At 47.7% G+C, this 57671-nt stretch carries 42 protein-coding genes (1 of these 42 running past the window's edge); 7 read left to right on the top strand and 35 right to left on the bottom strand.

Annotated elements, in window-relative coordinates; all coding sequences use genetic code 11:
• Positions 1-1939, bottom strand: partial view of a pyruvate:ferredoxin (flavodoxin) oxidoreductase gene (nifJ, locus tag MUB23_RS00210; protein WP_244798171.1) — the 5' portion only. 1595 nt of this gene lie to the left of the window's left edge; 1939 of the gene's 3534 nt are visible here — the first part of the coding sequence; its start codon is at positions 1937-1939; its stop codon lies beyond the left edge, outside the window.
• A 489-nt stretch (positions 1940-2428) separates the two neighbouring features.
• On the opposite strand from nifJ, the gene MUB23_RS00205 reads away from it, so the two are divergent.
• The 3 genes from MUB23_RS00205 (at position 2429) to MUB23_RS00195 (ending at position 4731) form a co-directional block, all read left to right on the top strand.
• On the top strand, positions 2429-2674 hold the full coding sequence (locus MUB23_RS00205; protein WP_244798170.1) for a hypothetical protein: 246 nt from the start codon (positions 2429-2431) through the stop codon (positions 2672-2674).
• 73 nt (positions 2675-2747) lie between these two features.
• Positions 2748-4130 (top strand): MATE family efflux transporter, encoded by a 1383-nt coding sequence (locus MUB23_RS00200; RefSeq protein WP_244798169.1) that lies wholly within the window; start codon positions 2748-2750, stop codon positions 4128-4130.
• A gap of 40 nt (positions 4131-4170) precedes the next feature.
• A complete protein-coding gene (locus tag MUB23_RS00195; RefSeq protein WP_244798168.1) occupies positions 4171-4731 on the top strand; it encodes a dihydrofolate reductase family protein in 561 nt (186 codons plus the stop codon).
• A gap of 70 nt (positions 4732-4801) precedes the next feature.
• Here MUB23_RS00195 and MUB23_RS00190 read toward each other — a convergent pair whose 3' ends face one another.
• The 15 genes from MUB23_RS00190 to MUB23_RS00120 all read right to left on the bottom strand — a co-directional run bounded on the left by MUB23_RS00190 (position 4802) and on the right by MUB23_RS00120 (position 25668).
• Positions 4802-5287, bottom strand: a complete 486-nt coding sequence (locus MUB23_RS00190; protein ID WP_244798167.1) for a YbaK/EbsC family protein — start codon at positions 5285-5287, stop codon at positions 4802-4804.
• Between the two features lie 106 nt (positions 5288-5393).
• Positions 5394-6590, bottom strand: coding sequence for a class I SAM-dependent rRNA methyltransferase (locus MUB23_RS00185; RefSeq protein WP_244798166.1), 1197 nt, complete (start codon positions 6588-6590; stop codon positions 5394-5396).
• Positions 6591-6736: 146 nt separating this feature from the next.
• Positions 6737-8209 carry an HD domain-containing protein gene (locus MUB23_RS00180; RefSeq protein WP_244798165.1) on the bottom strand — a complete coding sequence of 491 codons (1473 nt, stop codon included), beginning with the start codon at positions 8207-8209 and terminating at the stop codon, positions 6737-6739.
• A gap of 319 nt (positions 8210-8528) precedes the next feature.
• Complete coding sequence (locus MUB23_RS00175; protein WP_244798164.1) at positions 8529-8942, bottom strand: endosialidase; 414 nt, start codon at positions 8940-8942, stop codon at positions 8529-8531.
• 76 nt (positions 8943-9018) lie between these two features.
• A complete protein-coding gene (locus MUB23_RS00170) occupies positions 9019-11457 on the bottom strand; it encodes an ATP-dependent Clp protease ATP-binding subunit (RefSeq protein ID WP_244798163.1) in 2439 nt (812 codons plus the stop codon).
• Between the two features lie 27 nt (positions 11458-11484).
• Entirely contained in the window at positions 11485-13947 is a 2463-nt protein-coding gene (locus MUB23_RS00165) for a DUF4214 domain-containing protein (protein ID WP_244798162.1), read from the bottom strand.
• A gap of 330 nt (positions 13948-14277) precedes the next feature.
• Positions 14278-15441 (bottom strand): phosphoglycerate dehydrogenase, encoded by a 1164-nt coding sequence (locus MUB23_RS00160; protein ID WP_244798161.1) that lies wholly within the window; start codon positions 15439-15441, stop codon positions 14278-14280.
• Between the two features lie 12 nt (positions 15442-15453).
• Positions 15454-16536 (bottom strand): 3-phosphoserine/phosphohydroxythreonine transaminase, encoded by a 1083-nt coding sequence (serC, locus tag MUB23_RS00155; protein ID WP_244798160.1) that lies wholly within the window; start codon positions 16534-16536, stop codon positions 15454-15456.
• Entirely contained in the window at positions 16533-18218 is a 1686-nt protein-coding gene (gene ilvB / locus MUB23_RS00150; RefSeq protein WP_244798159.1) for a biosynthetic-type acetolactate synthase large subunit, read from the bottom strand. Before ilvB ends, serC begins: the two co-directional genes overlap by 4 nt.
• Position 18219: 1 nt before the next feature.
• Positions 18220-19893 carry a dihydroxy-acid dehydratase gene (ilvD, locus tag MUB23_RS00145; protein WP_244798158.1) on the bottom strand — a complete coding sequence of 558 codons (1674 nt, stop codon included), beginning with the start codon at positions 19891-19893 and terminating at the stop codon, positions 18220-18222.
• Between the two features lie 12 nt (positions 19894-19905).
• Complete coding sequence (gene leuB / locus MUB23_RS00140; RefSeq protein ID WP_244798157.1) at positions 19906-20991, bottom strand: 3-isopropylmalate dehydrogenase; 1086 nt, start codon at positions 20989-20991, stop codon at positions 19906-19908.
• A 154-nt stretch (positions 20992-21145) separates the two neighbouring features.
• Positions 21146-23482: a DUF4214 domain-containing protein gene (locus tag MUB23_RS00135; RefSeq protein ID WP_244798156.1), complete on the bottom strand. Its 2337-nt coding sequence runs from the start codon at positions 23480-23482 to the stop codon at positions 21146-21148.
• A 162-nt stretch (positions 23483-23644) separates the two neighbouring features.
• Entirely contained in the window at positions 23645-23920 is a 276-nt protein-coding gene (gene yajC, locus MUB23_RS00130; RefSeq protein ID WP_244799007.1) for a preprotein translocase subunit YajC, read from the bottom strand.
• Positions 23921-24035: 115 nt separating this feature from the next.
• Positions 24036-25172 carry a tRNA guanosine(34) transglycosylase Tgt gene (tgt, locus tag MUB23_RS00125; RefSeq protein ID WP_244798155.1) on the bottom strand — a complete coding sequence of 379 codons (1137 nt, stop codon included), beginning with the start codon at positions 25170-25172 and terminating at the stop codon, positions 24036-24038.
• Between the two features lie 145 nt (positions 25173-25317).
• The gene (locus MUB23_RS00120) at positions 25318-25668 is read right to left on the bottom strand and encodes a TIGR04086 family membrane protein (protein WP_244798154.1); all 351 of its coding nucleotides are present in this window, start codon (positions 25666-25668) and stop codon (positions 25318-25320) included.
• Positions 25669-25871: 203 nt separating this feature from the next.
• Between MUB23_RS00120 and MUB23_RS00115 the strand changes: the two genes are divergently transcribed.
• Positions 25872-27149, top strand: a complete 1278-nt coding sequence (locus MUB23_RS00115) for an HlyC/CorC family transporter (protein WP_244798153.1) — start codon at positions 25872-25874, stop codon at positions 27147-27149.
• A gap of 164 nt (positions 27150-27313) precedes the next feature.
• Positions 27314-28234: a type I phosphomannose isomerase catalytic subunit gene (locus MUB23_RS00110; RefSeq protein ID WP_244798152.1), complete on the top strand. Its 921-nt coding sequence runs from the start codon at positions 27314-27316 to the stop codon at positions 28232-28234.
• Between the two features lie 68 nt (positions 28235-28302).
• Here the strand turns inward: MUB23_RS00110 and MUB23_RS00105 are convergent, their stop codons facing one another.
• The 4 genes from MUB23_RS00105 to MUB23_RS00090 all read right to left on the bottom strand — a co-directional run bounded on the left by MUB23_RS00105 (position 28303) and on the right by MUB23_RS00090 (position 34149).
• Positions 28303-30861: a DUF4214 domain-containing protein gene (locus tag MUB23_RS00105; RefSeq protein WP_244798151.1), complete on the bottom strand. Its 2559-nt coding sequence runs from the start codon at positions 30859-30861 to the stop codon at positions 28303-28305.
• Positions 30862-30970: 109 nt separating this feature from the next.
• Positions 30971-31894 carry a nucleotidyltransferase gene (locus tag MUB23_RS00100; protein ID WP_244798150.1) on the bottom strand — a complete coding sequence of 308 codons (924 nt, stop codon included), beginning with the start codon at positions 31892-31894 and terminating at the stop codon, positions 30971-30973.
• A gap of 7 nt (positions 31895-31901) precedes the next feature.
• Positions 31902-32990: a glycosyltransferase gene (locus MUB23_RS00095; RefSeq protein ID WP_244798149.1), complete on the bottom strand. Its 1089-nt coding sequence runs from the start codon at positions 32988-32990 to the stop codon at positions 31902-31904.
• On the bottom strand, positions 32977-34149 hold the full coding sequence (locus MUB23_RS00090) for a glycosyltransferase family 4 protein (RefSeq protein ID WP_244798148.1): 1173 nt from the start codon (positions 34147-34149) through the stop codon (positions 32977-32979). Before MUB23_RS00090 ends, MUB23_RS00095 begins: the two co-directional genes overlap by 14 nt.
• 180 nt (positions 34150-34329) lie before the next feature.
• Between MUB23_RS00090 and MUB23_RS00085 the strand changes: the two genes are divergently transcribed.
• Positions 34330-35817 carry a hypothetical protein gene (locus MUB23_RS00085; RefSeq protein WP_244798147.1) on the top strand — a complete coding sequence of 496 codons (1488 nt, stop codon included), beginning with the start codon at positions 34330-34332 and terminating at the stop codon, positions 35815-35817.
• A gap of 136 nt (positions 35818-35953) precedes the next feature.
• Here MUB23_RS00085 and MUB23_RS00080 read toward each other — a convergent pair whose 3' ends face one another.
• The 15 genes from MUB23_RS00080 to MUB23_RS00010 form a co-directional block, all read right to left on the bottom strand.
• Entirely contained in the window at positions 35954-38146 is a 2193-nt protein-coding gene (locus tag MUB23_RS00080; protein WP_244798146.1) for a DUF4214 domain-containing protein, read from the bottom strand.
• 87 nt (positions 38147-38233) lie between these two features.
• Complete coding sequence (locus MUB23_RS00075) at positions 38234-39217, bottom strand: glycosyltransferase family 2 protein (RefSeq protein ID WP_330641749.1); 984 nt, start codon at positions 39215-39217, stop codon at positions 38234-38236.
• 24 nt (positions 39218-39241) lie between these two features.
• Complete coding sequence (locus tag MUB23_RS00070; RefSeq protein ID WP_244798144.1) at positions 39242-40195, bottom strand: GDP-mannose 4,6-dehydratase; 954 nt, start codon at positions 40193-40195, stop codon at positions 39242-39244.
• An 11-nt stretch (positions 40196-40206) separates the two neighbouring features.
• The gene (gmd, locus tag MUB23_RS00065) at positions 40207-41250 is read right to left on the bottom strand and encodes a GDP-mannose 4,6-dehydratase (RefSeq protein ID WP_244798143.1); all 1044 of its coding nucleotides are present in this window, start codon (positions 41248-41250) and stop codon (positions 40207-40209) included.
• Positions 41251-41266: 16 nt separating this feature from the next.
• Entirely contained in the window at positions 41267-42343 is a 1077-nt protein-coding gene (locus MUB23_RS00060; protein WP_244798142.1) for a mannose-1-phosphate guanylyltransferase, read from the bottom strand.
• 12 nt (positions 42344-42355) lie between these two features.
• The gene (locus tag MUB23_RS00055) at positions 42356-44224 is read right to left on the bottom strand and encodes a hypothetical protein (RefSeq protein WP_244798141.1); all 1869 of its coding nucleotides are present in this window, start codon (positions 44222-44224) and stop codon (positions 42356-42358) included.
• Positions 44225-44420: 196 nt separating this feature from the next.
• Positions 44421-45782 carry an O-antigen ligase family protein gene (locus MUB23_RS00050; protein WP_244798140.1) on the bottom strand — a complete coding sequence of 454 codons (1362 nt, stop codon included), beginning with the start codon at positions 45780-45782 and terminating at the stop codon, positions 44421-44423.
• Positions 45733-47106, bottom strand: coding sequence for an O-antigen ligase family protein (locus tag MUB23_RS00045; RefSeq protein WP_244798139.1), 1374 nt, complete (start codon positions 47104-47106; stop codon positions 45733-45735). Before MUB23_RS00045 ends, MUB23_RS00050 begins: the two co-directional genes overlap by 50 nt.
• Position 47107: 1 nt before the next feature.
• Positions 47108-49558 (bottom strand): hypothetical protein, encoded by a 2451-nt coding sequence (locus MUB23_RS00040; protein WP_244798138.1) that lies wholly within the window; start codon positions 49556-49558, stop codon positions 47108-47110.
• A gap of 3 nt (positions 49559-49561) precedes the next feature.
• Positions 49562-50761, bottom strand: a complete 1200-nt coding sequence (locus MUB23_RS00035; protein WP_244798137.1) for a glycosyltransferase family 4 protein — start codon at positions 50759-50761, stop codon at positions 49562-49564.
• On the bottom strand, positions 50758-51951 hold the full coding sequence (locus tag MUB23_RS00030) for a glycosyltransferase family 4 protein (protein WP_244798136.1): 1194 nt from the start codon (positions 51949-51951) through the stop codon (positions 50758-50760). The genes MUB23_RS00035 and MUB23_RS00030 overlap by 4 nt, the downstream gene beginning before the upstream one ends.
• Before the next feature lie 3 nt (positions 51952-51954).
• Positions 51955-53028 carry a glycosyltransferase family 4 protein gene (locus MUB23_RS00025; RefSeq protein ID WP_244798135.1) on the bottom strand — a complete coding sequence of 358 codons (1074 nt, stop codon included), beginning with the start codon at positions 53026-53028 and terminating at the stop codon, positions 51955-51957.
• A 12-nt stretch (positions 53029-53040) separates the two neighbouring features.
• Positions 53041-53472, bottom strand: a complete 432-nt coding sequence (locus MUB23_RS00020) for a hypothetical protein (RefSeq protein WP_244798134.1) — start codon at positions 53470-53472, stop codon at positions 53041-53043.
• Entirely contained in the window at positions 53447-54739 is a 1293-nt protein-coding gene (locus MUB23_RS00015) for an ABC transporter ATP-binding protein (protein WP_244798133.1), read from the bottom strand. The genes MUB23_RS00020 and MUB23_RS00015 overlap by 26 nt, the downstream gene beginning before the upstream one ends.
• Position 54740: 1 nt before the next feature.
• Positions 54741-55559, bottom strand: a complete 819-nt coding sequence (locus MUB23_RS00010) for an ABC transporter permease (RefSeq protein ID WP_244798132.1) — start codon at positions 55557-55559, stop codon at positions 54741-54743.
• Between the two features lie 301 nt (positions 55560-55860).
• On the opposite strand from MUB23_RS00010, the gene MUB23_RS00005 reads away from it, so the two are divergent.
• Positions 55861-57600, top strand: coding sequence for a leucine-rich repeat protein (locus tag MUB23_RS00005; RefSeq protein ID WP_244798131.1), 1740 nt, complete (start codon positions 55861-55863; stop codon positions 57598-57600).
• Positions 57601-57671 lie beyond the last annotated feature (71 nt).

The following is a 57671-nucleotide window of genomic DNA, read 5'->3' as shown; positions in this document are numbered from 1 at the left end:
TCTGCTTCTGAACGTTGTTGACGAAGTCTACGACATCCTTGCGTTCTCCGTCCACCTTCTCGATCAGTTCCACATCCCCGGCCGTCTTCCAGCTCTCCGGAACCTGAACCTCTACAAAGTTGGTCGCGCCGGCGTCGATGGCGTCATGGTTCATCTTGACGATCTTCTCGCCCTTTCTGCCATAGGTCTTGGTCGCGGCTTCCTTCATGTATTTGATCGCATCATCTTTCGGAATCACGCCGGAAATGACAAAGAAAGCAGACTGCAGAATCGTGTTGATTCTTCCGCCCAGTCCGATCTCCTTGCCGAGCTTGATGCCGTCGATCGTATAGAATTTAATGTTGTGCTCTGCGATGTAGCGCTTCATCTGGCCAGGCAGATGCTTCTCCAGGCCTTCCATATCCCAAGGGCAGTTCAGCAGGAAGCTGCCGCCGTCCACCACTTCCTGAACCATGTCGTACTTGCTGACATAAGACGGGTTGTGGCAGGCCGTGAAGTTGGATTTGGAGATGAAGTAGGTGGATTTGATCGGATCCTTGCCAAAACGCAGGTGAGAGATCGTCAGTCCGCCGGACTTCTTGGAATCATACTCAAAGTAAGCCTGTGCATACATATCGGTATGGTCGCCGATGATCTTAATGGAGTTCTTGTTGGCGCCGACGGTACCGTCCGCACCCAGACCCCAGAACTTACAGGAAATCGTAGAAGCCGGCGTGGTAACCGGATCCTCGCCGATCGGAAGGGACAGGTTCGTCACATCGTCCACGATGCCGATGGTGAATCTCTTCTTCTCGCTGTTGTTGAATACGGAAATGATCTGTCCGGGAGTCGTGTCCTTGGAGCCCAGGCCGTAACGTCCGGTGAATACCGGCACATTGTGGAACTTGGAATCCTTCAGAGCGGCTACAACATCCAGGTACAGCGGCTCGCCCAGAGAGCCGGGCTCTTTGGTTCTGTCCAGAACGCTGATCTGCTTTACGGTCTCCGGGATCGCATCGATCAGGTGCTGTGCGCTGAAAGGACGGTACAGGCGAACCTTGATCACGCCGACTTTCTTTCCGGCCGCGTTCATGTACTCAACCGTCTCGTCAATCGTCTCACATACAGAACCCATGGCAATGATCACGTGCTCAGCATCCGGAGCGCCGTGATAGTTGAACAGCTTATAATCCGTGCCAATCTTGGCGTTTACTTTATTCATGTACTCTTCCACTACGGCCGGGAATGCGTCATAGTAAGGATTGCATGCCTCTCTGGCCTGGAAGAAGATATCCGGGTTCTGAGCCGAACCTCTCTGGCAGGGGTGCTCCGGATTCAGAGCGTGCTTGCGGAATGCGTCGATGGCATCATGGTCCACCAGCTCGTCCAAATCATCGTAGTCCCAAACCTCGATCTTCTGCAGCTCATGGGAGGTGCGGAAGCCATCGAAGAAGTTCAGTACCGGTACGCGGCCTTTGATCGCGGCGCAGTGAGCCACTGCGGTCAGATCCATAACCTCCTGCACGCTGGATTCACAGAGCATTGCAAAGCCAGTCTGACGGCAGGCATAGACATCCGAATGATCGCCAAAGATCGACAGGGCATGGCTGGCAAGCGCACGGGCAGATACATCGATCACGCAGGGAAGCTGCTCACCGGCGATCTTGTACATATTGGGAATCATCAGCAGAAGGCCCTGGGACGCCGTGTAGGTCGTCGTCAGAGCGCCAGCGGACAGGGAACCGTGAACAGCTCCGGCCGCGCCTGCTTCCGACTGCATTTCTACAATCTTAACTTCCTGACCGAAGATATTTTTTCTCCCTTCGGTCGCCCACTGATCCGCAACTTCTGCCATTACAGAAGAGGGAGTAATGGGGTAGATCGCAGCAACGTCAGTGTATGCGTATGAAACATGTGACGCGGCGTTGTTGCCATCCATGGTTTTCATTTTTCTTGCCATAGGTTTATTCCTCCTAGTGATATATAGTTCCTACCAAAAACTATCCACATTTCATTATATACGAAGGGCAAAAAAAGTCAAATATATATTCTTATATAAAGGACAAAATTTATCGAAAAAACGAAAGATTCTGAGCTTCTGCCGCTTTCTGGGGCTTTCATTTTCCCTCCCCTGCCTTCTATTGGAAAGTCTTCCGTCCGGTTCCAACCAATGAACTTTTCCGTATCCGGCGCCAGGGAAGTTTTCTGTCGAATACAGGTTTCCATCCGTCTAATCATACGGCCGGAACAAAAATCCGGCTGAGCGGAATTCCTATAGAAACCTGCCCATCTGTTTTGTTCAAAATCATTTTTTCACCCGTTCCGCCGAAAAAGGTTCGCCGGATCCGCCAACATTCTTCTGAAATTCTTAGGAGAATGCCAAGTTCAAATTTCTTGCTTTTTTCCCCTATGTGCGATATAGTGGTGAATGAGAACACGGAGGATTATCATGAAAAAGAAACGAATTTTGGCCTGGACCGGTATCGTTCTTCTGGCCGGTATGTATATCACGGATCTGATCCTGGCTTTGATCGGGAGCCCGGCCGCCAAACAATTGCTGACCATTTCCCTTTTATTTACTGCGGCCGTCCCCATCCTGCTGTACGGCCTTCAAGTCGTTAGCGGGAAAAATTCCAAAGAGAAGGATGGAGGAGGAAGCGAACCGCCGATAGCGAACACACCAAAACAGAAATAACAAAATCGCTCGCCGTTCGGACACCCTGTGTGTCCGTTTCTTTTACTTTCTTAAGAAAAGGAGAACCCCAAAGATGAAAGTATCTTCTCTGATTGGAAACAAACACTTTTACCGGACCGTGCTCCTTGTAGCCGTCCCGATTATGGTCCAAAACGGAATCACCAATTTCGTCAGCCTCTTGGACAATATCATGGTCGGACAGGTGGGAACGGAACAGATGTCCGGCGTTGCCATTGTCAATCAACTGATCTTTGTCTACAACCTGTGTATCTTCGGCGGGCTCTCAGGAGCCGGGATTTTCACCGCCCAATTTTACGGCCAGGGGAATGAAGAAGGCATCCGGCACACATTCCGTTTTAAAATCTGGATCGGTATCCTGATCACACTGGCAGGACTTCTCGTCTTTGGATTCGCCATGGAACCGCTGATCTGCCTCTATCTCCATGGAAGTGGGGACGCGGGAAATATTGAAGCCGCTCTTCTTTATGCTAAACAGTACTTGAAAATCATGCTGATCGGACTGGCCCCTTTCTGCCTGGTACAAATTTACGCCAGCACCCTGCGGGAAACCGGGGAGACTGTCCTGCCCATGAAAGCAGGCATCTTGGCCGTCCTGGTCAACATGTGCCTGAACTATATTCTGATCTTTGGCAAATTCGGTTTTCCCGCCTTGGGCGTGGCAGGCGCCGCTATTGCCACCGTGACCTCGCGGTTCGTGGAATGCGCCGTTGTCCTCGGCTGGACTCACACCCACAAGGCGCTTCACCCTTACATGGAGGGAATGTACCGCACCTTAAAAATCCCCCGCCGCTTGGCCGGCCAAATCTTTGTCAAAGGAATGCCGCTTTTAGTCAACGAAGGACTCTGGTCCGCCGGAATGGCGGTTTTGATGCAGTGCTATTCTCTGCGCGGCTTGGATGTGGTGGCCGGGATGAATATTTCCACCACGCTGGTCAATCTGTTCAACGTAGTCTTCCTGGCTCTCGGCACCGCAATCTCGATCCTGGTCGGACAGCAGCTGGGGGCCGGGAAAATGGAAGAAGCGAAGGATACGGATAAAAAGATGATCTTCTTTGCCGTAGTCTGCAGCACCGGCCTCGCCCTGGTTTTAGCCGTGGTAGCTCCGCTGTTTCCGCGTATTTACAACACTACTGACGAGATCCGGCGGCTGGCTCGCTCCTTTTTATGGATCGCTGCTCTATTCATGCCGCAGCAGGCCTTTATGAACTCCGCATATTTTACCCTCCGTTCCGGAGGAAAAACGCTGATCACCTTTGTATTTGACAGCCTCTGCATCTGGGTGATCAATATACCGCTTGCCTTCGTTCTCTCCCGCTATACTGGACTGTCCATCTTTTGGGTATACTTTTTCTGTCAAGCGATTGATATTTTTAAGTCGGCGCTGGGATTTTATCTGGTAAAAAAAGGCGTCTGGGTTCATCGGATCGTGACCTGAGAAGCCTGTGTTTATCTATAAAAAGAGTAAGGAGATGTCCATGAGAAAGGTAACCTTGTTTATTGCGGTAAGTCTGGACGGATATATTGCAGACAAGAACGGCGGGGTGAGCTGGCTGGCCGGGCAGGAACCAAATGCCGACGATATGGTCAGCTATCACGATTTTATTCAAGAAATTGACACGGTGATCATGGGTTGGACCACTTATCACCAAATTGTGACCGAGCTTTCACCGGACCATTGGTATTATCAGGGAATGCAAAGTTACGTCGTCACCCACAAAAAGATTCCGCCGGCGGAAGATATCATCTTCACCCAGGAAACTCCCGCAAAACTCGTAAAATCGCTGCGGGAATCGGAAGGAGAGGGAATTTGGATCTGCGGCGGCGCAAATCTTGCCCAGCAGCTGATCCGGGAAGATTTGATCGATACTTATCATCTCTCGGTCATTCCCACGATTCTGGGGGATGGCATCCGTCTGTTTGGAACGGCAGATCGGGAAATCCGGCTGAAATGGAAAGGGACGCGGACTTATCATGGGATCACAGATTTAATATACGAACGAGGGATCTGCGCTGGACACGGAATGTCCTGCGTATGAAACGTCTAATCGATATTGCTTTGTTTCTTGCACCTGAGCCTCAGAATAAGTCCACATATGTTCTGAGGTTTCAGGCCTCCTCTTCTTCCCGCCATCCTTTGCATACATCCACCCAGGCTTCAGGCCGTGAATACTGTTCCAGTTCCGGGATCGTCAGCTCAATCGCGCTGTTACTGCTGCCGCACGCCGGAAATACAGTGTCAAAACGTTTCAAGGATTCGTCAAGATAGATTTTTACCCCTTCCTTTACGGCAAAAGGGCAGACGCCGCCCACGGCATGTCCTACCAGCTCCACCGCTTCCTCCAGGGTCAGCATCTTTGCTTTTCCCCCGAATGCCGCTTTATATTTTTTGTTGTCCACCTTGGCATCCCCGGCAGCAACAATCAGCAGACAAATTCCATTTAGCTGAAAAGAGAGAGTCTTGGCGATTCGTTTGCCCTCGCAGCCAAGGGCCTGGGCCGCCAGCTCCACGGTGGCGCTGGACACATCAAATTCCTGGATCCTGTCCCCTGCGCCCCACTCTTTTAAATATTCTCTTACCAACTCTACAGACATGATACCTTCCTCTTTTCTATTGGTTGTATTTCTCTTTCTCGCTTCTTTTTTGACGGTCCCATCCCTCCGACCCGATCCGCCGGTCTCTCTTTTCCCGATCTGACCGTCAATACTCCCGGCACACCTGGAAAATATAGAATTTTAAATAATAAGATTCTTCCGCTGCCCACAAGATCGGATGATCCGGCGCCTGGGTACGGAATTCCACCTGGCGGAGTCTTCGGTGCACGTTCTGGGCGGCCTGATGAATCGTCTTGGTGAATAACTCATACGTCATAAAATGGGAACAGGAGCAGGTCGCAAGAAATCCTCCGTCCCGAACCAGGCGCATCGCCCGCCGGTTGATCTCCCGGTACCCCTTCACCGCATTTTTAACCGAATTCTGAGACTTGGCAAAGGCCGGCGGATCCAGGATAATCACGTCAAACTGTTCTCCCTCCTCTTCCAGCTCCGGCAGCAGCTCAAACACATCCGCACAGCGAAATTTCACCACATCCGAAAGGCCGTTCAGCTCCGCGTTCTTTTCCGCCTGGCGCACGCCGAGCTCCGACGCGTCCACTCCCAGCACACTGCTCGCCCCTCCCATTCCAGCGTTCAGAGCGAAAGAACCGGTGTGGGTAAAACAGTCCAGGACTTTCGCGCCCCGGCAAAGCTTTTGAATTGCCAGCCTGTTGTATTTTTGATCCAGGAAAAAACCGGTCTTCTGACCGTTCTCCACGTCCACCTGGTATTTCACGCCATTTTCCGTGATTTCCACAATCGGATCAAATGGGGCTGAGAGAAATCCTTTGGTCCGCTCCATCCCCTCCTGCTCCCGAACCTTGGCGTCGCTGCGCTCAAAGACTCCTCGGATGTTGACTCCGTCTTCTGCCAGGATCTCCGTGAGCAGACGAAGAATCGTCCCTTTCATCCGATCGATTCCCAGCGCCAAAGATTCCACCACCAGAATGTCGGAAAATTTGTCCACCACGAGGCCGGGGAAAAAATCCGCCTCCCCAAAGATCAGGCGGCAGCAGCTCGTATCCACTGTTTTCTTCCGGTATTCCCACGCATTTTGAAGCCTTTTGCGAAGAAACTCCTCATCCACGGCAAGGTCCGGAGTCCTCGTCATCATCCGGATGCGAATTTTTGAGTGACGGTTGATAAAACCGGTTCCCATGGGATAGCCGTCAAAATCTTCCACTGCAATCAGGTCTCCGTCGGCAAAATCCCCTTGAACCTCGGCGATTTCATTATCATAGACCCACAGTCCGCCCGCTTTTAACGTGCGTCCTTCTCCCTTTTTTAGCTTTGCAACTGCCATTGTTTCCTCTTTTCCAAGTTTTTTCTTTTATTGTACGTTTTCTTGATTGGATCGGTCCGATGGATCCGATCCGGTAGAATACCATTTGGGCCTGGCGCATCCGCTCGGAATCAGGCCGCAAAGCTGGCCATGTTCCCCGCGCTGTGCTATCCTTCCTCGATCCGCCGCAGTACCGCATCTGGAAATTCGTATTCTCTCAAAATACAAGTTCTGGTCCCATACAGCCGGGACATCAGGGAAGCCGGGCTGTCGGGCAGCAAAATTGGCTCCCGCCCTTCTTCCAGGATTGGAATCCCCTCCTGGAGACGCCGGATTCTTCTCATCTCTGCCTCAGCCTCCGGCAACGGCGACGAAGCTAAAACGGTCTCCAGCTGTTCTTCAAACTCGCGGGCCGGTATCTGATTGGTAAATTCTCCCACATGGAGAATGGGGACCGCCTGATTCTCCTTTTGGCGCAGATTTCGGTAAATAGGCTGTTTTCTCAGACTTTTTTTCAGTTCCTCCTGCCCGGTAAAGGTGACCGATATCTCTCTGTTCTCCGTCAGCTCCAGCTCCTGATACCGCAGAAGTAGTTCTTGAAGCGCATCGGCAAACGGCGAATATCCCATCGAGACATGGTGCAGGCTATCCCAAAACGCGCGGTCGGTGAAATACAAGAATTCTGTTTTCCCATTGTGCTTTTCCACATACCGAAGCAGGCCGTCCGGGGACGGGAACTCACTGGTATTTTTTCCGATAAAGCCCTCGGTCAGCGCCCGCGCCATAAACTCTAAAATTGCCACATGGCGGTTAAAAAACACCTGGGTATAGGAATAATACCGATTCATCAAAAACTGATCCGCAATGGAGATTCCCTTGGGATGAACCCCAATGATCTCCACTCCGTGGTAATCGGTTCTTGCCAGATTCCGCAGGAACAGCCCCAGTTCAAAGCCACCGTAGCTGGTTCCGGAAAAGGTGGCATCCCGCAGCAGATAGTCGATCCGGTCCGCATCCAGCTCCGAGTGGATCAGCTGGATTAGGCCGGAAATCTCCGGGTTCCGCTGGGCGTTCCCCACAATGATGTCGCAGATATTGTCCAAAGTGATCAGGTCTGAGCCTCCGCAATGGCGTTCTAAAATGTCCTTGATGTCCGTATCGCTCCGGATCAGCCGTTCGGTCAGCTGCTCGTGATGGAAGGGATTGGCGGACGCCTGCATATAATTCGACTTTGTCTTTCCGAGTGCTTCCAGTTCCGTCAGCACTCGCTTTTTCTGATTCTCTGGAATCCGTTCCGGCCGCTCCGGCAATTCTTTATATGCCTGTTCCCCGACATGGGAGAGAGGGTAATGGCCAATGTCGTGGAGAAGCCCGGCCAGGCGCACCAGCTGGCGCTCCTCATCGGAATACCGAAGCTGTACGGCCATCTGATCCGCGATATACATGACTCCCAGGCAATGGATAAAACGGGTGTGCTCGGCTCCCGGAAAAATCCAGTTGGTCAGGCTCAGCTGCTTAATTCCCTGGAGACGCTTGAAAATCGGAAGTTCCAGAATTTCCTTTTCCACAGTGGTAAACTCGATGAAGCCGTGGACATTATCTAATATTTTGTCGATAAATTCGATGCGGTATGGATCCATGGGTCTCCTTCTATTCCGACGGCTGCCCGCCGCCTCTTTCCCCAATTTAATCAGATGAAAGCGTTCTACTCGCTCTGAAAGGTATGTCTATCATAGCGCTATAAGCGGAAGTTTGTCAAGTTACAGGCAAGATGCGGGATCTCATGCCAAATCCCACCAAAAAAGTACCGCAGAATTGCTTCTTCCACCAAATAAGGCTTACCGATAAGCCAGATCATGGCACGAACAAGATATCCTACGGCACTCTTTCAACACTACCAAACTCCATTTGACCTGTCACAGAGGTGCTGCCCCTGCATTCTTTTCCTAAGTGGTTTGTCTACCGCTCTACCACCTTCACCTGAACAGGCTTCCCCTCCTCCAGCTCTACGCTGAAAGAAAGCTTGCCGCTCCGGTTCGTCTCTACCAGTCCGACCTGCTCGCTGTCGACAAAAATGCCATATTCCGTCGATTCTGCAAGCTCCAGAGTGATCTGAACATCCTGGCTGCTTTCCAGCAGGAAGCTGACCCCATTTTCCTTTTCCAGGAAATGATTCACCGCACTGCCCGGCACCGACTCGTAGACAAACAGCCCGTTCCGCTCCAGTTTGGTGATCTCATAATAGGTTTTGACCTTATACAGGTCTCCGCCGTGCTCAAAATCCTCCAGCTTTCCCTTTTGTTCTCTGGTGTAATCGCCGAAACTGATCGTTCCGTCACTCTCGCCCCGCAGCAATTCCGTCACCACTGACATGGGTATATCCTCCTTTATCCTATGCGCCTTGGCATTGTTTCCTGTACTTTCATTATATACGATGAATCGCCGTTCATCAATCTTTTGCAGAAAATATTAATTGATTCTTTAGCACTTTCGCCTGGATCTCCGCCCCGGCCAAAAAACTGCCGGCCAAGATTTCCTCCGCCAGTTTGTCCTCCAGTTCGGTCTGAAGCGTGCGGCGGAGAGGCCGCGCCCCGTATTTTACATCGTAGCCCTTGTCGATCAGCCACTCCTTGGCCTTCCCTGTGACGCTCAGATGAATTCCCAGATTCTTTTCCAGACGGCTGCTGATATCCCGCAGCATAATCTGCAAAATTTCTTTCATATTCTCCTTGTTCAGCGCATGGAATACCAGAATTTCATCGATCCTGTTGAGGAATTCCGGCTTAAAGATATGGCGGACCTCCTCCATCACGCCACTCTTCATGGTCTCATAGTTGGTCTTTTCATCGTTCTTCGCTGCGAAGCCCAATGTTTTCGGAGACAAAATCCGCTCGGCCCCTGCATTGGAAGTCATGATCAGAATCGTGTTCTTAAAATTCACTTTCCGGCCCTGGGCATCTGTGATATGGCCGTCGTCCAAAACTTGAAGCAAAATGTGGAACACGTCCGGGTGAGCCTTTTCAATCTCGTCGAACAAAATCACAGAATAGGGATTCCTCCGCACCTTCTCGCTGAGCTGGCCGCCCTCTTCATAGCCCACATAGCCAGGCGGTGAACCGATCAGCTTGGAAACGCTGTGTTTTTCCATATATTCAGACATATCCACACGAATCATTGCCTCTTCTTTGCCGAACATAGCCTCGGCCAGAGCTTTGCACAGCTCTGTCTTGCCAACGCCGGTCGGCCCCAAAAACAGGAAGGATCCGATCGGCCGGCGCGGATCTTTCAGGCCGACCCGGCTTCGTCGCACTGCCTTTGCCACTGCGGCTACGGCTTCCTCCTGGCCGACGACTCGTTTGTGCAGGATCTTCTCCAGGCGCTGGAGCCTGGCCGATTCGCCCTCCGTCAGCTGCTGAACCGGAATTCCGGTCCAATCCGCCACTACCCCTGCCACATCATTTTCCGAGACCTGGAGCTTCTTTTGGTTCTTCCTGCGGCGGTTCATATTCTCCTGCTTTTTCCGAAGCCCGACTTGCTCCGCCCGGAACCGGGAAGCACTTTCGAAATCTCCCAATCGGACAGCCTGTTCCTTCTGGTTCTCCAAGTTCTGGATCTCCTCCTCCAGTTTGGAGGACGCAGGCGTGTCCTTTCCCTCGCTGAGACGCACCTTGGAGGACGCCTCATCCAGCAAGTCAAGGGCTTTGTCCGGCAGGAACCGGTCGTTCAGATAGCGGGCCGACAGCTGCACGGCGGCAGCCAATGCTTCGTCCAAAATTTCCACCTGATGGTGGCGCTCATAATGCCCCCGAAGCCCGTACAAAATCTCCACGGTCTCCTCCTCCGAGGGTTCCTCCACGATCACCGGCTGGAACCGGCGCTCTAAAGCCGCATCTTTTTCAATATGCTTTCGGTACTCTTCAATGGTTGTTGCGCCGATCAGCTGAATTTCCCCGCGGGACAACGCGGGCTTTAAAATATTGGCGGCGTCCAGAGCCCCCTCGGCCCCGCCGGCGCCAATCAAGGTGTGAATTTCGTCCAAAAAAAGCAGAATGCGGGAATCTCCGGATGCCTCCTGGATCACCTTTTTCATCCGCTCTTCAAACTCGCCCCGGTACTTGGATCCGGCCACCATGCCAGAGAGGTCCAGAGACAAAATCCGTCTTTCTTTCATGGTATCCGGCACCTTTCCGGCAGCGATCCGCAAAGCCAGGCTTTCCACAATCGCGGTTTTCCCGACCCCGGGCTCGCCGATCAGGCAGGGATTATTTTTCGTACGGCGGCTGAGGATCTGCATTAATCGCTGCAGCTCTTTCCCTCTTCCGATCACCGGGTCCAACTGGCCGTCAGCGGCCAATGCGGTCAGGTCCCGGCTGTATTTATTCAAGGTCGGCGTTCCCTGGGAAGGCTGACCGTTCTCTTCCAATTCATCCTGGTAGTAACGGCCGTCGCTGCCCATGGCAGAGATGAGATCCGAGAGCACACGGCCGGTATTGACGTCCAGCGTCCGCAGCAGCCGCAAAGCCACGCAGCCGCGGCACTTGAGCAGAGCCATCAAAATGTGCTCGGTTCCAATCCTTTCCTGGTGGCCCCGGCGGGCGATCGTAAGGCTCAGCTCCATCGCCTCCTCCGCCCTCGGCGTAAAGCCGGGCCGGCCGGCCAGTCCGCCCTCTTCCTCCGAAGCGGCAAGACGCTGAACCAATTCCAGCGCCTTTTGCTCAGTGACATTCTGAGACTCCAGAAGCCGGGCAGGCAGGCATTCGGTTTGGAGCAGGCCGATGAGAAGGTGCTCCGTTCCGATGTAGAGGTGCTCTAAGGCGTCTGCCGCAGCAGACGCCTCCTTCAGCACTTGTTCACTTTGAGCCGTTAAGGGATATTCCCAAATTGACATGGACAAGATTCTCCTTATGATAGTTGGTTAGCGGGTGATGCCGAAACGATTGCACAGCTCATTAAATTCTACAGAGTAGACAAAACCATCCACCACGCTGTTCCGGCTAACGCCGCGATTCAAACGGCCAACCCAGTCGTTGTAACCGACAGTATCCGGATTTCTGTCAAACAAGGTTTGATAGAGAGAGGTGACAAAATCACCGTTAGACAAATTCTTTCCTTTAAATTCATCGCTATAGAAGAAGCCGTATACGATGTTACGCCCGGTGGCCGAGTGATTTAATAGTTTCTCAACCCAATAGGTGCGCTCTTTTTCATTTGCTCCTCGTTTCAGACACACGGTATACATGCGGGTTACAAATGCGGTAACATCCGGATTGCGATCAATCGTTTCATCCGAGGTATAAGATCCCTTGATCACATTATACTGGTTGCAGAGCTCGCCAAATTCTACCGAGTTAATGAAGCCAGCAAAAATATATTTCCTGGTAACACCTTTATTAGTCAGATAATCCAACCAATAATTAATCTCGTTGTTTCCGGGATTCCGTCCTAGTATAGTGCTATACAGCATTTTGATATAATCTGAGTTGCTGACATTGCGATCTAAATACTCTTTACTAAATACAAATCCGTAGACTACCTGAGCTGCTGTTTCTTTATGAGAAGTCAAACGATTATACCAATCCCTCAGTCCGACGCTATCCGGGTTCCTGCCCAGGATATCGGTGTACAAGCGGGTTACAAACTGTCTTACCGGATCGGTCGGATTGGTGTCATCACTAGGCATGCTGGCAGCCGACGAAGGCATACTGCTGTAAACCGGAATCTTAAAAGTCAGCGTTCCCTTTCTCAGATCTGTCGAGTACGCCCGGCTCAAGATACGGCCTTCACTGTCCGCCCCCTGAATGTCGGTGGAATACTGATGAGAATAATTTCCGGTCAGTACGTCAAAACGTTTCAGATAAAGGGTATCCTGACCGCTCTTAACGTATTCAGCAAAATACTGCGCTCCGCCGTCGATTGCCTTCTCCCTGGTATTCCACGGGCGTCCCCAGCTGGTGCTGTTGCTGGAACCGCCTTTCGCGATCCACAAGCCTCTCAAATATGCTTTGTCAAAAGTAGGCGTGGTATACGCGCCGATATTAAAATAATTGTAATATCCTTCATAGCCGGACACAGTACCGCTGATCGTCTGCTTTTCTGCCCCGTTTGTTCCCAATTCCTGAATCAAAATACTGCACAAGGCAAGCGGGTTAAAACCTGCTTTCTGACCAGCGTTCAGAATCGTCTCCGGATAGTTGATCGTATTCCCATTAGCATGGGTGTAAGTTCCCGCCAGCCAGCCAGCTCCCATTCCAGAAGCAACGGAGGCCACTGTCGCCGCGCTTGTCGTAGTATCCGACAAATCTAAAAACTGAAAAACACTTTTATCATCCAGGAAGTTTCTCGGATCCAGATAATAAGCGACCAACTCTTTCGAGGCAACCGCCCAGTAATCGCCGTCCCAGCCGGTGACCCACTGTCCAGTAGCCCAGTCAAAGGCCCCCTCTTCCGTGGATTTCCAGGAAGCAATGCTGTTCTTATCCACCAGACTGGTTGCCTGGGTTCCACCGGAATTTTCATTTCCCGGTCCATTTGGATTAAACCAGCTTTCTTTCGCTAAAGCTGTGCTCCAGCTTCCCGCCTGCTGTGCTACAAATTTCCAGTTCGGATACTGGGCATGCAGAATCCGAAGCTTCTGCTTATAGCTCTCCGGAAATCCCTGCGCTGACAGTTCCGCCTCAAAGGCAGCGTCATTGCCTACTTCCATCGTGGATAAGGTAATATAGGAACTGCTGACGTATCCCTGTTTCCCATTATAGGTGACCAGAAACCAGACATCACCGTCACTGTCTTTCCCATCTCCAAGAATCGTCAAGGTAGTGCCGCCAGGGATCTGGCCGATCACCTTATTGCTGGTGCCAGGCTGATAGCGGTAGTTTACATTCGCCGTTGTAGTTCCTCTCTGAACCGATGTATATAAGGAAAAACCGATCAGTACCTGCTCCGGCGCCGCAATCTCTCCGCCTTCCACAGCCTCTTCGATAATCCGTTCCACATTATCCGGAGTAACCTCCGTTGTTTCTTCCGTGCTTTCCACCGTTGCCTCTGTACTGCCAGCTTCCGATGAAGGCGCTGCCGCAGTATCCGACGGTTCGGTCCCGGCAGTCGTCTGAGGGTCTGTAGGGGTTCCAGTGCTCTCCGGCTCTGTTACCGACGTAGCGGCCTCTGCTGCTTTCGAATCGCCGGCCGGCGAGGAACCATCGCTCAAATTTTCCGAACTCGGCACAGCGGCCGCTGTCGTCTCCGTCATCCCTTCTCCGGAACTTTCCGGCTCCGCAAAGGCCGGTGCAGCCGGTCCGATCAATACCGCACACATCAGGAATGCCATCAATAGGCACTGCCAACGCATGTACTGCTTCTTTCTTCTTTCTTTCTTTCTCATGCTCATCCTCCTAAGAGATATTGCAAAGCACAGTCTCGGCCATATAACCCGACTATCCCACGCACTGCTGCCTACTGCTAAAATCTATTTCCGGCGCTCGCCTTTCCATTCTGCCCCACATAAACAGAACGTATGGTTCGGCTTCGCTGGATTTCCCAGTAAGCAAACTGTCCAACAAGTGACCTTGGAACCGATCTGCCTCTCAGGCTTGTCCAAAAAACAAACTCGTCCCCTCTATTAGTATAAAGGGCGGGCCCCCCTTCGTCAACCGGGAACCCGCCTCTTTTGTGAAAAAATGATAGGAAAATTCTTTCCGTTTTTGCTAAAAACTTACTGAATCTTTCTCACACGGTACACACCCTCGATGGCTTTCAGCCTATCAAGGACCTCCTGATCGATGTGACTCTCCGCATCAATCAGAGAGTAAGCAAACTCGCCCTTGCTCTTATCACTCATATTGGCGATATTCACACCGATGCTGGAAAGGGTCGTGGAAATCTGTCCGATCATGTTCGGAATGTTCTTGTGGAAGATCGCCAGGCGGCTCTCCGACTTCATCGGCCCCAGATCAATCTTCGGGAAATTCACTGAGTTTGAGATATTTCCTTCTTCCAGATACTGGCGGATCTCTTTCGCAGCCATTACCGCGCAGTTTTCCTCCGCCTCCTCGGTGGAAGCACCCAGGTGGGGGACCACAATCGCATTTTTCATCTTCACGCTCAAAGCGTTCGGGAAATCGCTGACATAGTGGCGAACCTTGCCGCTCTCCAGCGCTGCGGCCATGGCTTCCTCATCCACCAGCAGATCTCTGGCAAAATTCAGGAATACCGTGCCTTCCTTCATCTTCCCAATCGCGGCTGCATCGATCATCCCTTTCGTGGAGTCCATGGCCGGGACATGGATCGTGATATAGTCGCTCTCTTCCAGCAGTGTATCCAGATCATTAACCCGGCGCACATGATGATCCAGGTTCCAGGCTCCTTCGATTGAGATATATGGGTCATAGCCCAATACCTTCATGCCCAGGTTCCGAGCCGCATTGGCCACCAGAACGCCGATGGCTCCCAGACCGATGACACCTAAGGTTTTTCCGCCGATTTCCGTACCGGCAAACCCCTTCTTCTTCTTCTCGGTTTTCTTCGCAACCTCCGGATCATTTGCATTCTCATGAACCCACTGGATCCCGCCGCTGATATCGCGGGCAGCCAGCAGCATTCCGGCCAAAACCAGCTCCTTGACGCCGTTGGCATTGGCGCCGGGTGTGTTAAAGACTACGATCCCTTTCTTCGCGCACTCCTCCAGCGGAATATTGTTCACGCCTGCGCCTGCCCTGGCAATCGCCATCAGTCCTTCCGGCAGCTCCAGCTCGTGCATGGAGGCGCTGCGAACTAAAACCGCATCCGCATCCTCCAGCTTGTCAGTCAACTCATATCCGTCGCCCAGCTTATCCGTCCCTGCTTTGGCGATCACATTCATGCAATGTACCTTATACACGACAACTTCCTCCTACAGATGCTTTTTCTCAAAGTCAGACATAAACTCCACCAGGGCCTTGACGCCCTCGATCGGCATCGCATTATAAATACTGGCGCGCATTCCGCCAACCGTACGGTGGCCTTTCAGATTCTCAAAACCAGCTTCTTTCGCTGCTTTTACGAACTCCGCATCCATTTCCTTGTCGCCGGTCACAAACGGTACGTTCATCAGAGAACGGTCTTCTTTCACGACAGTGCCGTGAAACAGACTGCTCTGATCCAGATAATCATAGAGCACGGCAGCCTTCTTCTCATTGTTGGCCTTCATGGCCGCGAGACCGCCCTGCTTCTTCAGCCACTGGAACACCTTGCCGCAGATATAAATCCCATAGCAGTTGGGCGTATTGTACAAGGACCCTGCATCCGCCTGAGTCTTGTACTGGAGCATGGTCGGCACTCCCGGCAGCTCCTCCTCAGGAATCAGGTCCTCCCGGATGATAGCAACCACCAGGCCGGCAGGCCCCACGTTCTTCTGAACGCCGCCCCAGATCATCCCATACTTCTCCACATCCACCGGCTCCGAAAGGAAGCAGGAGGACTGGTCCGCCACCAGGATTTTTCCCTTGGTGTTGGGAAGCTTCTTATATTTCGTTCCGTAAATCGTATTATTCTCACAGATATAGACATAGTCGGCATTTTCACGCACCGGCAGATCGGAGCAGTCGGGAATGTAGGAGAACGTCTTATCCTCACTGCTGGCAATTGCCTTCACATCGCCAAATTTCTGAGCTTCTTTGAAAGCCTTCTTTGACCACTGGCCGGTGATAATATAGTCGGCTGCGCCGTGGGGCATCAGGTTCATCGGAACCATAGAAAACTGTAAAGAACCGCCGCCCTGCAAAAACAGCACTTTGTAATTTTCCGGAATTCCCATCAGATCACGGATATCCGCTTCGGCAGCCTCCAGGATGTCCGTAAACATCTTGGAACGATGGCTCATCTCCATCACGGACATTCCGCATCCGCGGTAATCCAGCATTTCCTCTGCCGCTTCTTTCAGGACCTCCTCCGGCAGGACTGCCGGTCCGGCGGAAAAATTATACACTCTGCTCATTTCTCATTCTCCTCCAAATCTTCTTCGCTGAATACCTCAGCGATCTGGCCTCCGGGCGCTACCATCGGGAAGACCTTATCATCGCTGTCAATGACGCATTCCACAACAACCGGGGCATTGAAAGCGATCGCCTCCCGCAGCGCAGGTTCCACCTCTTCCGGCTTTGTCACCCGGATTCCTTTGGCTCCCATCGCCTCGGCGACTTTTACAAAATCTACTTTATCCTCCAAAATCGTATGGGAATACCGTTTCCCATAGAATAAAGTCTGCCACTGACGCACCATGCCCAACACGTGATTGTTCAAAATCACGGTGACAATCGGAAGGTTATTTCTCGTGATTGTCGCCAGTTCATTCATGTTCATCCGGAAGCAGCCGTCGCCGGTAATATTGACCACTAATTGATCCGGAAATGCAAATTTTGCGCCGATTGAAGCGCCCACGCCGTAACCCATGGTTCCGAGTCCGCCTGAACTCAGGAAGGTGCGTGGCTTTCTGTAGGTGTAGAACTGGGCGCTCCACATCTGATGCTGTCCCACGTCGGTGGTTACCAGTGCATCCCCGCCGGTGATCTCCGACAGTTTTTTAATGACGTATGGTCCGGTTAAAATATCCTCCGGGCAAGCCAAGGGATACTGTTTCTCCAGATCCTGGATCTTCTTCATCCATTCCGGGTGCTTTTGCTCCTCCAGACGTTCGTTTAATCTCTGAAGAATCGCTTTTACATCCCCGATCACCGAGGCGTCTGTGCGGACATTTTTATTGATCTCAGCCGCATCCACATCCAACTGCAGAATCTTCGCATTTTTAGCAAAGGTTTTGGGATTGCCCGTACATCGATCGCTGAAACGAACGCCGACGCCGATTAAAAGATCACAGGCGGAAACCCCCAGATTCGATGTCTTGGTCCCGTGCATGCCCAACATGCCGGTGTAGGCCGGATCCGTCTGATCAAAGGCTCCCTGGGCCATCAACGTACAGGTGATCGGAGCATCCAGTTTATGAACGAATTCCGTCAGCTCATCCGCGGCTTCCGCGGCAATCACGCCGCCGCCGGCAAAAACATAAGGCCGTTCTGCTTTTCCAATCATCTCCAGCGCCTTTTCAATGTCTTCTTCCCGGATCGTATGGCTCTGGCGGCGGATGGGATCCGGTTCCACCGGATAAAACTCTGTTGTGGCCGCGGTTACATCCTTGGTCACATCAATCAAGACAGGGCCGGGGCGTCCGGTCCTGGCCAGCCGGAATGCTTTCCGGATGGCAGGCGCCAATTCCTTGACATCCTTGATGATCGTACTGTATTTTGTGATCGGCATCGCCACTCCGGCAATATCGATTTCCTGGAAAGAATCCTTCCCCAGGGCATTCACCGCCACATTGCCTGTAATGGCAACGAGGGGGATGGAATCCATGTGGGCCGTCGCAATACCCGTGACCAGATTGGTTGCTCCGGGACCGGAGGTAGCAAAACAGACGCCTACCTTTCCGGTTGCGCGGGCATAACCGTCCGCCGCATGGGACGCTCCCTGCTCATGGGAGGTCAGCACATGGCGGATCCGATCGGAATATTCATAGAGAGCATCATAGATATTTAAAACCGCACCGCCCGGATACCCGAAAATCGTATCCACACCCTGCTCCAGCAGGCATTCCATAATAATTTGGGATCCTGTCAGCCGCATATCAGTTCTCCTTTATCTCTAAAATTGCCCCCCGGTTGCCGGATGTCACCATCTTCTCATACCGGGCCAGATAACCAGTGGTTACCTTGGGAGGACGAGGCTGCCATTTCGCCTTGCGGGCCGCCATTTCTTCCTCGGAAATCTTTACGTTCAAAGCGCAGGCATCGATATCAATCTGAATGATATCGCCTTCCTCCACCAATGCAATCGGGCCGCCCACCGCAGCTTCCGGGGACACGTGACCGATGGAAGCGCCGCGGGACGCGCCGCTGAACCTTCCGTCGGTGATCAGGGCCACGCTGGATCCCAGTCCCATACCGGCTATCGCCGAGGTGGGATTCAGCATTTCCCGCATTCCCGGTCCGCCCTTCGGACCTTCATAGCGGATCACCACCACATCTCCGGCCACAATCTTACCGCCTTTGATGGCCTCGATGGCGTCCTCCTCACAGTCGAACACGCGAGCCGGCCCCTCATGCTTCAGCATCTCCGGAACCACAGCCGAGCGTTTCACAATACCGGAATCCGGGGCCAGATTGCCCCTTAAAATCGCCAGTCCGCCGACCGGGCTGTAGGGGTTGTCGATCGGGCGGATCACTTCCGGATCCCGATTGACGCAGCCTGCGATGTTCTCTCCCACCGTCTTACCAGTTACAGTCAAAAGATCAGTGTAAAGCAGATTTTTCTTCGTCAATTCATTCATCACCGCAAAGACGCCGCCGGCCTCATTCAGATCTTCGATGTAAGTCGGTCCGGCCGGTGCCAGATGGCACAGATTCGGCGTTTTGGCACTGATCTCATTGGCAATGTCCACATTCAAATCCACGCCGGCCTCGTGGGCAATGGCGGGCAGATGCAGCATGCTGTTGGTGCTGCAGCCCAGAGCCATATCCACAGTCAGAGCGTTCAGGAATGCTTTTTCCGTCATGATATCCCTCGGACGGATGTTCTTTCTCCAAAGTTCCATCACCTGCATGCCGGCATGCTTCGCCAGCTTCAGACGCTCGGAGTAGACCGCAGGGACTGTTCCGTTCCCACGCAGTCCCATGCCAAGGGCCTCGGTCAGGCAGTTCATGCTGTTGGCCGTGTACATACCGGAACAGGAACCACAGGTCGGACAAACCTTATCCTCCATCTCCTGCAGTTCTTCCGCCGTCATCGTACCGGCGGTATAAGAGCCCACCGCCTCAAACATGCTGGACAGGCTGCGTTTCTCTCCTTTTACATGACCGGCCAGCATCGGGCCGCCGCTGACAAAAATCGTCGGCACATTGATCCGGGCCGCCGCCATCAACAGGCCAGGCACGTTCTTATCACAGTTCGGAACCATGACCAGGGCGTCAAAAGCGTGGGCCTGAGCCATACACTCGGTGGAGTCACAGATCAAATCACGGGTGACCAGGGAGTATTTCATGCCCAGGTGTCCCATGGCAATTCCATCACAGACTGCTATCGCAGGGAAGACAACCGGCGTTCCGCCCGCCATCGCTACCCCCAGCTTGACCGCCTCCACAATCTTATCCAGGTTCATATGGCCCGGAACAATCTCATTGTAAGAACTGACAATCCCGACCAGCGGGCGCTCCAATTCTTCTCTCGTCATCCCCAGTGCATTAAACAAAGATCGGTGGGGCGCCTGCTGCACACCCGTCGTTACCGCATCACTTTTTTTCATAACGCTTCCTCCTTATAATCTTTCGATGATGGCTGCGCCCATTTCCACCGTGCCGGCCTTCTTGCAGCCTTCGGACCACAGGTCGCCGGTCCGGTATCCGTCCGCCAGAACCTGCTTCACCGCATGTTCGATGGCATCCGCCTCCTCCATCAAATCGAAGGAGTACCGAAGCATCATCGCCGCGGACAAAATCGTCGCAATCGGGTTTGCCAGGTTCTTTCCCGCAATATCCGGCGCAGAGCCATGACCAGGTTCATAGAGGCCAAGCTTTCCAGCGCCCAGGCTCGCCGATGCCAGCATTCCGATGGATCCGGTGATCTCGCTGGCCTCATCCGATAAAATATCGCCAAACATATTTTCCGTCAAAATCACGTCATACTGAGCCGGGTTATGTACCAGCTGCATCGCGCAGCTGTCCACCAGGCCATGGGAGAGCTCCACATCTGGATAGTCCTTCGCGACTTCCTCCACCACAGTTCTCCAAAGGCGGGAAGAATCCAGCACATTCGCCTTGTCGATGCTGGTCACTTTTTTCCGCCGCTTCCCTGCGATCTCAAAAGCCTTGATCGCAATTCTGCGGATTTCATTTTCATCGTAAACCAGGGTATCGGTCGCCCGGCGCACGCCGTTTACCTCCTCGGTAAAGCGTTTGCCGAAGTAGAGGCCGCCGGTCAGTTCCCGGACGATCACCATGTCAAAGCCATCCTTTACGATATCGGGGCGAAGCGGACAGCTGGCCGCCAGTTCCGGATACAGAGAAGCCGGGCGGATATTGGCAAAAAGCTCCAGGCCTTTGCGCAGCTGCAGCAATCCGGATTCCGGGCGCTCCTGAGGCGGACGATTATACCAGTTCGGATTGCTGGCGGAATTTCCGCCGACCGCGCCCAGCAGTACAGAATCGCTCCGCTTTGCCGTCTCCAGCGCTTCATCCGTCAATGGTACTCCATGGGCATCAATCGATACGCCGCCCATCAGAACCTCTGTGTAGGAAAACTCGTGGCCGAACTTATTCCCCACTGCATCCAGAACCTTTTTGGCTTCCCTTACGATTTCCGGTCCAATGCCGTCACCGGGAATCACTGCGATCCGATACTTCATATTACTCCCCTCAACTTCTTGGTTTTGTCTTGTTTAAAAATCCGTTATGTTTCATAATACCTCACTTTGGGAGGTTTTTCAACTGTTTAACGTGATAAAATGTTATATTATTGGCAAATCATTAACAAGGCTTTCGAAATCAATCCGCTGTGTTTTAACGTGTTATTTCATAGGATGCGCATAGATCACGGAATTCCTCAGAACCAAAAAATCCATTTAGAACATCCTGACGGCTCCATCCATTCGCTATTCGGTTTAACCAATCGTTCATTCCGATACGATCCGGATTTCGATCAAATAGAGTCTGGTAAGCCTTGGTTAAGAACTGCTGATTTGACCAGTTCTTCGAGAGGACCTCGTTACTAAAGAAAAATCCTCTTGCAGCTCCACTCCCTGAAATTTCCCCACGTAAGAGTCTTGAAACCCAATCGTTCAGCCCTACTTCATCTGGCTTTCGCTCTAAACATACTTCATACAAACGGTACACAAAATAGGTCACTTGTGGGTTCTGATCACGGATTTCACTGGAATACCAGCTTCCGGCCTGTATGGAATAATCCTGACACATTTCCCGGAATTCCTTGGAGTTAATAAAACCAGCCAATACATGTCCGCGAGTTACCCCCCGCGATAATCGGCTTACCCAGTCTGCCCTTCCAACAGAATCAGCTTCTCTGTTAAATACCAGACGATACAACATTTCAACATATTGCTGGTTGCTGACATTTTTTCCTTTGTATTCTTCGCTAAAAACAAAACCGCATACAACTTGCGCGCCGGTCTCTTTTCCGCTCAACAAACGATTGGTCCAATCCGCCAGTCCAACATTATCTGGATTTCTTCCTAAACCAATTCGATACAGCCGCTTTACAAAATCTCTGGTCTTATTCTCTGCTGTAGCCGGCAATGCCGGAATCGAAGCATCCTCCGAGGTACCGCACCGGCTGCAGGTCCGCCGCTGCAGTCCATTGGCGGAGACCGAAGCTTCCGTTACGGTATACCAATTCCCCCAGTTGTGGCTAACCGTAGGAATGGATTGCTCCCTCTTTCCATATCCGCAAATACACTGGTATTTCTGGACACCCGCCGCATTGCAGGAAGGCGCAATCAAATCGGTTTTGATTTCCCGGTGAACATGGGACGGCGCTGCATAAGATCCCTGACTTACCACCGGAGTCACAAAAGGAGAATATGGGGTGAGAGTGGAAGAATTAAAATCAGTGAAAATACCATACGGGATATGTGTGCTTCCCATCTGATCATTGCCGATCAGCAGATAGCTGTGATCCGCCGACCCAACGCCGCTATCCCAAGTGACATCTACCAGATACCAGTTCCCATCTTCCATTTTTACACAGTTCCACATGTGATCCGCTTCCGTGATCTCCGCGGTACTTCTGCCGGCTACCAGAACACAAGGAATGCCAAAATCGTCACATATAATCTTAAAAATCTTTGCATACGATTCACAAACGCCCTGATGCCCATACCGATCCAACAAGGCTCCGGTAATCGTATGATTTTTGCTGTCATTGATATCACCATATGTAATATTCCCGGCAAGATAGTCATGGATGGCCGCTACTTTTTGGGAACGGCTGTTTTCCGCTCCTAAATACTCCTGAATTCGGTTCTCCACTGTCGCAATGGCTTCTTCCACAGCATTTTTCTCAGAAACGACCCCATTATAATACAAGCTGACATAGACTTCCATTCTAGAAATAACAATCCGATCTCCGGAGCTCCCGCCCTCTGCCTTTGCAATGATCGGACGAAGGTACAAGCCATTCGCCCAAAAATCTCTCGGATGATCTTTGATGTATGCGTCAAAGCCTCGAATGGTATCGGCATAAGCCTGATTCAAGCAGTTTTGAAACTCTGGATTGTTTACAAAATCCGGATCATAGGAAATTCCATATGCGTAGTCTCTCGCTCCCTCGCATCTCAGCTCAATGGATAAATAATTGCCTGAATGATATCGATAAGTACCATTCTGTTCCAAGGTGCGATAAACAACGCTTTCAATATCAGAAAGCTGTTCTCCATATTCATCTTCAAACAAACTCAGAGAAAACAGGGATGCCTGATGAGTTAGTTCTGCTCCCCAAATGTTCTCCGACTGCATCCAATCAAGAGCCCATTCTTCTCCGACCGCATTCTCTTCTCCGGCCGCCTCAACAGGAATACTTTCAGCCTGAATCTCCGCTTCCGCCTTGGGGCTGCTCTCGTTTTGGCCCGGCTCCGCAGTCTCTGTGGGCAAGGACTCCATGGTACTTTCTTCCTCGAAGGTCTCTTGTCCTTCTGACCGGGGCTCTCCATTGGGGAGACCCAGTTCTGTCGATTCGATCTTTTCCGTTTCTGCGGACAGCGTGCTGCTTACCGGTACGGAAGAAGGATCATAGGATCCGGATAAGGACGCCCCTTCCACGGTAGTTGACAACAAGCTTAAAACCAATGCCACTGTTAAAAACTGTTTCCCGTACTTTTTCATGTTCTCCTCCCTTTTCAAACGACAATATGAAGTTCTTCAGCTCGGCTTCTTTGAGTTTGATAAAAAATGAAAGAAATCGGAAAATGCGATTCCGGCTTTCCGGTCCCTGTTTCAGCATTTTCCGATCACTTCTGTTACCTATTTGATTTTTTGCCCTGCTTCTTACTCTGCATTCGGCTTTTCAATCTGTACAATCGCCGATTTCTGCATCGGAATCCGGCAATTCTTATTGCTTCCAAACTCAACAATTACCGTGTCTTCCGTGATATCAATGATAACGCCGTAAAACCCGCTTGTCGTCAGAACACTGTCGCCAATGGCCATGTTGGAAAAAAGCTCCGCCTGTTTCTGTTTCTGCTTTTTCTGCGGGCGGATCATCAGAAAATACATGAATGCAACGATAATGACAATGTAAATAATCCAAAATCCTGCACCCATACTGTTTGCTGCCAAAAAGTTCATAATTTCTCCTCCTAGGGCTTTGTGTTTCTATCGTCAAAGCTTTGCTTTGAATCCTAAAATAACTCCGGCGCGAAATCCTCTTGGACTCTCGTTAATCATCCGGGATTCCGGTCACACCGGCTAATTTCCGCTTCTTATATTCCGGCCAGCGGTCCGCCTCCAACGCCTCTCGAATCTCCTCCATCATCTTATTGTAAAAATAGAGATTGTGCAGGACACAGAGGCGTAAACCTAAAATTTCTCCAGCCTTCAACAGATGCCGGATATAAGCCCGGCTGTACCGCCGGCAAGCAGGACATCCGCAGCCTTCTTCAATCGGCCGCTCATCCAATTCATATCTGGCATTCAGCAGATTCCGTTTCCCCTGATTCGTATAGACATGCCCGTGGCGGCCATTCCGGCTGGGATAAACACAGTCAAAAAAGTCCACTCCCCGATCCACCGCCTCCAAAATATTGGCCGGCGTGCCGACTCCCATCAAGTAAGTTGGCTTTGCTTCCGGCAAATATGGAACTGTCTCCTCGATAATACGGTACATTTCTTCATGGCTTTCACCGACGGCAAGCCCTCCCAGGGCATAACCGTCTAAATCAAGTTCAGAAATCCTTTTCGCATGCTCAATCCGTATATCCGCAAAAGTCCCTCCTTGATTGATTCCAAAGAGCATCTGCTTCGGATTAATCGTTTCCGGCAGAGAATTCAGACGGTCCATTTCTTTTTTGCAGCGTTCCAGCCACCGGGTCGTCCGGTCCACACTGTCCTGCATATATTCCCTTGTCGCCGGATGCGGCGGACACTCGTCAAATGCCATGGCAATCGTAGACGCCAAATGAGACTGGATCTGCATACTTTCTTCCGGCCCCATGAAAATCTTCCGGCCGTCAATATGAGAATGAAAATGAACGCCCTCTTCCCGAATTTTCCGGAGCCCAGCCAATGAAAACACCTGGAACCCGCCGGAGTCGGTCAGAATCGGCTTGTCCCAAACCATAAATTTGTGAAGGCCGCCCAACTGGTAGATCACCTCGTCGCCGGGGCGCACATGAAGATGATACGTATTGGACAGCTCCACTTGTGTTCCAATCTCTTCCAAATCCTGCGTAGAAACGCCGCCTTTGATGGCGGCGACAGTTCCGACATTCATAAATACGGGAGTCTGTATCGTCCCGTGTACGGTCTCAAATTGACCGCGCTTCGCGTTTCCGCATTTCTTACGTAAAGTATACATAAGCGTAGTATATCGAAGAACCGAAGCTTTTTCAAGTGGTAAGATCAAAAATTTAAATAAAGTTTACCAGAATTGCCGCGCAATCATGGTATTCCCCTGGCTGTGGCAAAAATTTTTTCCCATTTTCCTGACAGACAGCGTTTTATCAGGAAATCATCCCGCCCAGCATACCGCCCCCAAGACAGAGGCCGCAAGCGATTGCCATCTCCTGAAAATTGCCGTTCCACCCGCCTGTCGTCGCCCCGGAAATCAGAAATAGGACTACAAAATACAGCAGCCCATAGGCCAATCCCCAGACAAAGCGGCGGTTTCGCAATTTTTTCCCTACCACCATACCTCCGGCCAGAGCCGCCAGGGCATAGACAACCCAAATTCCGATTTGCAGGGTGCTGTCACTCCATTGGAACTGATACAACCCAAAACTGAGGGCGAAAATCAATGCCGCCGTTACCAGCGCTCCTACCAGCAATCCTTGTCCGTAAGCTTTCACTTTCATGAAGAAATCCCCCTTTCCTTCTATAATATATAGCGCCGGAACTTGACAATAGTCCTGCAATATTGTAGAATTCTTCCATGTATACCTGATCCGGCGAAACCTGCCCATGAGAAGGATTTCCATTTGGATGTGTTCCAAGGGGATATGTGACTCAAAGGGCGTACCAATCAATACAAAATAAAAAACACAGGAGTGATACAATTTTGGACCCAAGTGACAGTATATTGTTGCTAGTACTACTGATTCTAATTTATCTATCGGCATTTTTCTCATCCTCGGAAACGGCGCTGACTACAGTCAACCGCCACCGGCTGCGCAGTTTGGCCGAAAATGGAAATACAAGAGCTGCGTTGGTATTAAAAACGCTGGACGACCAAGGGAAAATGCTGTCTGCCATTCTGATTGGGAATAATATCGTCAATCTGACCGCTTCTTCCCTGACCACCGTGCTGGCCTCCAAGATCGGCGGATGGGTCGTGGGTGTGGCCACCGGCGTTCTGACCCTTGTGATATTAATTTTTGGCGAAATCTCTCCGAAAACCATCGCAACTCTCCGGGCCGAAAAGTTGGCTTTGCGCAACGTAAAAATTGTCCGGGCCATCATGTGGTTTCTGACGCCGGTCATTTTCTGCATCAACCATCTTTCCAGACTCTATCTTTGGGTTTTGCGGATTGATCCGAATGAACGGCCGGATTCAATGACAGAAGATGAACTGCGCACAATCGTGGAGGTCAGCCACGAAGAGGGCGTCATCGAATCGGACGAAAAGCAGATGATCAACAACGTATTTGATCTGGGGGATTCCCAGGCCAAAGATGTAATGGTGCCGCGTGTCAGCGTGGTCTGTGCCGACATCGACTCCACCTATGAAGAGATGCTGGAGACCTTTAAGGAGGAGCGCTTTACTAGAATTCCCATTTTCGAAGAAACACCGGATAATATTGTGGGAATCCTAAATATGAAAGACCTGGTCCTCTATAAGCAAGGAACACCTTTTCATGTAAGTGATTTCCTTCGTGAGGCCTTTTTTACCCACGAATTCAAAAACACCTATGAACTCTTCCATGAAATGAGGCAGGCGTCCATGACCATGTCCATCGTTTTGGATGAGTATGGTTCGATGGTTGGCCTGATCACAATGGAAGACATTCTGGAAGAGATCGTCGGAGAAATCCGCGATGAATTTGACGAGCAGGAGTTGGAACAGCTACAAAAAATCAACGACCGGGAATATCTGGTGGAAGGATCTTATAAGCTGGACGATCTAAACGACGAAATCGGCACAGACCTGGAAAGTGAAGACTATGACTCCATCGGAGGATATCTGCTGGGGCTTCTTGATCATTTCCCGGAAGTTGGGGAACAGGCCACGGATGAAGAAGGATACTGTCTGATCACGGAGGAAGTCGACCGGAACCGGATTGAAAAGGTTCGGTTGATTCTGCCCCCAAATGAGATTGAAAATAAAAATGAAGAGTAGTATAAGCGATGATGAAGCTGGAATGATACTGTAATTATATTTTCTTCCGTTCATAGAGTGCAAAGCTTTCGAATGATGCAGAATGAATTGGGGAATGCAATGATAGGGAGGATTCTCTTGGGCTGCCAGATGAAGGTTATCAAAAAATTCGAGATATCCGGGATTTGGATTTGCCGTTGAAAAAAAGCATGGAAAAATATATACTATTAACCCCCGTCAAAAAGACCGCTATCTGGGGCAGCGAATCGTGGTTAATTGCCGCCCATGAAAATGGTGATACTTTGATCCAAAATGGTGCTTGGAAAGGCAAAACTTTGGGATGGCTTTGGCGAAATCATAGAGAATATTTCGCAGATATGGCGGGGGAACGTTTCCCACTGTTAATTAAAGAAATTATAGCAGAATCTGATTTGAGCATACAAGTACACCCAAATAATGAATATGCCCAAGAGCATGAGCAGGGCGCTTCCGGTAAAAACGAATGTTGGTATATCTTAGATGCGAAACCGAATGCCTCTTTGATCATGGGGCACAACGCCAAAAACAAGGTGGAAGCTGAAAACTACATTCAACATGGACAATGGAACGAATTTTTAAAAGAGGTTCCTGTGAATCCAGGAGACTTTTATCAGATTGATGCCGGATGTATCCATTCTATTAAGGGTGGAATCCGCCTTCTGGAAGTTCAGCAAAACAGTGATATTACTTATCGCCTTTATGACTATGACCGGTTAGATCAATACGGTAGAAAACGGCCTCTGCACTTAAAAAAAAGTTTAGACGTAATTACTTTTAAAGATACGAAAATCCAAGTTCCCTCGACCCAAAATTTAGAATTTGGGACAAAAACTGTTTTTGTTGAAACGCCTTACTACCACGTAGAAAAATATGATATTATCGAAGGAGAGGTCCTTTTAGACTGCCAAGCCCCCTTTTTGTGTATAAGTATTTTGGATGGAGCAGGCTTTTTGGACTCTCTCCCACTGGTGAAAGGAATGAGTCTTCTGCTGCCTCATCAATGCCAAGAACTTACGATAAAAGGCAATATAAGCTTTCTATTGGCATTTCCTCCCTATTCAAATTGAGCTGCAATATAAAAAGCGATGCCTGATACGTACTGATACGTACCAGGCATCATTCATTTTATCCTTCTCTACTGGTTAATACCGTAAGATTTACAGATGTCACGAAACTCTACCGACCATACAAAACCGTCAAAAACTTTCTTTCGACTCTGCCCACGTTCCAATCGTCCGATCCAATCGTTTAGCCCAACCTGATCTGGATTACGATCTAGAAATGTAGCATATAAGAATCGTACATACTTCTCATTACTGTACTTTTTCCCTAAAAACTCTTCACTAAAGAAAAATCCATAGGCAACGTCTCCGCCCCCTTGCGTTCCATTCACAAGGCGTTTTACCCAATACTCCACCTCTGTTGTACTAGGGTTTCGTAACAGGCAGATATGATACAGCCGCGCTACAAAAAGAGTGACCTGTTCATGCTGATCCACATAGGCCGTCGACGTATAGCTGCCTCTCTTAATGCCGTACTGATTACAGATGTCCAGGAACTCCACCGAATTCGCAAAACCGGCAAATATTTTATATCTGGTAAAACCAGATTCCAGGAATTCCCGCCAATACGTAATCTCTGAGTCACCAGGATACCGCCCCATCATCGTACGATAAAGGACAGTAATATAATCATTGCTATTTACATTCTTATTAATGTATTCCTGGCTGAAAATAAAACCATACGCAACTTCTACACCTGTTTTTTGGCCGCTTTCCATCAAGTCTTTCCAATAATCGACTTCCTTCTGGGCCGCTGTACGCCCTAAAATCAGGCGATACAATCGCTTAACAAATCCGCCTAAAGTATAATCTTCCATACAATTATCACAGTAATCACCATCGATCGGGCTGGCGCAGCTATGGGTATATTTAACACTGTCCCTGTTGTTATAGCGGTAAAGTGTATAGCCGCTTTTCAAATACTTTTGCTCTAAGTCTGCCAATGTATTCCCGCTGCCGCCGCCATACCGGGTACGAATAATTTTCGGAGGGGTCTGCTGTAATATATCAACATACTGAACACTGCCGTCTGAATGATACCCAATATCCGCCACTAGTACCGTATGGGATCCCGATTTATTAAAAATGTCTCCTAATTGCACACTATAGACACTCTGGTTCTCTACTTTTGTCGCTTTGATCGGAAGCAAAGACGTTGTTAAGCGTTGAATTCCCCACGCATATGACACAAAAGCACTACAATCACTGGAGTAATAAGGGGCGTCAAATCCATATGTTGCCTTCGCCGTATACATCTTGCTCCCAGAATTGGAAACTGCATCGGCAAACTCCTGTAAAGCGTTGGGATCCGGCATTTCTGGATCCGATGTGTCAAACGGAATATATCGACCTGCATGTTTCCCCGACGTAACCGGTTGTCCATAAGGTATCCCATAATAGGTAGTTCCCTTTTTAAACGTATAAACCGTCCGGTTCGATCCCCAGCCATTAATATCTGCTAAAGGAGTCCAGGCAATTTCTGCCTGCTGTCTTGCCCTCTTGATGATATTTCTCTGCCCTGTACTGACAGAAGAAGCAGCGGAAACTGCCGCTGTATTGACAGGATAATTATTAGCTGAAAAACGATCCAAAGATAACATTTGGGCATTCTTTTCACAGACGTCGCAGTCACCGTCTTCCGGAAACAATTCCTCCAAAGAATAAGTCGCTCCCAAACTGTAGGATTCCATTCTCAAAGAGCTTCGATATCCGCCAAACAGGTGAGACGCCTCAATCTGATAGTCTTCGCCATCCACAGAAAGAATCAAATACTCATCATAAAAATCCCATGAGCCAACTCCATCCTGAATGGGATTGTTTTCCGCCCAAATCGTCCAGTTTAAAACCTCCCCTTTGGAATACAGCATTCCGTACTGCGTTGGAATAAATCCACAGATTCCACCATCTTCCCGAAGCAGCATAACTTCCCCGCCGGGGCAAAATCCATAAAGATTGCCCTCCGATAAAAAGTAAAACACTTCCTCGTTCACGACATACATCTGGCGAATCTCCGCGCTCCAATCCAAAACAAGATCAACATCTCCGCTGGAGCGTTCCCATTTTTCAATTTGGTGACCGCCTGATATGTAATAGACAGCATCATCAAATACATTTAAATTCGTCGCATCTTCTGCAACCGCAGCTATCGCCTGTCCATCACTATCATAATAATTTAGCGAATTCTCGCCTTCATTGGAATAAAATAGAGTTCCGTCCGCGGCTTCTGCCAAGCGCCCCCCGCCCAAAATATTGGCTCCGGAATTTCCTAAAATCCACTGGCTCCACGACAGATCGCCCCCTTCCGTTTCCATTGTCGCCTCAGGTAACGTCTCTTCGATCGATCCCGTCGTACTCTCCGCTGTTGCAGGCTCAGTCTCGCTCACTTCCTGACTGCTAATATCTGGCGCATTCTCTGTTGATTCCCCAGTCTCTACCTTCGTTCCCGTCTCGTCTTCGGAAGTGGACTGTTCACCTGATAAGGCAGTGTCGGGCTCATTCACATTTTCGGAGTTCTCTCCTGCGCTTGATTCCGCAGGCAATGTCCCTGCTGTTGCCATTACTTTTGTTGGCATTCCAATTCCTTGCAGAACCATAGCAGCTGCCAACACCATCGTCAAAATTTTCTTTTTCATCCGTGTTCCAATATCCTTTCTTCTTTATGCTTTCCCCACACCCCAAAGGATGTCATTTCTTATCTAAATAGTTTTATCGAATCCTTCTCTCTCATAGAGCTATCATTTTTCAAGAAAATAACGGGGTCGGATAAGCCCCTGTTTTCACCATTTCCTCCATTTTCTTTGCCACCGCCGCCTGATCTTCCTGATACGTCATGCCGAACCATTGATCTGGCGTAGGTAATACGGTAACCTCTGTTTCCTGCCTTGCCAGCAGTTGATCCACAAGAATCGGAAGGAGATACTCTTCCTTTCCCCCAGGTCTGCCGTACTGATCGAGAAATTCTATAAAACCTTGCTTCAAAATAGGAAGAAACGTGAGCGGGAACCCCCAAAAATTCATAGATACCAAACCTGAAGGATTCAAAACCTTCTCCCTCCCCTGGTAAACACCCCTGACAACGCCATCGGCATGAAGGCAAATCTCCTTGGTCTCTTCAATGCCCTTTAACCTACTGAATTCATCCAATAAACAGACGCCCCTCGTCACCGTTCCGTTTTCACTGAGAGTATTTCCCAGTACAAAACCTGCCATAGCAATGGGAAGCTTCTCATGTTTCTTGCAATCCATCGACATTAAATATTGGAAAATAATCTGGAATGCCTTTTTTCCGTAGTAATCATCCGCATTAATAACGGCAAACGATGTATCCAAAAGCGTTTCGCATGCCAATACTGCTTGCCCGGTTCCCCAGGGTTTGGTCCGATCCGGCGGACAATCAAATCCCGTGGGTAAATCATTTAGATCCTGGAAAGCGTAGATAACATTCATATATCGTTCCACACGATTTCCAATTTTCTCGCGAAAATCTTTTTCAATGTCTTTTCGGATAATAAAAACCACTGTCTCGAAGCCAGCTTCCTTTGCATCAAAAACAGAATAATCAATGACCAGTTCTCCGGACGGTCCTACAGATGCCAACTGTTTGATGCCTCCCCCATATCGGCTTCCGATCCCTGCCGCCATCACAACTAAAACCGGTTTTTTCATCTTACCATCATCCCCCTTGATAAACTCTCAACACCTTCTCCAACATATCGTTTTCCAAAAAGCATTCCTGAACTCTCGCTCTTGCTGCTTCTCCCATCTGCTTTCTCATCTTTGGACATTCTATCATTTTTTTCATTGCCTCAGCGAGGGCATCTACATTCTCCGGCTCCACTGTTATACCGGTAATTCCATCCAAACTTACATGAGGAACTCCACTGGGCAGCCAAGTATTGATCACCGGCTTGCTCCAAGCCATTGCTTCAATCTGAACAATGCCAAATGCCTCCGCTTTTGTTATGGATGGCAAAACGAAGACATCACATTTTTGAAATTCCTCAGCAACCTGCCGGTCATTCAGATTATGCTGGAAGGTCACCCGCTCTCCCAACTGTAATTCCCTTGCTAAGGATTCAAGTTCTTCTTTCATCGTTCCATTTCCCACCAATGTCAATTCCGCATTGGGTACCTTTTGCAAGGCCCGAAGCAAAACCGCGCACCCCTTATAAGATACCAAGCGGCCAACAAATAAAAACTGCACCGGTATCCGCTCACGGGTGGTCTGAGGCGCCTCCACTTGGGGCACGCCATACGGGATGACTACGCATTTTTGACGGTATGGTTTTAAATAATCGGACCCTTCAATATGTCCCTCTGTAGCCACCACAATCACATCCGCACGTTTTAACATCCATGCGGTTAAAGGCTTAATGATCCGCATCAATCTTTTCTGACGCACAATGTCGCTGTGCCACCATAGAACCACTTTCCCCCGGTAGCCGGAAAGATAACACGCCAAATCTCCCAAAGGAAACGGCGCATGGAGCTGTACAACATCCTTATCCTTCGCCAGCTTGCGGAATTTCCAAAGAAAGGAAAATGAAATAGGCATAGAGCAAAAGACTCCTAAGCTGGAAGCACGGTGAACTTTGACTCCATTCCGCACTTCCTCCGCTCCTTTTCCTTTTTTTTGGCACACCAAAACTTCCGTTTTCGTGTCTTTCTGAAGCCCTTCCGCCAACTGCCTCACCACATGCTCAATCCCCCCTGTCGCCGGAAAATAGAGCTTATTTACCTGCAGAACTTTAATCTTTTCCATTCTTTTTATCCTGCATCAATTTTCGAAAAACATCTGAAACAATACCTGCCGTGCGGGTCCAGGTGAAAGTTTCCGCTCTCTGAATTCCTTTCTTCGTTAATTCTTTCCGCAAATCTTGATCTTGAACCATCCGACGCAATCCATCCCGGATGCTCTCAACAGAAAAGGGATCCACCAATACGGCACAATCCCCCGCCACCTCCGGCATAGAGCTTACATTCGAAGTCAAGACCGGAGTACCGCATGCCATTGCCTCCAAAGGAGGCATCCCAAAGCCCTCATAGATCGACGGAAAAACAAAGGCCATCGCCCCCTTCAATAAAACCGGTACATCTTCATTCTCCGCATAGCCGGTTGACCAGACATCACTCTCTAAATGCAATTTCTGAATTTTCTCAAAAATTTCATCATACATCCAGCCTTTTCTTCCCACAAGAATGAGAGGGGGGAGATCTGCGCATTCCTGCTTCAAAAGCGCATACGCTTCAATTAAACGAGAGATATTCTTCCGTGGCTCCAAAGTCCCAAGGTACAACAAATAATCATTCGGCAAATGATACTTCTCCTTTACCTTGATCACCTGATCCTCAGAATATCCCGTATGAAATCGTTCCCTGCGGATTCCAAGGGGCATCACCGTAATTTTCTCTGGATTCACATCCAGATATTTAACGACTTCACTCTTTGTAAATTCTGAGACAGTAAGAATTGCATCCGCGCGTTTGCACGCCTGAACCATATTGGAATCCAACATCATCTTCGTTCTGGCTCGAACCGTCTCCGGAAAAACTTTATAGGCCATATCATGAAATATTGTTACACGTTTTCCCTTTACGCCAGGTGGTATATAGTAATTGAAAAAAAAGGTGATGTCCGTATCCTTTCCAAAAAATCGATTGTAGGGGATGGGAACCATGTTCCAAATCAATTTGTACAAACTAAAGCTAAAGAATGCGCAGACATCTTGAAATCCCAAATTCACATATTCCTGAATTCCAGGCGGACGGCCTGCGGAACGGTTCCTAAGTTTAAAATAGTTGAGCTGAAGTTCCGCCTCCGGCCACTGTTTCATCAGTTCCCGCAAAATTCCATCGGCAACCCATCCGATCCCGGTTTTCTCTTCTTCCATCAGTAACTGCGATTCGAACGCTATTTTCATGTCTCATCTCCGCACTCAGAATTTTAAACGTTTAACCAATATTATACACGAAATAGCAGCTCTTGCCAAGTGGTAAGCAGGGAGGTTCTCTTTTTTCCAGATTATCCCTTTCCCTTGACAAATATTTCTTGTTTTTCTATAATCATAAGAAGGGAATTTTCCCCGTTAGGAGAAGGAATTATGAAAAGAAAAGAACTTGTTTGGCAAGGATTCGGGATTCTTACCTTGCTGTTTTGTTTTTTTTACCTTACCAGGTCCGTTATTTTTTCCGTAGAAGAAGAATATGGACTTTATTATATTGTTCAAAAAGGGGACTTTTTCCTCTGGCTGAATGATATTGCCCATGAAACTGGTCGCATTACATTCTACGTTCTTTGTTGGTTCTGGGCTGGGCCGATGTTCCTGGGTCCAGTTGCCTACAAAATTTGCCTGTGCATTTTTGTCGGACTCGACCTTCTTGTATTTTTCCGGCTGCTTTACGTGCATGTGAATCGCCAATTTGCCTTTTTTTGTACAGCTCTCTTAATTCCGCTTCTGCAAATCAATGATCAACACAATCTTCTCATTACCTATGCTTACCTGCATGTTCCTTTTATATTAATTCTTTTGTCCATTCATTTTTTGCTCGATTATGGGAAAGGAAAGAAGGGTTATTCCGCCGTTTTATGGAGCGCTCTTTGTAATTTTGTTGCTTCTTTTTTTCAGGAAAATTTTGTCTTATTTTATGTTTCTTGTTTTCTTATTCTCTTCTTTTATGAAAAAGAAAAGCATTTCTTCAAACGGTGCCTTCATGCCTTATGGGAACTGCGTTTCCATGTTCTAGGTGGAATTGTATTTTTGGCAGCTTATTTTCTCTTTCGCGCCTCGTGCGCCGGCAGCAGCTACAGCGGGAATACCCCTAATTTTTCCCAGCCGCTTAATAGCCTGATCGTGCTCTTTACCTTCCTGACGGGCTTATTTCCTGGTACCACTTTTTATCACTTAAGAAACGCCCTACCCGACTTAAATTTGTTGGCATTTATAGACTGGAAGAATGTGGTCATTATTCTGATCAGCACCATCTTCGTATGCTACTTGCTTTACAAGATGCCTCGTTTTTCCATGCCAATTCCTTTGGCCTGTCTCTTTATTATCAACGCTGTTTTGGCCTGTCTGCTTCATTCGTTTTCACAGCAGTATCTGGATTGGGTGATTCATGGAGATACCTATGCTTATGTACCAAGTTTTTATGCGTATATTTTTCTCAGTGTTCCCCCGACTTTACTATTGGTGTATCTCTATTCCCGTGTCAGAAAAAAGCTTCGACCGTTTTTCGTCGGTATCTTTGCTCTCCTTTATGCCACCTTCAGTATATTGGTAGCAGCGTCCAATCGATATTATACTTGGATTTATCACGAACATTATGAACACTATTCGAACTATGAAGAACTGTTTCAGACTCTAAACTATGAAGAATTTGACCCGGAAGCTCAAATTCTTGTTACTGATCCAGATCCTTTAGTTCTTTTAAACAATGTACAACAATGTATGACAACGGTTCATTACAATGCTTTTTTCTTCCAGTTTACAAGAAATATAGGGGAGATTGATGCCGAGAAGGGATACTATATCTTATCTTATGAAAATAATGAAGCATCGATCCAGTACGTATCACCAGCCTCCTCCTAATTTAGGGTTTCTTTTTCCATGAGGAGTCTATGATCCGATTTCTTACGTTTACTCGCGTGTAGTATCTATTATAAAACAAAAACAGGAGCGGCTTGTGTACTGAGCCGCTCCTGTTTTTTGCATCTTTAGCCATCGTTTAATGGCATCCTCTCTGCTGGCATCTACTATTAGCAGTTGGGTCAGTCGGATCCCAAGTATGCCAGGACGGCAACTGATAAGCGCTGGGCTTACCATAAGGGCCTGCGACAGAACTGTCATAGACCGTCACCTGGGTTCCAAGGCTGCAATTATCATAAATCCACTTCGCATCTCCCGCTGTCAAACGTACGCAACCGTGAGATACAGAACTTCCCAGTTGATTATATGCGCTGGTATATAATGTGCCATTCGTGTAATCATGATAATAAACCGAATGGAACAATACACCGCCGACAATTCTCGTGCACCACTGACCATAAACCTTGTTCATCAGCTCATGCCAACGATATTTGTTCGGCGTGGAGAACGTACCTACCGGAGTTGCTCCGGATGCGCCGGTCGAACAGATAAAGGACTTCACCGGAATGATATAACCATTTGATCCATCCTTCGCATAGACCGTTACCGTATTACACTGGCGGTTTACCTTTATCGTATAGGAAGACTGAGAACCAATTACACCTTCTAAATCCGTCCGCAGCGTTCCGTCGCCATTAAAGTAATACTTCAGTCCATCGATATAATTCCACCCAGTTACTCTCGCGTTTCCGTCTTTAGGATCGAAATAGTAACGATTCCCGCCAATTTTCTGCCATCCGCTCTGCCGAGCGTCGTTCACAATATAATAAACCTTGCTGCCGATTGTCAGCCATCCGTCAGCCGTATGTACAATGCCAAGAGAACGCCCAATCTCTAAGAACTCCTGGCTCCCGGCGATCTGTCCGATCAAGGTCTCGCGGCTTGTTCCTTTATTCAGACGGTTAACCCAATCTGCTTTGCCGGCTGCATCAGCCTCGCGGCCTAACATCGCTCGGTATACGTCCGAAACAAAGTCCGAATTATTTTTGTTCTTTGCCTTATATTCTTCAGAGAAGAAGAAGCCGGAAGCCAGCTGCAGACTAGACACCGACCGGCGCTGCAGATCATTCACCCAGCCATTCAGCTCCGCACTGCCGGGCCTTCTTCCCATACAAACCTGATAAAAACGCATTACAAACCCGCTGATCTCCGGATACAGATCGCGTGCCTCACTGATATCCAGAACGCCTGAATCAATGCCGTACTTTCTGCAAAGTTCCTGGAATTCCTGGGATCCAACGAAGCCTCTCACAATATATCGTTCCGATACACCTTTTTCGAAATAGGAAAGCCAACCATTTTTCCCGACGGTATCCGGCTTACGATCCATCATAGCCTGGTATAAGATATCAAGATAATCGGAAGGGCTCAATTTCTTTGCTTTCATCTCGTCGCTGGCCATAAATCCCCAAACGACCTCTGCTCCCTTTGCCTTCCCGCTCATCAGCCGGCCAACCCAGTCTTTTAATCCGCCTTCATCCGCGCCACGGTTCAAGCAAGTCCGATACAAGCGAACCACAAAGCTGGTCAAATCCGGATTCTTATCTTGTATTTCGTTTGACGTATAAGAGCCTTTTTCTACCTGGTAAGATGCGCAGATTTCCGCATACTCTACAGAGTTCGCCAACCCCTCAAAAATGCGCTGACGGCTGGCTCCATTGAAAAGGCGCCCTGTCCAGTCAGCCAGACCAGTGGAATCCACTTCACGCCCCAATACGGTCTGATAAAGCATACGAACGTACGCTTCATCACTGGTCCGTCTGCCCTTGTACTCATCGCTGAATACAAACCCGTATGCTACATCGACTCCGGTGCTTTGATGACTTGCCAAGCGATCCACCCAGTAGGCGATCTCAGCAGCACCTGCCGTACGCCCTAAACACTTGTCATACAGCCGGCTGACAAAAGCCTCTAAATATGTCTGCTGCTCACTTTTTGCATCCAAAGGTGTCTGCTGTACTGATTCTTCCGGAACCGTTGTCTCCGGCACGGAACTTGGCATTTGCGTTGTTTCTTCCGGTACCCCGGAAGTTTCTTCTTCCGTAGTGGCCGGCAGCGTTTCTTCCAGCTCAGCTTTTGTCGTCTCTGCCGGCTCCGATCCGCTTTCCCATGTTTCCGGTTCCGTGCTCCCCGTCACTGCCTCGGACGTCGCCGCCTGGGACGTTACTGCCGAACTTTCCTCCGGCAGAGGAGAAGCCCAAGCCGACACACTGCTAAACGCCATACACAAGGTACACGCCCAGGAGCAGACTCGTACTACTGATCTCTTCACTACTCTCTTCCTCCTATATGATTGTCTGTCTTCTGCAGTCCCCTATTTGCTCACCTACAGAAAACATCTCTATAAGTATAGCACAATTTACTTTCTCAAACAAGGAATTTCCCCACAATCTTCCAACTCTTTGTTCTCCTCCACCCGCTCCACAATGTAGATCGGACGGCCCTTTACTTCCGTGAATAAAATTGCTATATATTCTCCTATAATCCCCATGATAATCATGAGCAGAGAGAACATAAAACATAACAGAACAACAATCGTGGCATACCCGCTCGGAGTCCCATAGACAACCTTAGAATAAATCGTGTAGATCATAAGAATCAATCCCACCATAGCCATAAAAATACCGGAATAAACACCAAGCTTCAATGGCATATCCGAAAAACACAAAAGAGAATTCACCGAAAACTTCATCAACTTGCGGATGCTGTATTTACTTTCCCCAGCCCTCCGTTCTTTCGCCTCATAGGAAATCGAAGTTTTGGGAAAGCCCAAGCTTTGGACGTAGCCGCGCAGAAATCGAACTTTTTCCCGATATTCGTTCCGCAGCACATCCGCTGCCGATTTAGAAATCGCAATGAAATCGGAAGCATTTGCTTCAAATTTTACCGGAGACAATAAATTCAAAACTTTATAAAAGCCCGCCGAAGTGACATTCTTTAATCGTCCCGCATCTTTATTTTTCGTCCGTATCAGATTAATTACACCATATCCCGCCTCAAATTTTTCTATCACTTTCGGAATACACTCCGGAGGATGCTGCAAATCTGCATCCATACAGATCACACCATCCCCCCGACTGTAATCAATCCCTGCAATCATGGCCGCCTCATGTCCAAAATTTCGAGAAAAATTGACCAGACGAACGTGTACATCTCTTTTCACCAACTCTTCTAACTTTAATAGACTGGTGTCCTGGCTGCCGTCATTGACGAAGATCAATTCATAATCCCAGGCAATGGACTCCAAAATCTGTTTCGTTTCCATATAAAAATCACCTAAAACAAGCTCCTCATTGTACACGGAAACTACTACAGATAATAATTTTTTCCCGTCTTTTTCCACAGTACTTTGTTCCCTTATGCCTTCCTATTTCGTTCCTTCTGAAATCTTATCTCTCCAATCATCTAAGGTCCAACGCAGGGTTTCTTCCAACGGATATCTCGGATGCCATCCGGTATCGCCCACCAATTTCCTTGTATCCGCTTCAATTATCGGTATATCAACAGGACGCAGTTTCTCCGGATCCGTCTCTATCGATATGGAGAGGGACGAAAGCTTTAAAATCCGATGCAATAATTCCTCAATCGCAATCGCATGTCCGCTCCCAACATTGTAAGTTTCCCCCACTCTTCCCTTCTCCAAAAGCAATACATAGGCCCGAACCACATCTCTGACATCCGTAAAATCCCGTTTTGCCGACAGATTTCCCACTCGCAGGATCGGCTCTCTTTGTCCCTTTTCCGCCTCTGCAACCTGCTTGCAGAAATCTGCGGTCACGAACATAGGAGCTTGCCCGGCCCCGATGTGGTTGAAGGCACGAATCATCATGATCTCCATTCCATATGCCTTCGCGTAGATCCCTCCGATCAGATTCTGCGCTACCTTTGTCGCGGCATAAATATTTCCCGGACGTACCGGCGTTTCTTCTGAAACCGGCGTCTCTTCCGGCCTGATCTGACCATACTCCTCCCCAGAACCAATCAATAAAATGCGGGGCCGATAGTCTTTTACAAGGCGAACCGCATCTAATACATGGATTGCCCCTTTCACATTGACATCAATCGTCAACGCCGGCTTCTTCCAGGACAATGCCACCGAGCTTTGAGCAGCTAAATGAAAAATGGCGTCGGGTTTCAGATCACGGATCAACTGTTCCACCTGATCCGGTGCTAAAATATCCAAATCATATGCTTCTCTGCCATTTCCAGGTGTTGGTTCAGCAGGAAGCTTTGTGATCGCTACCGACCATCCTTTTTCTTCCAGATGATTCGCCAGATGTCCTCCAACAAAGCCTGCACCGCCAATGATCAGTGCCTTCATATGTGTTCCCCCTATTCTGCTCGATAAATCTTTTGGTATTCCATTTCACTTTTTACCAGCCTTTGATCTTGATTTACCATGCGTTCCACCATCTGTTCAAAGGAGATTTCCCGTTTCCATCCCAACGTTTTCTCCGCTTTTTCCGGATTTCCGATCAACAGTTCCACTTCCGCCGGACGGAAAAACTGAGGGTTCACAGCGACCACGACCTTTCCGTTTGCACGGTTCACTCCCTTTTCGTCCAAGCCACAGCCTTGCCACTCCACATCGATTCCCGCATAATGAAAAGCAAGCTCCGCAAAGGAACGAACCGTTCTGGTTTCATTCGTCGCAATCACATAATCATCCGGCTTTTCTTGCTGCAGCATCAGCCACATTGCTCTCACATAATCCTGCGAATGCCCCCAGTCGCGTTTGGAATCCAGATTGCCTAATTCCACATGATCTTGAATCCCCATGCTGATTCGTACCGCGGCGTCTGTAATTTTACGGGTAACAAATTCTTTTCCTCTTCGCTCGCTTTCATGGTTAAACAATATTCCGCTGCAAGCGTACATTCCGTAACTCTCCCGATAATTTTTCGTAATCCAATGACCATATACTTTCGCCACGCCATAAGGGCTTCTAGGATAAAACGGAGTGTTTTCTGTCTGCGGAATTTCCTGTACTTTACCGAACATTTCACTGGTAGACGCTTGATAAAATCTTGCCTTAGGCTTTACGGTGCGAATTGCCTCCAGCATGTTTGCCACTCCAATCGCATCAATCTCCGCTGTCGCTAAAGGCTGCTCCCAGCTTGTCGCAACAAACGACTGTGCCGCCAGATTATATACTTCATCCGCCTCCGAAACACGCATAGCATGAATTAAAGACGCCACATCCGTCATATCTGCATAAATAAAATGAATTTGCTCCTTCAAATGATCGACATTTCCGTAATCAACCACACTTTTTCTTCGCATCAGGCCATACACCTGATATCCCTTCTCCAAAAGCAATTCTGCTAAATAGGAGCCGTCCTGTCCTGTAATTCCTGTAATCAGCGCTCTTTTCACTGTCGTATCCTCCCAATTAAATATATTCGTTTCTATTGCAAATCTTTAAATTTTCTAAAACTTTTTTTATGTCTCCGGCGCTGTCCTTCGCACAAATCAGAGTTGCATCTTCCGTGTCCACAACGATCAGATTTCTTCCCCCGACAACTGCAATCAGTTTGTCTTTACCCTGAATAATAGAGTTTTTCGTATTCACTGTTATCACATTGCCTGCTACGGTATTGCCAAATTCATTGGTTTTGTTAATTCGCTCCACCGCCAGCCAGCTTCCCACATCATCCCAGCCAAAAGTTCCAGGAATCGTGTAGATATGCTCTGCCTTTTCCATAATTCCATAGTCAATGGATTCCGATGCAAACAAAGAGAATTCCTTTTCCAGAACACTATTCTGACTTTCCGTTCCAACTGCACTCTGAATCCGTTTTAAACCGGCGTACAAGTCCGGCATATGCTGTTCAAAATTAGACAGGATCGTGGATACTTTCCACACGAACATGCCGCTGTTCCACAAGTATTGTTCGCTTTCCAGGTATTCCTGAGCCTTTTCCAGATTTGGCTTCTCTACAAACTTCTCCACTGCAAATGCGCGGGAATTGTCCAAGACCTGATCCGGCTGAAACCGAATATAGCCATATCCGGTTTCCGGATAGTCCGGGGTGATGCCAAGCGTCACCAGATTATTCCCTGCCTCCGCTACCTGACACGCCTCTTTCAATGTGGAGTTAAACATGGTCGTGTATTTAATCAGATGATCACTGGGAAGTACCATCATCACGGCATCACCCAATTTATGCGCCATGTGGACTGCGCCAAGACCGATACAAGGAGCGGTATTCCTGCCAATCGGCTCACAAAGGATATTTTCTTCTGGGATCTCCGGCAGCTGCTCTTTCACCAAAGCTTTGTAATCCTGATTGGTTGAAATATAAATATCCTCCATCTCCACCAATGGCAGAATTCGTTCCACCGTTAGTTGGATCATGGTTTTCCCATCATTGGTCAGGGACAAAAACTGTTTCGGGCAGCTTTTTCTGCTTCTTGGCCAAAATCTTTCCCCTCTGCCGCCCGCCATAATCAATGCTGTTTTTTTCATCGTCAACCCCCGTTATTTTAATTTTTGGAATTGTAACTTTTCAATGCAAATATTTCCTTCCTCTTCTTTTCCAATATGAATTTCCCATTTATCTGGTCCATTCACTTCAAGAGAATCCAGAGTGATTTGATCCTGTTCTCCCGTAAGATCGCCCGATGCCAGAACCTCTCCTGTTTCTGTTGAAACAATTTTAATATAACCGGCGCAGTTGTTTGGATTCGCCTGATAAGATAAGGTGATCGAATATGTGCCTTCCGTCACCTGTAGATTCGACGCTTTTAAAATATCGCCGGTTCCTTCAGCCGCCATTAACTCTCCCCGCTCATTAATATCTCCCTGTACAACCTCATATCCTTTCGTATAGGGAAAGTCTTCCTGTAAGCCGATGTTGTCAGGGACTCCGCGCTGTAAGTCCCACGGATTATTTTCCGTCCAATACAACTGGTATCCGTCCCATTGCTTTATGCACTGGTAACGGCTGCGGATGTATTGCGGTAAAGTCTCATATTGTCCTTCTCTAAGCAGCAATAAATTTTTATCCCCTAAGTCTGTTCGATCGACCCGATTCAAATAGAAATCTAAAATATAGGGGTCGTAGCTTTCCTCATTCTGGGATATATCATAATACACACCATCCGGATCCAAAAAACGCAGCATTGCCCCAACCGACATATCCTGAGTGCAGGATAACACCGAGTCAGCTTCCCATTTTTTTGCTTCCTGTAAAACCACTTCACAGTCTGGATAGTTGCTGACTTCCAATTCTCTGGAAAGGCTTCGATAACCGCCTACGGTAGACAACGCCACGAAGAAAACCAGGAGTCCGATCGCTGCATGATTCATATACTGATTCCGGCAAATTCCTTTCTCTAAATCAACCACCTCATAAATACAGAAAGCGACAGCCAAAAGCCAAATACAAAACCAGAGTAAGTGATAACGGTATTCAAATATCAAAGCTCCATACCGTGTATCAACGATCAATAAGACAAAAAGATTCAATACCAGGATGGAGGCCGCTAATCCAAAAAAATGATTTTTCTTATACAGCCGGTATTTCATTAGAAGCACAGGCACAACAATCAAAGAGATGAGAGTAAACAGGAACTTCCCCGCAATGATAATTCCGCTCACGCTAAAAACGGAGATATTCGATAGATAGTGTGCCCCTCCGCTCAGCAAAAAAATACCAGTCAGGCAGTTCCAAAAATTTGTAAACAGCCCTTCCGCATTCATCAGTGACAGATTGCTCCGATGTTCTTCTCCCATTTGCGGCCGGAGAAACAGAACCAGTGCCACCAAAAGGAAACTGCAGACCAAAATCCCCTTCCGCCAGCTTTTCATCTGCAACTTTTGATCTTTTATTATGGTCACCGCTTCATATAACATCAATGGCAAAATTCCCATCAAAAAGATATAATTGCCGGCAGATAGCGTGGTGAGCAAAAGAAGCAGGAAATACAAAACCGACAAAATCCCAAATTTCTTCCCATGCTTTCTCTGAATCAACAAGTCCAACAGCAAGAATAATGTCAAGACTCGAAGTCCGTATTGTCCGCCTCCCATAAAAAGCATCAGTGGATAAGAGAGCTTTCCTGCCGACCAAGGGACAAAGAAAAAGGAAGCAGCCACCCCGGAAGCCCAGGGTTCTACTCCGATCTGTCTGCCAATATCAAAAATAACCGCAATTACAGCCACGGAATAAATTCCATAGACAACTGCCAAGGTGACCTGCCAATCTTGAATCAGATAATAGAGCGGTACCGCAAAAAAGGTCATCGCATCAATTTCAAGACTGGACATATATTTAAAATGATCGAAAAACAGAGCTCCTTCTCTCCATATTTCCACTGCATGCCGGATAGCCAATGTGGAATCCATGTCCAAAAGAAGCATGCTGTTTTTCAAATTAAACACAAATAGTAAAAGAAGCTGTACCAAAAGAAGGCAGAAAACCGTCCCTGTCAGCAACTTTTTTTCGAATTGTACCCTTTTCAAATTCTATCTCCCACCACATTCCTGTCCGAGCAAAGATAAATTGACGCCTTGCTGAGTGCTCACATTATATCATACCCGATTAGACGTTACAACCTCTATCACTGAAAAAATCTCTCTTTCGCCACCAGAATCGTCCCAGAAAAAACCAAAAAGCAACCGAAGTCGGCGTATTGATATAAAAAATATCCGAAACAAACATCGATCCAATTCCGATCGTTATCACAATTAGCGCTGGGATGATCCTCAAAAGAAAATCTTCGTCTTTCCATTGAGAAAACATCGAAATAAAACGCCGGAACAGGAAGCAGACCGCTGCCAGCACGAGAATCAGACCCACGCTTCCCTGGCTCACCGCTACGTCAATCAGCATATTGTGAAACGTATTCAGATGGTATTCCCGGTTTACCATAGAGGCATCTGGAAAGGTTTCCTGCATATATGGAGCGATATTGCGATAGGAAATTCCGAAGATAGGATTCGCTTTCCAGACTTCTAATCCGTCCTTCCAAGTTGCCAGTCTTCCGTTTGTAATATCCTCTTCCAGTTCATCTTCACGATGGAGGCCGTCTTTTTTTTCTTGATATTCTGCAGCGTAAACAGTCAAATGGAGCTGATTATACCCATCCCGAATCCAACCGCAAGCTGGTCCCACAATAACAGCCACAAGCGCCAACAATAGAAGTTTTCTTTTTATTCCGCCAGATATCTGCGGCCAATAGCATAGAAATGTAATTCCGACGGAAGCCGCCAGACATACCTGACCACTACGCGAATAGGAAAAAATAATATAAAGATACTGAAGGCCGATATGAGCAAACAGAAGAACCTTCTTTTTTCCGGTCCTTCGAATAAGCCAAAAGGAACATAAGATTGAGACACAGGAAAGAATTGCTCCATAGTTAGGATCCGAATAGCTCCCCCACAGCCGCCCCAGCTGCAGGCCAATATACATGCCGCGCTCCGAGTCAACTCCACCATAACCAACCGATAACATGGCAAGACTTACGAGCGCTTGCACGGTTGTATACAGAACAATCACCATAGAAAAACGCTCTTCCGCCTTCCAGCCTTTTTCAACATCGTCCTGCCGGTGAGGATATAAAACAAAAAGCTGAAGTCCCAGCCAGACCATTGCCTCCAAGTTTTCTCGAATCCCATAGGAGGCATTCAAAAGGGAGGACAGGGCGTAGCTGCTGAAAAAAAGGATCCACAAGAGTAAGCCTGGCATCCTCCGATATTCTTTCCAGTGAAGAAGACGCCATAGCAACAGCGCCCCTCCACATATTGCGGTTCCCGCAATCAGCCATTTCATCCAAGGCCTTCCAGCAGTCAAACTATTAAACGAAAGCCCTGCAAGGAGAAAATACATGACCGGAAACCACCAACCGTTTTCAATGTGTCTGTCCTTCTGCTCTTTCTGTAAAATACATAACATATCCATACACCATCCAGTAGAGAGCCATAAATATATTTACCTGATACAAGATCCGCGCTTCTAAGACTTCCATGATAAAATATAGTAAAAGAAGGATACAGCCAATGCAAAAAGGCAGATCCAATTTTTCTTTCTTCTTCCTGACCATACGGAATATCTGCCATACCGTACGAATCCAAAATAGAGCAAGGCATGCGGTTCCCAAAAGTCCGGATGAAATCAGCAATGTCAAATAGCCATTGTGAACGCCGCCCGCTGCCAAATCCGGTGCCCAGCTGGGATCCGATAAATAACCCACACTTCTTTCATATAAATTCTCTCGCCCAACGCCAAAAAACGGCGACTCCAAAAAGGCATGCCAGCCGGCCTCCCACAAAATTGGCCTGCCAGTCAAAATTCCACCTCCTCGGTGTTCCAACGTTTCGATCCTATCTAAGACTTCTCTCTGGCCATCCCACTCCGCTTCCCCCGTAATTTCCTGGACAATCCCAGGCAGATACGATAGTCCCCAGCGCGTCACTTTTTCCAGCGTCACAAAAAATGAAGGAATCAAAAGGACGATAACCAGGCGAAAACCTAGACTTTTAACATTTCGTTTCATTCTTTTTTCCTGATCCCAATGGGGCAGCAAGATAAAAATCCCGATGCACAACGCCAGAATCAGCGAATAAAAAGAAGTCCTAGAATACGTCAGTACCAGACAAAGGAACTGCAAGATCCCATTTCCCACATAAAAAACTCTCCAGCTTTTCTTTTCTTCCGCCAAAAACAATCCGGATAAAATCAACAAAGAGATTACATTCAGCGCCCCTCCTGTGTTGGCGTTGTACAGCCCCCAAAGCCGGTTGTCCCACATTCCAATGTATCCAATTTTCTCACCCCAAGTATAAACTTGGTTGTAGGAAAACAAAAATGTAGCAAAGCAAATCGCTGCCAGCAGGAACGTTCCTGTCACAAAAAGGCGGCCTAATATCTTGATTTCCCGCTTTACCAGTGCCGGCTCGCGCTCCCAGTCATGGCCATAAAATAAAAGAAATGCCACCGCCATATAAAAAACCGATTTTAGATTTCCGGCGAAACCATCCCCCCTTGCCAATAGAGCAGTGCACCCGTACGCCACGCAAAAACCAATGAGAAAAACCAGAGACTTACTCCACATCTTTTTTTGAACGAAATATTCCCAAAGAATCAACAAGGCACCGGGAATCAGCAGAAGACGGATATAGGGTGATAGATGCCAATCAAGCCACGGCACAGCCTTCATCAACATCACAACAATCCATATCGCTTTATAAATGAGAAGCCAAAAATCGCTTGTCTTTTTCTTCATTTTATTCCTCTATCATCGGCTGAAATATAATCGACTCCAGCTTTAAACCAAGCTGTCTGGGATCTGCCTCCGTTACCATAGAAGCCGGCCATAGCTGAGTTTTGATCGTAAGAAACGTCTGCCCTCCGGCCAAAGATTCCTTGGGAATCTGGAGTGAAAATTCCGTCTCCGAACGGTCCTTCCAAACAATTTCCCCAACCGGGATCTCATTGATCAGGACCTGTATCCGGTGTTCTCCTTGCCAAACGCGTTCCGGCAGCTCATCCGCGCGGATGATCATGCGGTAATCTTTTCGTTCCAGCTGGCATACGATTGTCGCTTCCTCACTCTCAATCCACCGCTTTCCCTCCTCTATTTCTCCAAAGCCCCAGAGCGGAAAATCACGGCTCGCCATCGAATAAGTTAAGACTTCACTCTCCGCACAGCGATAGAGAGTCACCTTTCGTTCCTCCTGCGTATAGTGCAACGGAAGCGGAATAAACCGACCATCCTGATCCGCATAATCCAGTGACGCCTGATATGTCTGTTGGTATACCGGCGTACCTTCCGCCGGCTTCACCGCATAGCGCCCAGATGAAACATAATAAACAGTACTTCCAGAATCTGCATAGTGTTTTGCCTGGTCAGAAAGTTCCCCTTCCCGCAAATAGATCTTGGAATCTGTCATGGCGCGCAAAGGGAAGTAAAGCATCCGCATCTCCTCATGATCAACCAAAATCACCTTATTTTTTCCGATCGATTCCGCCAGATCCTCCACGACCTCCCAGGTCATATGCGTATCATCAATCTGAGTCAACAAATGATATTCAAACGGGGCAAGCAGCGCCAGGCTTATTCCAAGAAAAGCCGCTTTGATACCGGCCTTCCAGGAATCCAGATACATTCCCACCGCCAGTAAGGCGACAGGAATATAGGGAGCTAAATAACGGGCATAATAATAATATTCCGTTACCCTTGGAGTTAAAAAGGCACTGTTGAAAAGTACGGAATACAGCGCAAAAAGACCAATCAGCAATTTCTTTTCGTCTTCCCAAATTTTTCTTGGATTTTTCAACATGGAAAACAATCCAACCGGCAGGAGCAGTACGCCAGTCAAATAGACAAAAGACAACGCGGAAAACTCATGGAGCGCATTCCAGCCGCCGATCTGCCCCCGAAGCCGAAAAAGAGCAAACACTTCATACGCGCACCATAAAATCAGAAACCCTCTCGTCAGGCGGCTCCCCCATCCATCGCTCAAAATAAGGTCCAGACGTTCTCTCCACTGTTTTCGATAAAATGATGCAAAAATAACAATGCCGAATAGAACCACCGCCCATACAATCGGAATGCAGTTTTGATCCGTCATAAATGGAAGAATACGATACAGGGAATAGCTGAGGTTCATGTAGGTATAACGGGGGCTTACCTGAGCCATCATTGTAATTCCTATGCCAAATCCAATCATACTAGCAATACCGGAAAGCAAAGATTCTCTCCGGCTGGTTCGGATAAATAACAAAAAGAACAGCAACGCCGCAATCGGAAGGTAGATGAAAGCTGTTACATGGAACCAGGAAAACGTGATTATCGCTGCTGCGGCTCCCATCGTAGACCATCTCCGCCCTTCCGTCAGAAAATAGAGAAAACCGCTGATTAGCATGATAAGAAATGGCTCAGCCAAAGCCGATTTTGTCACCCATAATACTACCGGCGACATCGCCGACAATGCAACGGTCAAAACTTGCGTACCTTTCTTCCACTTTAAGTTTTGGCCCACAGCATACACAAAAAATAAAGCGCATCCCCAAAACAATGTTTGAATATCAGACATGTGCGAGATACCACCGCCGATTTTCCCGCTTAAAGCAAGCAATGCCGGTAAGTTCGGAATCCCGTGAAAAATCCCGGAGACAGGGCTGATAAACTCATCCGCAGAAAAGCCGGGAAATTCTCCAAACTCTGTCGTTGTATAAAACCCGAGAAAACGGATCTTCGCCATTTCATAGAAATCCAGCTTTTCCTCTTCCGTCTCTAAATCCTGGTATTCCGGCAAATCCAACTGCCGGTCTGTCACACCGTACATCAAATTAATTGCTTGGGTCTGATAAACGCCCTCGTCCTGTCCCATACCAAAAAACTCATGCTTTTGCCATACGAAAGGGAGAGCCGCCGCCAGAATAAGCAGAAGAATGCCATATTTTCTCCACGGAAAACGAATTTGCAGAAATGTATGCCAGTGGTTCCACCGTAAAACTAGCATTCCCAACAATCCACAAAAGGTCACGATCCCCAAGGCCTTACGGATCGAAAAAGCATCCAGCCAAAATAGCAACGCGCTGGCCACCGCATAGAGGCAAAAGTACCCTGCCATTGCCAAAACCAGCGTTTTCACCCCATCTTCCCAATACCAAAGAGAAATTACCGCAAATAATGCCGCAATCCCCAGTCCTGTCATCAACACCTCAATCATATCTCACCTGCCTTGATCGGAACCAACAAGATTTTCCATGAAGGCACAGAATTTGTTCACAATTACCTCCCAGGAAAAATTCTCCAGCACAAACCGGCGGCCCTCTTCTCCCATCTGATTTGCTATAACCGGGTTCTGCATAAAATAGTTGACGCAGCCCTCAAAATCAAAGAAATTTGCAAAATATAGCCCTCCATGGGAACACTTTGCAAAATGCGTCGTCACTTCACAACCTTCATAAACCAAAACGGGTCTCCTCCCCAGCCAGCTCTCCATGATTACCAGTGAAAAACTCTCCATTTTAGAAGGCTGACACAGGAACGTACTCGCTCCATAGGCATCCACTTTATCCTGAAGTGGTAAAAATCCCAGATCCAGAATTTCGCCTTTCATGGCTTGTGGAATTTCTATTTTCCCTCCGCCGATCAAAACTAACTTTAGATCCGATGAATTTCTCTTTTTATATTCCGCAAAATACTTTACCAAGGTGTCTACATTTTTCCCTGCATCTTTTCTGCCGGCATAAAGAATAAAGGGAGAGCGGATGTTATATTTCTCCCGAAATCGCCTGGCATCGCACTGCATATTTGTATCCACGCCAGCGCCCATCACTTCTGTTTTCACCCGACTCAAATCAAATAGGCGATGGGCAAGATCACACTCCGGCTGCGCCAAAAACAGCATACCGGCCACTTTGGAAAATACTGATTTGAAAATTTCCATGTGCGCATAGCTTTCATCATGGAAGCAGGGTATCATCACTGTTTTTTGCGGACAAACCTGTACTCCATAGTAGGTTGTTCCAAACATATATGGAATAAAAATATAAGCACCATATTCCTCTTGCTTTTCTTTTAAATACGCATAGAGATCTGGACTATTCACCATCTCCTTCGCATAGATTTCTTCCTCACGGGACGAGAGTGGAATCTGGTTTAACAGCTTATAGTTCACCCCATCAAAGGCCTGCGTATCCCTTTTTCTGACCCGAAACCGGCGAACAGGAATACCGTTCACCACTTCGACACCTTCCGGATAATAATTTTGATTCCAATCCGCAGAAAATTCTTTCACGCAAGTAGCCAAAATCTCCACTTCTACCCCTGCCGCATTTAAGTGCTCCGCCAGCCCTTTCAACTCCAACTCTGCTCCACCGGATATTTTTTTCCCAAACCAAGGGATCACAAAACCCAATTTCTTCATGCTAATTGCCCTTCTTCCGCAACTTGTTCGATCAGTTCACCCAAACGTCTGCAGATCGACTCCCACTGATAATTTTCCTTGACATATGTGATTCCATTCTCTCCCATCTGTCTTCGAATATCCTCATGCTGCAGTAAATAATTGATTTCTCCTTCGAACTCGAAATAATTCTGGTAATAAAAACCTCCGTCGCTCCTCAAGCAATGGCCCTTCAACACCTCACAGGCACCGTTGACAATCACTGGAATCCCAAGGTTCATGGCTTCCAAAACCACCATGGAAAGACTCTCGTATTTTGAAGGCAAAATCAATGCTTTTGCCCCGGCAATCCCATCAAACTTTTCCGAGTCATCTACAAATCCCAGACTATGCAGATCCTCACGCTGAGGCACCTCCATCACTGGCTTTCCCATTAAGACTAATTCCAAATTACCGGGATTTCGTTTTTTATATTCAGAGAAATATTGGAATAAAGCCCCGCACCCCTTTGATTCATCGATACGGCCGATATAGATCAAATAATTCTCAATGCCTCTTTTCTTTCGGAAACGATCTGCATCAACATCCGCAGGGCATTCTACTCCCACTCCCCCTTGTCCATCGTTATTCCAAATAAAATCATTCTGGAACTTTTCTTCAACAAACGCTTTTTCTTGTTCCGTATTGTAAAAAATTCCTTTTGGAGAACGGAAAAAGTCTTCAAAGATAGGGAGGTAGATCGGTGGTTCATCATGGGCGGTAGGGATCAAAATCGCTTTTTCCTTTACCTTTGGTAAGGCGGTAAATGTGGTATAATATAAATAAGTAAAAAAGAGAATGGCGGCATAATCGCCTTGGTGAGCCTCAACGTAATGAACAAGCTGTGTAGAATATGGTCCCTGCTCTTCCATCCAGCGGAGATTTTCCTTTTCAGAACCTTTTCCGGAGAGGACCTTTTCGGAAAGCAAATTAAATTTTTTTATGTTTCGTTCTTTTTCTACCGGAAAACGGCGTACCAAAAGCCCATGGATCGTTTCTTCGTCCATATCATACTCGTTCTTCCAGGTAATATAATCAATTGCCTTTGTCGTGATGATTTCCACTTCATATTGCTCCGCCATATGCTCCGCCAACTGGCGGCAATGTAACTCCGCTCCGCCATTTACTTCCAATCCATATCGTTGAACCACAAAAGCAATTTTCTTTTTCACAGCCTATTTTCCTTTCAAAAATCCTGTCAGATAATCTACAAATTGAGCCTTTACCCGACTTTGCTCGAAACTTTGCAAACGAATTTTCTGATTCTCCAGTATCGCATTTCGGAGCTCGTCATCCGTTCTCAGCCGGTTCACTGCACCGGCTAAGAGTAACGGATCTTTGTCCGATACCAAAAGGCCACTTCCGCCTAAGGTTCCTCCAATCGCAGCACAATCATAGGCGATAACAGGTACCTGAAAATACATGGCCTCCACCAGGGGGACGCAGAAACCTTCGTGTTCACTGGTGCAGAGAAAGACATCTGCAAGATGGTAGTAAGCCAAGATCTCATCAAATTTAATATGTCCGGTAAAATAGACATCCTGCACGCCAAGTTCCTCGACATAACTCCAGAGCTTTGCGTAATAACTTTCCATCCCGGCATAGGATCCTACCAAAAACAAGCGGGCCTTGGGGTCATAGTATTTCTTATAATGATAAAAAGCCGCTATTACATCTTCCTGGCGTTTATTGGGGGCAATCCGTCCGGTAAAAAGGATATTGGTCCCTTCCGTACGGTATTTTCTCAACACCTTCCGGCTTGGTGCCTTCTTATAATCTTCAAAAGCAATCAAAATAGGAAGCACGTCAACCGGGCATTGATATCCCATCTCCAAAAGATCGTTCTTATTAAACTCAGAATCCGCCAGACAATAATCCATCTTATCCGCCAGATACTTTGCCCCATCGAGCCCATATTGGCAAAGCTGAGCAGCTGCTTGACTATAAGGGAGAAAGAATTCCGGCGGAGTAACGCTGTGATAGACAAGTATTTTTTTTGTCTGATATTTTGCCACTTTATAATTTAGCTCCGTGCCAGTCGAAAGGTGGTATAAGATCACATCGTCCTTTCCAAGCGGGGGCATGTATTTCACCTTTTTTGCCGTTCCTTTTGGAAGACGCGGATCAATATTCTCCGCATAAATCGCCGTCTCATATCCCATCTGCAGCAAGGCATCCCGCAGAGCAATCGTATCGTTGCTGACTGCATCGCCAAAAGATATGGTTGTTAGAATCTGAATGATTTTCAAAGCTTGTCCCCTCTATTTCGTTTCTTTCTTTTCTTCCTCCAACTGCCGCTGCAAATCAGTAATGACATCCTCCTGTTCCTTCACATAAGCGAGCAATTGATTAAGAGCGTCAAACACGGCTTCATTTTGTGCATTCTGCTCCTCCACAACGGGAATGATCATAAACCGAGTCAGCTTACGGATCACTTTTTTGAACAGATTCGCCAGTTTTCCCCCTTCCACCTGATGATACCACTCTACATGGCTGCGCAGATTTACCTGCTGTACATGGTATTCCAGCTCATTTAAATTAAACTTCACCTCCATCTGCATACGGTTTAGCTTCTCTGTCCCGTCCACATCCCGAAAGCTCAGCATCGTATTATCATATCCCTTTGCTTTTATCTCCGCCCGGATCTCTTCCATAATTTTTTCCACATCAATTGGCTGCATTGTCTCTGTCATTCCCAGAATCCTCCTTGCCTTCCCATGTATTCCCCAAAAATTCCCACTGGTGCGGAATCCTGGCTACCCCTGCATCCCGCACTACAGAATAGACTTCCAAAGTTGCCACTTCCCGGTAGTAATCCACCGGTATTCCATCGCCCAACTCAATTGTTACGTCAATCAAATACTTCCCTGGCAAAAAATTAATATGTTCCAGGTGATAACGGGCTGATCCGCTTTCTGTCAAATCAAACTCCGGCGTCTGATCAATCCGAGTGTTTGTACCATAGCATTGCACGCCGTCATTCCGAAATATCCCAAAACCAAAAACAGCGTCTTCGACAGTCTGATGGACCGTGTATTTCAGCTCAATCCAAAACGATTCCCCGGTTGAAAAAACGCTTTGAGGTTCACCAGACTCATTTTTCAAAGTTACCTCCGTAATTTCTGCAAAGCGATTCCCCCACCGTTTTCGCTCCTTTTCCGACTCCTGTACTTTTTCTTTTGCTTCCTGCCGGCCCTTTTCTTTGTCTGCCACTTCCTGGCGCAGCGCTCCCATAAATTCAAGATATTGTGGGTGAACATCTCTCGGACTGCCTTCCGCCAAAATCTTCCCATCTTGGATCCAGATCGATCGATCGCAAATCTGCTCAATCTGGTTTAATGCATGGGATACAATCACGATGGTAGTGCCTTGTTTTTTGATCTCCATCAGTTTATCAAAACACTTTGCCTGAAAATTCGCATCACCAACCGCCAAAATTTCATCAATCAATAAAATGTCGGCATCCACATTGATCGCCACGGAGAAAGCCAAACGCATATACATTCCGGATGAATACGTTCGAACCGGGTTGTCCAAAAACTCCTCCAGTTCTGAAAAGGCAATAATATCCTCCATCCGTTCATCAATCTCTTTTTTGGTGAGACCGAATATTGACGCATTTGTATAGATATTCTCTCTACCGCTCATATCGGGATGAAAGCCAGCCCCCAATTCCAGCAAGCTGGAAACACGCCCTTTCATTTCAATCGTACCGGAGTCCGGATAGATGATTTTCGTCAATAGCTTTAGAGTTGTACTTTTCCCACAACCGTTATGACCGACCAGCCCAATCGCTTCACCCTGTTTTACCTTGAAACTGATCCCATTCAGTACCCATCTTTCTTCATATCGGTTCCGGCTGCGGAATAATAAACGCTCTTTCAGTTGGGATCCTTTATCATAATACACTTTGAATTTTTTCGTGACGTCTTTCACTTCTATTACATAGCCCTGTTCCATTTTAAAGCTCCTCCGCAAAACCTTTCTGCAGTTTCCGGAAAACAGCATAACCGAAAACCAGGAAAACCAAACCCAGTACCGCTGCATTCACCAAAGTGTTCAGATGCGGTGCCTGGCCATAATACATAATATCACGAAAAGCAATTGTGATTGGGGTCATCGGATTTAAGCAATACAGCCAATATAAATGTTCCATACCATGGGCAATCAACTGATTTTTAACCAAATCAACGGAATACAAAATAGGCGTTAGGTACATCCATGCCATAGTCAGGATCCCCAAAATATGCTCCAGATCGCGGAAATACACAGTAAGAGCCGAGGTCAGTAAGGCTCCTCCCAGTGCCAATACATACTCAACCAACATTATAATAGGAAGATAGAGTAAGGATGTAATTTGAAACTGCTCGCCCTCTGGAGGAACGGTCCCTCCTAGAAGCATAACAGCAAAAATCACTAAAAAACAAAGTGCCATATTGACAAAGGCGCTGGTCACATAGGAGATCGGCATGATTTCCCTGGGAAAGTAGATTTTTTTCACCATATCTTTGGATGCAATCACACTGACAGAACCGCCGGTCAAGGATGCGGAAAAAAACAACCATGGCACCAAGGCCACAAAAAGATGAAGGTAATATTTGGGGATATCACTTCCCAGCAGAAAAGAAAAGACCAGACCGTACACTGCCATCTGCAGTAAAGGATTGATAAAGGTCCACAGAAAACCAAGCGCCGAGCCCTTATAGCGGCCCCGCAGCTCCTTTTTGACCAGGCTAAAAATCATCTGGCGATAGGCGTATAACTCTTTCAACGTTTTCATACTGATTCAAAACCTTCCTAATTTTGCGCAATATAGTAGAAAGTATATCATACTATAGAATAGCATATTGGGCGGGATTTGCAACGGTTTATTTTTTTGAAATGGTATCATCTAGCTCATTGCCTGATGTTCACTCAGACAATGAGCCTTACCGCGACAATTAGTCAACTATTTTTGAATATTCTTTGTAATATTTGAAATCAGCACATTACATTTTATTCTTTCCACAATATTGAACATTCCTCCATTACGTGTTATAATTATTAAATCTTTAGGATAATTTTCATTAGGAGGGGAATTTATGTGGAAAGCAGGAATAGCTATTTTACTAGCTGGCACAGTTACATTTTCAGCAGGAATGGAAATCATACCGGAAAAAGCAGAGGAGGAAACGCTCAATGGCGAATGGACAGAAGTACAGGGAGACAGTTATGGCGCTCTAACATATAAAATTACAGAAGATGGTGTAATTACAGGAGTGGTTGGTTCCGTGGAAGAACTAGAAATTCATTCTAGTGAAATTTATAATTCTGTTACATATGACAAGAGAAATGTTTATGAGATTGGTGCAAGCGCTTTTGCTAATTATAGTAAACTCAAACGACTCTCATTTGATACCAACATTTTGCACACAATACAATCTTCAGCCTTCCGTTACACAGGCTTAGAGGGCGAAATTATTTTTCCCAATAGTCTTCGTGATATCCAAACCGGTGCTTTTAACCATTGCTCTAATCTGGAACGTATTGTTTTGCCATCAAATTTGGAGCATTTAGGAGAGAGTGCCTTCGGCTATTGCGACAATTTGAATCATGTCCAAATTCCCCAAAGCTTACAGCAAGCCGAAGCCCCATTCACTCAGTCTGGCGCATTGAGTGACATCTCCTTTGAGGAAGGTGCAGGGAAAGTGATTGATCACTTATTCGAGAACTGTACCGGCCTAAACCAGCTAACGATTCAGGATGGATTGGAAGAAATAGGTTCCAGTTCTTTTCAAAATTGTTCCAATCTATCTCAGGTTTCGCTTCCGAACGGTATGAAAAAAATTGGGAGCCAGGCATTTGCTAACTGTGATGCTTTAACAAAAATCACGATTCCACAAACAGTTACCGAAATTTCGTCTGACACATTTTCAAACAGTAACAATGTCACAATCTATGCCGATAAGTACTCGGCTGCTACACTCTATGCAATCGAGCAGGACATGCCTATCCATATTTTAGATGGATCCTATCCAGCCTTTGAGAATCAGCAGTTGAATCATTCCGGCTGCTATTATCGTATCAATAAAAACGAGCATGGAGTCTTGACACTTGACCTATGCTATGAATTTAATCCAAGCAGTCAACCAGATTCTCCTAGAGAACTTACTATTTTTCTACCTGATCAGGTACACTTTTTAGAAGAAACATTAAAAATCAATGAACAACCAACCAATGATTTTTTGATAGATGGCAATCAAGTTACTTTCTATGTTCACAATTTAAAGGGGGAGTTATCGTTTCAATTAGACGCAACCGGATGCAATACGTTTCGCTCTTACTGCCTTCTGGCCCCTTCCAGTGAAAATCCTGCTCAAGAAATTTTAGAGGTCATCCTAGACGATACAGAAGCTGAAAGAAAGCCAATACAAACTTTGACCCTCGACCCTGCTGCAATGTCAATGGATCTTCATACTTCCGCCCAGCTAGTAGTATCCTATTCTCCGTTCGATACGACTGACTCAAAAAAAATCACTTGGTCAAGTAGCAATCCTGAAATTGTGAAAGTAGAAAATGGAACAATTACAGCATTACAGTTTGGTCAAGCGGAGATTACCGCTCAGATGGGGAATCTGAAAGCGACCTGTCAAATTACGGTAGCCGAATCCGAACCAGTCTACCCTACTGATGGAGTTGATGGCTTTATTGTTCGTTTATATCAAAATGTTTTAGGCCGAACACCTGACGATGGAGGGTGGGCGTATTGGAGAACCCTGCTTACTACCCGCCAGAAATGCTCATGTACGGTAAGGAAGCAAGCAACCGAAAACAAGAGATAGACCGCCAGCACTACACTATTCCGAACCAAAGACCAAAAGATAAGCATTGTGGGAAAATCTAAACTTTTGGA

The organism is Cuneatibacter sp. NSJ-177, from assembly GCF_022867805.1.
Taxonomy (GTDB): domain Bacteria; phylum Bacillota; class Clostridia; order Lachnospirales; family Lachnospiraceae; genus Pseudolachnospira.
The sequence above is the reverse complement of the archived record's forward strand: the minus strand, read 5'-3'. Positions and strand labels throughout refer to the sequence as shown.

Bases quoted from the DNA above. Each gene is read 5' to 3' on its own strand.
- MUB23_RS00205 (WP_244798170.1), top strand. From the start codon at position 2,429: ATGAAAAAGAAACGAATTTTGGCCTGGACCGGTATCGTTCTTCTGGCC.
- MUB23_RS00200 (WP_244798169.1), top strand. From the start codon at position 2,748: ATGAAAGTATCTTCTCTGATTGGAAACAAACACTTTTACCGGACCGTG.
- MUB23_RS00195 (WP_244798168.1), top strand. From the start codon at position 4,171: ATGAGAAAGGTAACCTTGTTTATTGCGGTAAGTCTGGACGGATATATT.
- MUB23_RS00190 (WP_244798167.1), bottom strand. From the start codon at position 5,287: ATGTCTGTAGAGTTGGTAAGAGAATATTTAAAAGAGTGGGGCGCAGGG.
- MUB23_RS00185 (WP_244798166.1), bottom strand. From the start codon at position 6,590: ATGGCAGTTGCAAAGCTAAAAAAGGGAGAAGGACGCACGTTAAAAGCG.
- MUB23_RS00180 (WP_244798165.1), bottom strand. From the start codon at position 8,209: ATGGATCCATACCGCATCGAATTTATCGACAAAATATTAGATAATGTC.
- MUB23_RS00175 (WP_244798164.1), bottom strand. From the start codon at position 8,942: ATGTCAGTGGTGACGGAATTGCTGCGGGGCGAGAGTGACGGAACGATC.
- MUB23_RS00170 (WP_244798163.1), bottom strand. From the start codon at position 11,457: ATGTCAATTTGGGAATATCCCTTAACGGCTCAAAGTGAACAAGTGCTG.
- MUB23_RS00165 (WP_244798162.1), bottom strand. From the start codon at position 13,947: ATGAGAAAGAAAGAAAGAAGAAAGAAGCAGTACATGCGTTGGCAGTGC.
- serC (WP_244798160.1), bottom strand. From the start codon at position 16,536: ATGAGCAGAGTGTATAATTTTTCCGCCGGACCGGCAGTCCTGCCGGAG.
- ilvB (WP_244798159.1), bottom strand. From the start codon at position 18,218: ATGCGGCTGACAGGATCCCAAATTATTATGGAATGCCTGCTGGAGCAG.
- ilvD (WP_244798158.1), bottom strand. From the start codon at position 19,893: ATGAAAAAAAGTGATGCGGTAACGACGGGTGTGCAGCAGGCGCCCCAC.
- leuB (WP_244798157.1), bottom strand. From the start codon at position 20,991: ATGAAGTATCGGATCGCAGTGATTCCCGGTGACGGCATTGGACCGGAA.
- MUB23_RS00135 (WP_244798156.1), bottom strand. From the start codon at position 23,482: ATGAAAAAGTACGGGAAACAGTTTTTAACAGTGGCATTGGTTTTAAGC.
- yajC (WP_244799007.1), bottom strand. From the start codon at position 23,920: ATGGGTGCAGGATTTTGGATTATTTACATTGTCATTATCGTTGCATTC.
- tgt (WP_244798155.1), bottom strand. From the start codon at position 25,172: ATGTATACTTTACGTAAGAAATGCGGAAACGCGAAGCGCGGTCAATTT.
- MUB23_RS00120 (WP_244798154.1), bottom strand. From the start codon at position 25,668: ATGAAAGTGAAAGCTTACGGACAAGGATTGCTGGTAGGAGCGCTGGTA.
- MUB23_RS00105 (WP_244798151.1), bottom strand. From the start codon at position 30,861: ATGAAAAAGAAAATTTTGACGATGGTGTTGGCAGCTGCTATGGTTCTG.
- MUB23_RS00100 (WP_244798150.1), bottom strand. From the start codon at position 31,894: ATGAAAAAACCGGTTTTAGTTGTGATGGCGGCAGGGATCGGAAGCCGA.
- MUB23_RS00095 (WP_244798149.1), bottom strand. From the start codon at position 32,990: ATGGAAAAGATTAAAGTTCTGCAGGTAAATAAGCTCTATTTTCCGGCG.
- MUB23_RS00090 (WP_244798148.1), bottom strand. From the start codon at position 34,149: ATGAAAATAGCGTTCGAATCGCAGTTACTGATGGAAGAAGAGAAAACC.
- MUB23_RS00085 (WP_244798147.1), top strand. From the start codon at position 34,330: ATGAAAAGAAAAGAACTTGTTTGGCAAGGATTCGGGATTCTTACCTTG.
- MUB23_RS00070 (WP_244798144.1), bottom strand. From the start codon at position 40,195: ATGAAGGCACTGATCATTGGCGGTGCAGGCTTTGTTGGAGGACATCTG.
- MUB23_RS00060 (WP_244798142.1), bottom strand. From the start codon at position 42,343: ATGAAAAAAACAGCATTGATTATGGCGGGCGGCAGAGGGGAAAGATTT.
- MUB23_RS00055 (WP_244798141.1), bottom strand. From the start codon at position 44,224: ATGGATTCCACATTGGCTATCCGGCATGCAGTGGAAATATGGAGAGAA.
- MUB23_RS00050 (WP_244798140.1), bottom strand. From the start codon at position 45,782: ATGGATATGTTATGTATTTTACAGAAAGAGCAGAAGGACAGACACATT.
- MUB23_RS00045 (WP_244798139.1), bottom strand. From the start codon at position 47,106: ATGAAGAAAAAGACAAGCGATTTTTGGCTTCTCATTTATAAAGCGATA.
- MUB23_RS00040 (WP_244798138.1), bottom strand. From the start codon at position 49,558: ATGATTGAGGTGTTGATGACAGGACTGGGGATTGCGGCATTATTTGCG.
- MUB23_RS00035 (WP_244798137.1), bottom strand. From the start codon at position 50,761: ATGAAGAAATTGGGTTTTGTGATCCCTTGGTTTGGGAAAAAAATATCC.
- MUB23_RS00020 (WP_244798134.1), bottom strand. From the start codon at position 53,472: ATGACAGAGACAATGCAGCCAATTGATGTGGAAAAAATTATGGAAGAG.
- MUB23_RS00015 (WP_244798133.1), bottom strand. From the start codon at position 54,739: ATGGAACAGGGCTATGTAATAGAAGTGAAAGACGTCACGAAAAAATTC.
- MUB23_RS00010 (WP_244798132.1), bottom strand. From the start codon at position 55,559: ATGAAAACGTTGAAAGAGTTATACGCCTATCGCCAGATGATTTTTAGC.
- MUB23_RS00005 (WP_244798131.1), top strand. From the start codon at position 55,861: ATGTGGAAAGCAGGAATAGCTATTTTACTAGCTGGCACAGTTACATTT.